Annotated in this window: 52 protein-coding genes and 3 pseudogenes (1 of these 55 only partly in view); 27 read left to right on the top strand and 28 right to left on the bottom strand. The window is 72.6% G+C overall.

The window, feature by feature from the left end; translation table 11 throughout:
• Nucleotides 1–174: 174 nt before the first annotated feature.
• Entirely contained in the window at nt 175–1,116 is a 942-nt protein-coding gene (locus tag ABD954_RS12420; RefSeq protein ID WP_446696951.1) for a DeoR/GlpR family DNA-binding transcription regulator, read from the top strand.
• A gap of 155 nt (nt 1,117–1,271) precedes the next feature.
• On the opposite strand, the gene ABD954_RS12415 is transcribed toward ABD954_RS12420, so the two are convergent.
• Together ABD954_RS12415 and ABD954_RS12410 are read right to left on the bottom strand one after the other, a co-directional pair.
• A complete protein-coding gene (locus tag ABD954_RS12415; protein WP_345486053.1) occupies nt 1,272–1,817 on the bottom strand; it encodes a TetR/AcrR family transcriptional regulator in 546 nt (181 codons plus the stop codon).
• Between the two features lie 106 nt (nt 1,818–1,923).
• Nucleotides 1,924–3,678, bottom strand: a complete 1,755-nt coding sequence (locus ABD954_RS12410; RefSeq protein ID WP_345486051.1) for an acetyl/propionyl/methylcrotonyl-CoA carboxylase subunit alpha — start codon at nt 3,676–3,678, stop codon at nt 1,924–1,926.
• A gap of 373 nt (nt 3,679–4,051) precedes the next feature.
• Here ABD954_RS12410 and ABD954_RS12405 point away from each other — a divergent pair, with 373 nt between their 5' ends.
• On the top strand, nt 4,052–4,507 hold the full coding sequence (locus tag ABD954_RS12405; RefSeq protein WP_345486049.1) for a hypothetical protein: 456 nt from the start codon (nt 4,052–4,054) through the stop codon (nt 4,505–4,507).
• A gap of 22 nt (nt 4,508–4,529) precedes the next feature.
• Here the strand turns inward: ABD954_RS12405 and ABD954_RS12400 are convergent, their stop codons facing one another.
• The 3 genes from ABD954_RS12400 to ABD954_RS12390 form a co-directional block, all read right to left on the bottom strand.
• Nucleotides 4,530–5,135 carry a nucleoside triphosphate pyrophosphatase gene (locus ABD954_RS12400; RefSeq protein ID WP_345486047.1) on the bottom strand — a complete coding sequence of 202 codons (606 nt, stop codon included), beginning with the start codon at nt 5,133–5,135 and terminating at the stop codon, nt 4,530–4,532.
• Nucleotides 5,136–5,296: 161 nt separating this feature from the next.
• The gene (gene mmpB, locus ABD954_RS12395; RefSeq protein ID WP_345486044.1) at nt 5,297–5,425 is read right to left on the bottom strand and encodes a morphogenic membrane protein MmpB; all 129 of its coding nucleotides are present in this window, start codon (nt 5,423–5,425) and stop codon (nt 5,297–5,299) included.
• 70 nt (nt 5,426–5,495) lie between these two features.
• Nucleotides 5,496–6,182 (bottom strand): TetR/AcrR family transcriptional regulator, encoded by a 687-nt coding sequence (locus ABD954_RS12390; RefSeq protein WP_382745844.1) that lies wholly within the window; start codon nt 6,180–6,182, stop codon nt 5,496–5,498.
• A 58-nt stretch (nt 6,183–6,240) separates the two neighbouring features.
• Here ABD954_RS12390 and ABD954_RS12385 point away from each other — a divergent pair, with 58 nt between their 5' ends.
• Nucleotides 6,241–7,485 (top strand): SGNH/GDSL hydrolase family protein, encoded by a 1,245-nt coding sequence (locus tag ABD954_RS12385; RefSeq protein ID WP_345486039.1) that lies wholly within the window; start codon nt 6,241–6,243, stop codon nt 7,483–7,485.
• An 87-nt stretch (nt 7,486–7,572) separates the two neighbouring features.
• On the opposite strand, the gene ABD954_RS12380 is transcribed toward ABD954_RS12385, so the two are convergent.
• Together ABD954_RS12380 and ABD954_RS12375 are read right to left on the bottom strand one after the other, a co-directional pair.
• Complete coding sequence (locus ABD954_RS12380; protein ID WP_345486037.1) at nt 7,573–7,785, bottom strand: acyl-CoA carboxylase subunit epsilon; 213 nt, start codon at nt 7,783–7,785, stop codon at nt 7,573–7,575.
• A gap of 20 nt (nt 7,786–7,805) precedes the next feature.
• Nucleotides 7,806–9,410 carry an acyl-CoA carboxylase subunit beta gene (locus ABD954_RS12375; protein WP_345486035.1) on the bottom strand — a complete coding sequence of 535 codons (1,605 nt, stop codon included), beginning with the start codon at nt 9,408–9,410 and terminating at the stop codon, nt 7,806–7,808.
• 134 nt (nt 9,411–9,544) lie between these two features.
• On the opposite strand from ABD954_RS12375, the gene ABD954_RS12370 reads away from it, so the two are divergent.
• The 4 genes from ABD954_RS12370 (at nt 9,545) to ABD954_RS12355 (ending at nt 13,982) form a co-directional block, all read left to right on the top strand.
• Nucleotides 9,545–10,396, top strand: a complete 852-nt coding sequence (locus ABD954_RS12370; protein WP_345486034.1) for a biotin--[acetyl-CoA-carboxylase] ligase — start codon at nt 9,545–9,547, stop codon at nt 10,394–10,396.
• A gap of 241 nt (nt 10,397–10,637) precedes the next feature.
• Entirely contained in the window at nt 10,638–11,807 is a 1,170-nt protein-coding gene (locus ABD954_RS12365) for an adenylate/guanylate cyclase domain-containing protein (protein WP_345486032.1), read from the top strand.
• 51 nt (nt 11,808–11,858) lie between these two features.
• Nucleotides 11,859–12,662 carry an enoyl-CoA hydratase/isomerase family protein gene (locus tag ABD954_RS12360; RefSeq protein WP_345486030.1) on the top strand — a complete coding sequence of 268 codons (804 nt, stop codon included), beginning with the start codon at nt 11,859–11,861 and terminating at the stop codon, nt 12,660–12,662.
• Nucleotides 12,663–12,866: 204 nt separating this feature from the next.
• Complete coding sequence (locus ABD954_RS12355; protein ID WP_345486029.1) at nt 12,867–13,982, top strand: GGDEF domain-containing protein; 1,116 nt, start codon at nt 12,867–12,869, stop codon at nt 13,980–13,982.
• 185 nt (nt 13,983–14,167) lie between these two features.
• Here ABD954_RS12355 and ABD954_RS12350 read toward each other — a convergent pair whose 3' ends face one another.
• Both ABD954_RS12350 and ABD954_RS12345 read right to left on the bottom strand, forming a co-directional pair.
• On the bottom strand, nt 14,168–15,187 hold the full coding sequence (locus ABD954_RS12350) for a hypothetical protein (protein ID WP_345486027.1): 1,020 nt from the start codon (nt 15,185–15,187) through the stop codon (nt 14,168–14,170).
• A 134-nt stretch (nt 15,188–15,321) separates the two neighbouring features.
• On the bottom strand, nt 15,322–16,428 hold the full coding sequence (locus tag ABD954_RS12345; protein WP_345486025.1) for a helix-turn-helix domain-containing protein: 1,107 nt from the start codon (nt 16,426–16,428) through the stop codon (nt 15,322–15,324).
• A 174-nt stretch (nt 16,429–16,602) separates the two neighbouring features.
• Between ABD954_RS12345 and ABD954_RS12340 the strand changes: the two genes are divergently transcribed.
• From ABD954_RS12340 to hutH, 3 genes are all read left to right on the top strand, one after another.
• On the top strand, nt 16,603–16,809 hold the full coding sequence (locus ABD954_RS12340; RefSeq protein ID WP_345486024.1) for a hypothetical protein: 207 nt from the start codon (nt 16,603–16,605) through the stop codon (nt 16,807–16,809).
• Nucleotides 16,810–16,814: 5 nt separating this feature from the next.
• Nucleotides 16,815–17,147, top strand: coding sequence for a DUF6415 family natural product biosynthesis protein (locus tag ABD954_RS12335; RefSeq protein WP_345486022.1), 333 nt, complete (start codon nt 16,815–16,817; stop codon nt 17,145–17,147).
• A gap of 174 nt (nt 17,148–17,321) precedes the next feature.
• On the top strand, nt 17,322–18,863 hold the full coding sequence (hutH, locus tag ABD954_RS12330; protein ID WP_345492112.1) for a histidine ammonia-lyase: 1,542 nt from the start codon (nt 17,322–17,324) through the stop codon (nt 18,861–18,863).
• Nucleotides 18,864–18,926: 63 nt separating this feature from the next.
• On the opposite strand, the gene ABD954_RS12325 is transcribed toward hutH, so the two are convergent.
• A complete protein-coding gene (locus ABD954_RS12325; RefSeq protein ID WP_345486020.1) occupies nt 18,927–19,199 on the bottom strand; it encodes a hypothetical protein in 273 nt (90 codons plus the stop codon).
• A gap of 110 nt (nt 19,200–19,309) precedes the next feature.
• Between ABD954_RS12325 and ABD954_RS12320 the strand changes: the two genes are divergently transcribed.
• Both ABD954_RS12320 and ABD954_RS12315 read left to right on the top strand, forming a co-directional pair.
• On the top strand, nt 19,310–19,654 hold the full coding sequence (locus ABD954_RS12320; RefSeq protein ID WP_345486019.1) for a hypothetical protein: 345 nt from the start codon (nt 19,310–19,312) through the stop codon (nt 19,652–19,654).
• 201 nt (nt 19,655–19,855) lie between these two features.
• Complete coding sequence (locus tag ABD954_RS12315; protein WP_345486017.1) at nt 19,856–21,127, top strand: L,D-transpeptidase; 1,272 nt, start codon at nt 19,856–19,858, stop codon at nt 21,125–21,127.
• Nucleotides 21,128–21,232: 105 nt separating this feature from the next.
• On the opposite strand, the gene ABD954_RS12310 is transcribed toward ABD954_RS12315, so the two are convergent.
• Nucleotides 21,233–22,123 carry a helix-turn-helix domain-containing protein gene (locus ABD954_RS12310; protein WP_345486016.1) on the bottom strand — a complete coding sequence of 297 codons (891 nt, stop codon included), beginning with the start codon at nt 22,121–22,123 and terminating at the stop codon, nt 21,233–21,235.
• 129 nt (nt 22,124–22,252) lie between these two features.
• Between ABD954_RS12310 and ABD954_RS12305 the strand changes: the two genes are divergently transcribed.
• Entirely contained in the window at nt 22,253–23,296 is a 1,044-nt protein-coding gene (locus ABD954_RS12305; RefSeq protein WP_345486014.1) for an NAD(P)-dependent alcohol dehydrogenase, read from the top strand.
• A gap of 82 nt (nt 23,297–23,378) precedes the next feature.
• A complete protein-coding gene (locus ABD954_RS12300; protein ID WP_345486012.1) occupies nt 23,379–23,780 on the top strand; it encodes a DUF1330 domain-containing protein in 402 nt (133 codons plus the stop codon).
• Nucleotides 23,781–23,852: 72 nt separating this feature from the next.
• Here the strand turns inward: ABD954_RS12300 and msrA are convergent, their stop codons facing one another.
• Entirely contained in the window at nt 23,853–24,512 is a 660-nt protein-coding gene (gene msrA / locus ABD954_RS12295) for a peptide-methionine (S)-S-oxide reductase MsrA (RefSeq protein ID WP_345486011.1), read from the bottom strand.
• 71 nt (nt 24,513–24,583) lie between these two features.
• The gene (locus ABD954_RS12290) at nt 24,584–25,687 is read right to left on the bottom strand and encodes a tetratricopeptide repeat protein (RefSeq protein ID WP_345486009.1); all 1,104 of its coding nucleotides are present in this window, start codon (nt 25,685–25,687) and stop codon (nt 24,584–24,586) included.
• Nucleotides 25,688–25,760: 73 nt separating this feature from the next.
• Here ABD954_RS12290 and ABD954_RS12285 point away from each other — a divergent pair, with 73 nt between their 5' ends.
• Nucleotides 25,761–26,915 carry a cystathionine gamma-synthase gene (locus tag ABD954_RS12285; RefSeq protein WP_345486007.1) on the top strand — a complete coding sequence of 385 codons (1,155 nt, stop codon included), beginning with the start codon at nt 25,761–25,763 and terminating at the stop codon, nt 26,913–26,915.
• Nucleotides 26,916–27,027: 112 nt separating this feature from the next.
• On the opposite strand, the gene ABD954_RS12280 is transcribed toward ABD954_RS12285, so the two are convergent.
• The 3 genes from ABD954_RS12280 to ABD954_RS12270 all read right to left on the bottom strand — a co-directional run bounded on the left by ABD954_RS12280 (nt 27,028) and on the right by ABD954_RS12270 (nt 28,375).
• Nucleotides 27,028–27,279 carry a hypothetical protein gene (locus tag ABD954_RS12280; protein WP_345486005.1) on the bottom strand — a complete coding sequence of 84 codons (252 nt, stop codon included), beginning with the start codon at nt 27,277–27,279 and terminating at the stop codon, nt 27,028–27,030.
• The gene (locus ABD954_RS12275) at nt 27,276–27,722 is read right to left on the bottom strand and encodes a sigma factor-like helix-turn-helix DNA-binding protein (RefSeq protein WP_345486003.1); all 447 of its coding nucleotides are present in this window, start codon (nt 27,720–27,722) and stop codon (nt 27,276–27,278) included. The genes ABD954_RS12280 and ABD954_RS12275 overlap by 4 nt, the downstream gene beginning before the upstream one ends.
• Nucleotides 27,723–27,847: 125 nt before the next feature.
• A complete protein-coding gene (locus ABD954_RS12270) occupies nt 27,848–28,375 on the bottom strand; it encodes a MarR family winged helix-turn-helix transcriptional regulator (protein ID WP_345486002.1) in 528 nt (175 codons plus the stop codon).
• Nucleotides 28,376–28,555: 180 nt separating this feature from the next.
• Here ABD954_RS12270 and ilvA point away from each other — a divergent pair, with 180 nt between their 5' ends.
• From ilvA to ABD954_RS12255, 3 genes are all read left to right on the top strand, one after another.
• Nucleotides 28,556–29,788 (top strand): threonine ammonia-lyase, encoded by a 1,233-nt coding sequence (ilvA, locus tag ABD954_RS12265; RefSeq protein WP_345486000.1) that lies wholly within the window; start codon nt 28,556–28,558, stop codon nt 29,786–29,788.
• 133 nt (nt 29,789–29,921) lie between these two features.
• Complete coding sequence (locus ABD954_RS12260; RefSeq protein ID WP_345485998.1) at nt 29,922–30,965, top strand: ATP-binding cassette domain-containing protein; 1,044 nt, start codon at nt 29,922–29,924, stop codon at nt 30,963–30,965.
• 47 nt (nt 30,966–31,012) lie between these two features.
• Nucleotides 31,013–31,768: an ABC transporter permease gene (locus tag ABD954_RS12255; protein WP_382745893.1), complete on the top strand. Its 756-nt coding sequence runs from the start codon at nt 31,013–31,015 to the stop codon at nt 31,766–31,768.
• Nucleotides 31,769–31,909: 141 nt separating this feature from the next.
• Here ABD954_RS12255 and ABD954_RS12250 read toward each other — a convergent pair whose 3' ends face one another.
• The 4 genes from ABD954_RS12250 to ABD954_RS12235 all read right to left on the bottom strand — a co-directional run bounded on the left by ABD954_RS12250 (nt 31,910) and on the right by ABD954_RS12235 (nt 37,896).
• Complete coding sequence (locus tag ABD954_RS12250) at nt 31,910–34,246, bottom strand: protein kinase domain-containing protein (RefSeq protein ID WP_345485995.1); 2,337 nt, start codon at nt 34,244–34,246, stop codon at nt 31,910–31,912.
• A 21-nt stretch (nt 34,247–34,267) separates the two neighbouring features.
• Nucleotides 34,268–36,658, bottom strand: a complete 2,391-nt coding sequence (locus tag ABD954_RS12245; protein WP_345485993.1) for a protein kinase domain-containing protein — start codon at nt 36,656–36,658, stop codon at nt 34,268–34,270.
• A gap of 138 nt (nt 36,659–36,796) precedes the next feature.
• Nucleotides 36,797–37,294 (bottom strand): transcription elongation factor GreA, encoded by a 498-nt coding sequence (gene greA / locus ABD954_RS12240; protein ID WP_345485992.1) that lies wholly within the window; start codon nt 37,292–37,294, stop codon nt 36,797–36,799.
• 200 nt (nt 37,295–37,494) lie between these two features.
• Nucleotides 37,495–37,896 carry a DUF4307 domain-containing protein gene (locus ABD954_RS12235; protein ID WP_345485990.1) on the bottom strand — a complete coding sequence of 134 codons (402 nt, stop codon included), beginning with the start codon at nt 37,894–37,896 and terminating at the stop codon, nt 37,495–37,497.
• Between the two features lie 97 nt (nt 37,897–37,993).
• Between ABD954_RS12235 and mca the strand changes: the two genes are divergently transcribed.
• Together mca and ABD954_RS12225 are read left to right on the top strand one after the other, a co-directional pair.
• Entirely contained in the window at nt 37,994–38,875 is an 882-nt protein-coding gene (mca, locus tag ABD954_RS12230; RefSeq protein WP_345485988.1) for a mycothiol conjugate amidase Mca, read from the top strand.
• On the top strand, nt 38,868–39,104 hold the full coding sequence (locus tag ABD954_RS12225; RefSeq protein WP_345485987.1) for a hypothetical protein: 237 nt from the start codon (nt 38,868–38,870) through the stop codon (nt 39,102–39,104). The genes mca and ABD954_RS12225 overlap by 8 nt, the downstream gene beginning before the upstream one ends.
• Nucleotides 39,105–39,179: 75 nt before the next feature.
• Here ABD954_RS12225 and ABD954_RS12220 read toward each other — a convergent pair whose 3' ends face one another.
• On the bottom strand, nt 39,180–42,353 hold the full coding sequence (locus ABD954_RS12220; RefSeq protein ID WP_345485986.1) for a tetratricopeptide repeat protein: 3,174 nt from the start codon (nt 42,351–42,353) through the stop codon (nt 39,180–39,182).
• Nucleotides 42,354–42,632: 279 nt separating this feature from the next.
• Here ABD954_RS12220 and ABD954_RS12215 point away from each other — a divergent pair, with 279 nt between their 5' ends.
• Nucleotides 42,633–43,025 carry a rodlin gene (locus ABD954_RS12215; protein ID WP_345485985.1) on the top strand — a complete coding sequence of 131 codons (393 nt, stop codon included), beginning with the start codon at nt 42,633–42,635 and terminating at the stop codon, nt 43,023–43,025.
• Between the two features lie 152 nt (nt 43,026–43,177).
• Here the strand turns inward: ABD954_RS12215 and ABD954_RS12210 are convergent, their stop codons facing one another.
• Both ABD954_RS12210 and ABD954_RS12205 read right to left on the bottom strand, forming a co-directional pair.
• Nucleotides 43,178–44,047, bottom strand: a complete 870-nt coding sequence (locus ABD954_RS12210; RefSeq protein WP_345485983.1) for an alpha/beta fold hydrolase — start codon at nt 44,045–44,047, stop codon at nt 43,178–43,180.
• A gap of 422 nt (nt 44,048–44,469) precedes the next feature.
• A complete protein-coding gene (locus ABD954_RS12205) occupies nt 44,470–45,036 on the bottom strand; it encodes a Uma2 family endonuclease (protein ID WP_345485981.1) in 567 nt (188 codons plus the stop codon).
• A 230-nt stretch (nt 45,037–45,266) separates the two neighbouring features.
• Here ABD954_RS12205 and ABD954_RS12200 point away from each other — a divergent pair.
• Nucleotides 45,267–45,389: pseudogene (locus tag ABD954_RS12200) on the top strand (DUF255 domain-containing protein); the annotation flags it as partial.
• A 33-nt stretch (nt 45,390–45,422) separates the two neighbouring features.
• Here ABD954_RS12200 and ABD954_RS12195 read toward each other — a convergent pair.
• On the bottom strand, nt 45,423–45,830 hold the full coding sequence (locus ABD954_RS12195) for a type II toxin-antitoxin system VapC family toxin (protein ID WP_345485979.1): 408 nt from the start codon (nt 45,828–45,830) through the stop codon (nt 45,423–45,425).
• Nucleotides 45,827–46,090, bottom strand: coding sequence for a hypothetical protein (locus ABD954_RS12190; RefSeq protein WP_345485978.1), 264 nt, complete (start codon nt 46,088–46,090; stop codon nt 45,827–45,829). Before ABD954_RS12190 ends, ABD954_RS12195 begins: the two co-directional genes overlap by 4 nt.
• A 155-nt stretch (nt 46,091–46,245) precedes the next feature.
• Here ABD954_RS12190 and ABD954_RS33615 point away from each other — a divergent pair.
• Together ABD954_RS33615 and ABD954_RS12185 are read left to right on the top strand one after the other, a co-directional pair.
• Nucleotides 46,246–46,338, top strand: a pseudogene (locus ABD954_RS33615) (DUF255 domain-containing protein); the annotation flags it as partial.
• A 633-nt stretch (nt 46,339–46,971) separates the two neighbouring features.
• On the top strand, nt 46,972–48,996 hold the full coding sequence (locus ABD954_RS12185; protein WP_345485976.1) for a thioredoxin domain-containing protein: 2,025 nt from the start codon (nt 46,972–46,974) through the stop codon (nt 48,994–48,996).
• Between the two features lie 63 nt (nt 48,997–49,059).
• Here ABD954_RS12185 and ABD954_RS12180 read toward each other — a convergent pair whose 3' ends face one another.
• The gene (locus ABD954_RS12180) at nt 49,060–50,103 is read right to left on the bottom strand and encodes an LCP family protein (protein ID WP_345485974.1); all 1,044 of its coding nucleotides are present in this window, start codon (nt 50,101–50,103) and stop codon (nt 49,060–49,062) included.
• Nucleotides 50,104–50,221: 118 nt separating this feature from the next.
• Here ABD954_RS12180 and ABD954_RS12175 point away from each other — a divergent pair, with 118 nt between their 5' ends.
• Together ABD954_RS12175 and ABD954_RS12170 are read left to right on the top strand one after the other, a co-directional pair.
• Nucleotides 50,222–50,428 carry a hypothetical protein gene (locus tag ABD954_RS12175; RefSeq protein ID WP_345485972.1) on the top strand — a complete coding sequence of 69 codons (207 nt, stop codon included), beginning with the start codon at nt 50,222–50,224 and terminating at the stop codon, nt 50,426–50,428.
• A 196-nt stretch (nt 50,429–50,624) separates the two neighbouring features.
• Complete coding sequence (locus tag ABD954_RS12170; protein WP_345485971.1) at nt 50,625–50,858, top strand: chaplin; 234 nt, start codon at nt 50,625–50,627, stop codon at nt 50,856–50,858.
• Here ABD954_RS12170 and ABD954_RS12165 read toward each other — a convergent pair.
• Complete coding sequence (locus tag ABD954_RS12165) at nt 50,848–52,260, bottom strand: carboxylate--amine ligase (RefSeq protein WP_345485969.1); 1,413 nt, start codon at nt 52,258–52,260, stop codon at nt 50,848–50,850. The two genes, ABD954_RS12170 and ABD954_RS12165, sit on opposite strands and share 11 nt — an antisense overlap.
• Before the next feature lie 158 nt (nt 52,261–52,418).
• Here ABD954_RS12165 and ABD954_RS12160 point away from each other — a divergent pair.
• Nucleotides 52,419–53,612: pseudogene (locus tag ABD954_RS12160) on the top strand (glycoside hydrolase family 26 protein); the annotation flags it as partial.
• A 509-nt stretch (nt 53,613–54,121) separates the two neighbouring features.
• On the opposite strand, the gene ABD954_RS12155 reads toward ABD954_RS12160, so the two are convergent.
• Nucleotides 54,122–54,841 carry the 3' portion of a GNAT family N-acetyltransferase gene (locus ABD954_RS12155; RefSeq protein WP_382745895.1) on the bottom strand. 453 nt of this gene lie beyond the right edge of the window, so 720 of the gene's 1,173 nt are visible here — the last part of the coding sequence; its start codon lies beyond the right edge, outside the window — the gene reads right to left on this strand; the stop codon is at nt 54,122–54,124.

Here is a 54,841-nt window from a genome sequence, read left to right as displayed (position 1 = left end):
CAACCCCCGGCAAGCCGGGGCATAGAACGATCAACGGCGGGGCTCTCCATACCAGCTGGGGGCCCCGCCTGTGTGCATCTTCTGCAATTCGGCGCATAGTGCTGAAAACCATCGGCGGGTCACGTTACTGTCAGTTTCGTGTTCGCTGCAGAACGTCGCCAGTTGATCCTCGAAATGGTGCGTGCCAATGGAGCCGTGTCGCTCCGCGAGCTCGCCCGCGTCGTCCAGACCTCAGAAGTGACCGTACGGCGAGACGTGCGGGCCCTGGAGGCAGAAGGACTCCTCGACCGCCGGCACGGCGGTGCGGTACTGCCGGGCGGGTTCACGCGCGAGTCCGGCTTCCCGCAGAAATCCCATCTCGCGACCGCCGAGAAGACCGCCATCGCCGACGTCGCCGCCGGCCTCGTCGACGAGGGCGAGGCCATCGTCGTCGGCGCCGGCACCACCACGCAGGAACTGGCCCGCCGGCTCGCCCGGGTGCCGGGGCTCACGGTCGTCACCAACTCGCTGCTCGTCGCCCAGGCCCTCGCCCACGCCAACCGGGTCGAGGTCGTCATGACCGGCGGCACCCTGCGCGGTTCCAACTACGCGCTGGTGGGCAGCGGGGCGGAGCAGTCGCTCCAGGGCCTGCGGGTCTCCCGGGCCTTCCTCTCCGGCAGCGGACTGACCGCCGAGCGCGGCCTGTCCACGTCCAACATGCTCTCCGCGAGCGTGGACCGGGCACTCGTGCAGGCGGCGGCGGAGGTCGTGGTCCTCGCCGACCACACCAAGCTCGGCACCGACACCATGTTCCAGACGGTGCCCACCGACGTGATCACCCGCCTGGTCACGGACGAGCCGCCGCCCCAGGACGAGCGGGCCGCCACCGAGCTCCAGGCCCTGGCCGACCAGGGCGTGCAGATCGCGGTGGCCGGCTCCGGCGCCCCGGCCCACGGAGGCGAGCAGCACCCCCCGGGCGCCCGCCCGCGCCGTGACCTCCCGCTGCCGGGACAGCGCGGCCGGATGCCGGGCGGCCAGTTCCGCGGCGGCCCGGCCGGACCGGGCGGCGGCGCGCTCACGAGCGAGGTGCTGTCTCCCGAACGGACGGCGCGTGTCGCGGACATGCGCCGCCGCTGAGGGAGAGGGCCGAGGGCGCAGAGGGCCGCCCGGCCCCTCGGGTCCCGTACGGCCGGGCCGGCAGGCTCCGAACGCTCAGGCCCGGCCGCAGAGCTTCAAACCCGTACGGTCAGGCCCCGCCGCAGTCCCTCAGACCCGTATGGCCAGGCCCGGCCTCAGACCTTCAGGCCCCGTACGGTCAGGTCGAGCAGCCGGTCGGCCAAGGCCGGGTCCTCCGGGGACCGTTCGGCGGCCAGGGCGATGGCGTTGGTGAGCTTCATCAGGTCGCCGATCGACACGTCCGCGCGGACCGCACCCGCCTCGCGGGCCCGGGCGAGCAGCGGTGCGCCCGCCGCCCGTAGCGGCTCGCTGCACTCCGCGAGGGCCGAAGTCCCGTCCGGTGCCGCGGACATGAGGGCGATCGAGAGGCCGCGGTACTCGCCCGCGTGGGCGATCAGGGTCCGCAGCCAGCCGACGAGCGCGGCGCACGGGTCGGCGGCCTCGGCCAGTTCCGCAGAGCGGTCGAGCAGCGCCGCGAGGGCGTCCTGGAAGACGGCGCCGACCAGCGCCTCGCGGGTGGGGAAGTGCCGGTAGAGGGTGCCGATGCCCACTCCGGCCCGGCGGGCGATGTCCTCCAGGGAGGCGTCCGTGCCGTGCGCGGCGAAGGCGGCGCGGGCCTCGGCGAGCAGGCGCGCGTGGTTGCGGCGGGCGTCGGCGCGCATCCTTGCTCCTTCCTCCCGTGTCCGGGCCGGGTGTCACGAAGGGCCCGCAGGCGGTGGATGCCTGCGGGCCCTTCGTACCGTACGCGTACCGTACCGGTGCCGGACGTCAGTCCTTGATCTCGCAGATGGCGGCGCCGGAGGTGAGGGAGGCGCCGACCTCGGCGGTGAGGCCCTTGACGGTGCCGGACTTGTGGGCGTTGAGGGGCTGTTCCATCTTCATGGCTTCGAGGACGACGATGAGGTCGCCTTCCTTGACCTCCTGGCCCTCCTCGACCGCGATCTTGACGATCGTGCCCTGCATCGGGGAGGCGAGGGTGTCGCCGGAGGCGGTCGGGCCGGACTTCTTGGCCGCCCGTCGCTTCGGCTTGGCACCGGCGGCCAGGCCCGTGCGCGCGAGGGTCATGCCGAGCGACGACGGCAGGGAGACCTCGAGTCGCTTGCCTCCGACCTCGACGACGATGGTCTCGCGGCCGGTTTCGTCTTCGTCGGTGTCGCCGGCTGCGGGGGTGAAGGGCTTGATGTCGTTGGTGAACTCGGTCTCGATCCAGCGGGTGTGGACGCGGAACGGGTCGGCGGTGAAGGCGGGGTCGGTGACGACGGCCTGGTGGAAGGGGATGGCGGTGGCCATGCCTTCGACCTTGAACTCGGCGAGGGCGCGGGCGGCGCGCTGGAGGGCCTGTTCGCGGGTGGCGCCGGTGATGACGAGTTTGGCGAGGAGGGAGTCCCAGGCGGGGCCGATGACGCTGCCGGATTCGACGCCGGCGTCGAGGCGGACGCCGGGGCCGGTGGGCGGGGTGAAGGTGGTGACGGTGCCGGGGGCGGGGAGGAAGTTGCGGCCGGGGTCTTCGCCGTTGATGCGGAACTCGAAGGAGTGGCCGCGGATTTCGGGGTCGTCGTAGCCGAGTTCCTCGCCGTCGGCGATGCGGAACATCTCGCGGACGAGGTCGATGCCGGTGACTTCTTCGGTGACGGGGTGTTCGACCTGGAGGCGGGTGTTGACCTCGAGGAAGGAGATGGTGCCGTCGGTGCCGACGAGGAATTCGACGGTGCCGGCGCCGACGTAGCCGGCTTCCTTGAGGATCGCCTTGGAGGCGCGGTACAGCTCCGCGTTCTGTGCTTCGGTGAGGAAGGGGGCGGGGGCTTCCTCGACGAGCTTTTGGTGGCGGCGCTGGAGGGAGCAGTCGCGGGTGGAGACGACGACGACGTTGCCGTGGGTGTCGGCGAGGCACTGGGTTTCGACGTGGCGGGGCTTGTCGAGGTAGCGCTCGACGAAGCATTCGCCGCGGCCGAAGGCGGCGACGGCTTCGCGGACGGCGGAGTCGTAGAGTTCGGGCACTTCTTCGAGGGTGCGGGCGACCTTCAGGCCGCGGCCGCCGCCGCCGAAGGCGGCCTTGATCGCGATGGGCAGGCCGTGCTGCTCGGCGAAGGCGACGACCTCGTCGGCGCCGGAGACGGGGTCGGGGGTGCCGGCGACGAGCGGGGCGCCGGCGCGCTGGGCGATGTGACGGGCGGCGACCTTGTCGCCGAGGTCGCGGATGGCCTGCGGGGGCGGGCCGATCCAGATCAGTCCGGCGTCCAGGACGGCCTGGGCGAACTCGGCGTTCTCGGAGAGGAACCCGTAACCGGGGTGCACCGCGTCCGCACCCGAGTCCTTGGCGGCCTGGAGGACCTTGGCCATGTCCAGGTAACTGGTGGCCGGAGTGTCACCGCCCAGGGCGAACGCCTCGTCGGCCGCGCGGACGTGCAGGGCGTCCCGGTCCGGATCGGCGTAGACGGCTACGCTTGCGATCCCGGCGTCCCGGCAAGCACGGGCGACACGGACAGCGATTTCGCCACGGTTGGCGATGAGCACCTTGCGCACGATGGCTCCCTCCTTGAAACAAGCTGAGTTTAGGGACTGCCGACACGGCACTTCGACCCGTCCCCAGTGGTGAGCTTGCCCACACGGAGCGTGATGCGAGGCTTGCTCGGGTCGTGAAATCCCTTGTCGTACCACGGTACGCAGGGATTCTTTACGGCACAGTAGCTCCGAGGTGTGGCGCAGGTCTCTGTTCGCGCGGCCAGTCGACAAACGGGTTTCTTTGTGGAGTCCCTACGAATGGCGCAATGATTCTTTGCCAGGGTGGCGGGCGCACGCCCGCGTGCGCGAACCCTTGTCCCGGGGTTTACCGGCCAGTAGCCTTCGCGATGTCGTACGTACCGGAGGTAACAGCCGCATCCAGGGGGTGGCCCACGTGGCCCGCAGACCGATAGCGCTCGTGACGGCGGTGGTGCTCTTCCTCGAAGCGCCCGGCATCGTGGCGGTCAACGCGGTCATGGCCCGGTTCGTGAAGGCCCAGTCGATGTCCCTCGACGGGCTCGACCCCGAGGTCATGTACACCGGCACCTGGGCCCTCGGTATCGGCTCCGGCGTCCTGCTGCTCCTGTGCGGTCTGGTACCGCTGATCGCCGCGCTGCGCGACCGCCGGCCCGGCCGCGCGGGCCGCGCCCTCCTCATCGGCTGCGCGGTCGTGCACGGAGTCCTCGGCGCGGTGGCGGTCGGGCTGCTCGGCTGGGCGGCGTTCGCGTTCCTGATGGTGGTGGTGGGCCTGATCGTCCTCACCCTGGTGGCGTACGGGGAGGCGCGGCCGGAGCCCGGGGCCGGGCCGGAGCCGGGGCCGGAGCCCGAGGCGGCGCCGGCCGCCGCCTGAGCCGGCCGCGGGTGAACCGGCCTCAGGCCCAGAGGTCGGTGATGGAGACGCCGAGCTTGGCGAGCAGGGTGCGCAGCAGCGGCAGGGAGAGGCCGATGACGTTGCCCGGGTCGCCGTCGATGCCCTCGATGAAGGGGGCCGAGCGGCCGTCGAGGGTGAACGCGCCCGCCACGTGGAGCGGTTCGCCGCTGGCGACGTAGGCGGCGATCTCGGCGTCGCTGGGCTCGCCGAAGCGGACGACGGTGGAGGCGGTGGCCGACTCGTAGCGCTTGGCGGCCGTGTCGTAGACGCAGTGGCCCGTCTGGAGGATGCCCACCCTGCCGCGCATCGCCTTCCAGCGGGCGGTGGCCTCCTCGGCGTCGGCCGGCTTGCCGAGGGGCTGTCCGTCCAGCTCCAGGACCGAGTCGCAGCCGATGACGAGGGCGCCGAACACCTCCGGACGGGCGGCGACACGGGCGGCCTTGGCCTCGGCGAGGGCGAGGGCCAGCTCGGCGGGCGTCGGGGCGTGCACCTTGTCCTCGTCGACGCCGCTCACGATCACTTCCGGAGCGAGTCCGGCCTGCCGGAGCAGGCCGAGCCGGGCGGGGGAGGCGGAGGCGAGCACGACACGGCGGTGATCAGCAGTCATGAGGGCAGCGTAGCGAGGCCGGGCCGGGCCCGTCAGCGTGCGCCGGATCGCCGGCGCCTGGGCGGGACGCGCCGGGGGGAAGGGGGATGCGCCGGCTCGGCGTGCGCCGGATCACCGGGTGCCGGGGAGGGATGCGCCGGGGGGAAGGGGGATGCGCCGGATCAGCGTGCGCCGACCACGAACATCAGCAGCACCATCGCCACGGCGAGCAGCACGCTCGCGCGCCGCAGCTTCGCCTGCATCTCGCGCAGTTCCTTGGGCGGCTCGTTCTCGGGGTCGGACCAGAGCATGCCCACGATCCTGCGGTCCGGCGGGCCGGGGCGCCTGAGTACTCGTACTCAGGCGCCCCGTGCCGAAGGACTAGTCCGCACCAGGGGCGGGGGAGGCGACGAAGGCCCCGGCCGCCGCCGCGGCGAGGGCCGCCTGGACCGACCGTTCGGCGTGGGTCTCGTGCAGGTCCTCGCGCGAGACCGCGAAGCGGTAGTAGAGCGGGGCCGAGACGGCGCGCAGGAGTTCGAGGGCGTCCGTGCCGGCCGGGACCTCGCCGCGGGCCGCCGCCCGGGTCACCACCGGGGCCCATTCCTCCAGGCGGGTGCGGTAGAAGCCGCGCAGGGCGGTCGCGCACTCCTCGTCGCAGGCGGCCGCCGCGATCACGGCCCGGAAGACGGCGCCCATCCGGGGGTCGGTGAGGGTGCGGTGCACGAGGGCCGCGTTGGCCCGCAGGTCGCCGGCGAGGCTGCCGGTGTCGGCGGCCGGCAGTGACTGTTCGGCCATGTCGTGCAGCAGGTCGGTGACCAGGCCCACGGGGGAGCCCCAGCGGCGGTAGACGGTGGTCTTGCCGACGCCGGCGCTCGCGGCGATCTGATCCATGTTCAGGGTGTGGAAGCCGGAGGCCGCGAGCGCGTCCTCGGTGGCGTCGAGGACGGCCCGGCGCACCTTCGCGGTACGGCCCCCGGGGCGCACGGTGCCGGGCACGGCCGACGGGCTCTCACTCAAACGGGACTCCTGTTCCATTAGTGACTCGGTATCTGCTACCGTCTCGGACATCTTAACGGAACGAGAATCCCGTTAAGGCTCGTGTGTTCGCGCTCCCGAAGGACTCGCCATGAAGAAGCTCCTCACCCCGCTGCTCGCCGCCGCCCTCGGCCTCACCCTGCTCTCCGGCCCCGCGGCCGACGCCCGGCCCGCGCCCGCCGCGCGGTGGCACGCCGCCTGGGGCGCCGCCCCGCAGCTCCCCTCCACCGGCTTCACCGCCAACTGGTCCCAGGAGGGATTCTCGCGCCAGACCCTCCGGCAGGTCGTCCGCCTCACCGAGGACGGCGACCGGGTACGGATCAGGCTCTCCAACGCGTACGGCACCTCGCCCCTGGCCGTCACCGGCGCCACCGTCGCCCGCACCACCACCGGCGCGTCCGTCGACCCGGGCTCGGTGCGCCACCTCACCTTCGGCGGCGAGCGGTCCGTGTCCGTGCCCGCGCACGGCGAACTCCGCAGCGACCCGGCCCGGCTCGACGTCGGACGCCTGGACTCGGTGACCGTCACCCTCTACTTCGCCGGGACGACCGGGCCGGCCACCTTCCACTCCCAGGCGTGGACCGACAGCTACCGCGCCGACGGCGACCGCCGCGCCGACACCGACGGCCGCGCCTTCACCGCACGCAGCCAGTCCTGGTACTACCTCAGCGGCGTCGAGGTCTCCGGAGGCACCCCGCCCGCGAAGGGCGGCGTGGTCCTCTTCGGGGACTCCATCACCGACAGCTTCGGCTCCACCCCGGACACGAACCGCCGCTACTCCGACGCGCTCGCCGAACGCATCGACGCCCCCGTCGTGAACGCCGGCATCGGCGGCAACCTCGTCCTCAACGACTCGGCCTGGTACGGCGAACGCTCCACCGCCCGGTTCCGGCGCGACGCCCTCGACCAACCCGGCGTCACCACCGTCGCCCTGCTCCAGGGCCTCAATGACATCGGCTACAGCGAGGCCGCCCTCAAGCCCGACGCCCACCCCACCTACAAGCCCTCACCCGTCGTCACGTCCGCCGAACTCATCGCCGCCTACCGCCAGTTGATCGACGCGGCGCACGCCCGTGGCGTACGCGTCATCGGCTCGACCCTGCTGCCCTTCAAGGACACCAGCCACTGGGGCCCCACCGCGGAACGGACCAGCGCCGAGGTCAACCACTGGATCCGGACCTCCGGCGAGTTCGACGCGGTCGTCGACTTCGCGACGCTCCTCGCCGACCCCCGGGACGCCAAGGCGCTGAACCCGGTGTACGCGCACGCCGACCGGCTGCACCCCAACGACGCCGGCTACCGCCTCATGGCTGAGGCGGTCGCCCCCCTGCTCTGACCGTCCCCGCCCCGCACGCGCCGAAGGCCGGACCTCCCGCACATGGGGTCCGGCCTCCGCCCGTCCGTCCTTCCGTACCGACCGCCGTCACACGGGCCAGTAGGACCGCGTCCACGAGCGCGGGCCCGGCCGGTGGCGCACGCCGCGGGCGATCCGCGCCGGGTCCGACCAGCCCTCGGTGACCGCCGGGCCGCCGTCCTCGGCGGCAGCCGCCGCCGTGGCCGCGGCCCGGGCCTGGACCACCGCCAGTGCGGCGGCCAGCTCCTCCGGCGTCGGGTTTCCTCGTACGACCTTGATCATGGGGGTGTCCCTCCCGGAGGTTAGAGCGGGATGTTGCCGTGCTTCTTCGGAGGCAGGGATTCCCGCTTCGTACGCAGCTGACGCAGGGCCTTCACGATCTGCGGGCGCGTGTCGGACGGCAGGATCACCCCGTCGATGTAACCGCGCTCGGCCGCGATGTACGGGTTGAGGAGGGTGTCCTCGTACTCCTGGATCAGCCGCGCGCGCACCGCCTCCAGGTCCTCGCCGTTCGCCTCGGCCTCGGCGAGGGTGCGCCGGTGCAGGATGTTGACCGCGCCCTGCGCGCCCATGACGGCGATCTGCGCGGTCGGCCAGGCCAGGTTGAGGTCGGCGCCCAGGTGCTTGGAGCCCATGACGTCGTAGGCGCCGCCGAAGGCCTTGCGGGTGATGACCGTGATCAGCGGGACGGTCGCCTCGGCGTACGCGTAGATCAGCTTCGCGCCGCGCCGGATGATGCCGCCGTACTCCTGGTCCACGCCCGGCAGGAAGCCCGGGACGTCGACGAAGGTGATGACCGGGATGTTGAAGGCGTCGCAGGTGCGGACGAAACGCGCCGCCTTCTCGCTCGCGTTGATGTCGAGGCAGCCGGCGAACTGCATCGGCTGGTTCGCCACGATGCCGACCGGGAAGCCCTCCACGCGGCCGAAACCGGTGAGGATGTTCGGCGCGAACAGCGCCTGGGTCTCCAGGAACTCGCCGTCGTCGAGCACGTGCTCGATCACGGTGTGCATGTCGTACGGCTGGTTCGCCGAGTCCGGGATGAGGACGTCGAGCTCGCGGTCCTCGTCCGTCGTCTCGGTGTCGGCCTGCTCCGGGAAGGCCGGCGGCTCCGACAGGTTGTTGGAGGGCAGGTAGGACAGAAGGGACTTGACGTACTCGATCGCGTCCTTCTCGTCGCCCGCCATGTGGTGGGCCACGCCCGAGGTGGTGTTGTGGGTGCGGGCGCCGCCCAGCTCCTCGAAGCCGACGTCCTCGCCGGTCACCGTCTTGATGACGTCGGGACCCGTGATGAACATGTGCGAGGTCTGGTCCACCATCACCGTGAAGTCGGTGATCGCGGGGGAGTAGACCGCGCCGCCCGCGCAGGGGCCGACCACCAGGGAGATCTGCGGGATCACCCCGGAGGCGTGGGTGTTGCGGCGGAAGATCTCGCCGTACGCGCCGAGGGCCATGACGCCCTCCTGGATGCGGGCGCCGCCGGAGTCGTTGATGCCGATCACCGGGCAGCCCGTCTTCAGGGCGAAGTCCATGACCTTGACGATCTTCTGGCCGTAGACCTCGCCGAGGGCGCCGCCGAAGACGGTGAAGTCCTGCGAGAAGACGGCGACCGGGCGGCCGTCGACGGTGCCGTAACCGGTCACCACGCCGTCACCGTACGGGCGGTTCTTGTCCAGGCCGAAGTTGGACGAACGGTGCCGGGCCAGCTCGTCCAGCTCCACGAACGAACCTTCGTCGAGCAGCAGTGCGATGCGCTCCCGCGCCGTCAGCTTTCCCTTCGCGTGCTGCTTCTCCACCGCCCGCTCGGAACCGGCGTGCGTGGCCTCGCCGATCCGGCGCTGCAGGTCCGCGATCTTGCCCGCGGTCGTGTGAATGTCGATCTGGTTGTGCTCTGCCGGCTCGGACATCGGGATGCGGCTCCCTGCCTGGTCACGGGGGGTTCGATGACTACGAATGGACTACTGCTGGGCTACTGACCCGTAGCGTATCGGCGTCGATACGGTTCGGCAGTGCGGCGTTTGCCACACCTACGCTGGCTTGCATGACGTCCTCCCAAGGCTCCGCGGGACGCTGGTCAGACCTCGACCGCCCCCCGCTCAACGCACCCTCCCTGCGCCGCGCGCTCGTCCTGCCCGACGCGCTGTGGACCTCCCTCGACGTGGTTGGGTCCACCGGCTCCACCAACTCCGATCTCGCCGCCCGCGCCGACGAACTGCCCGAGGGCGCGGTGCTCGTCGCCGAGGAACAGACCTCCGGGCGCGGCCGCCTCGACCGCAGCTGGGTCGCACCGGCCCGCTCCGGCCTCTTCCTCTCCGTCCTCCTCAAGCCCGACGTCCCCGTGCACCACTGGGGCTGGCTGCCCCTGCTCACCGGCGTGGCCGCCGCGCAGGGCCTCGGCAGGGCAGCCGGCGCCGACCTCTCCCTCAAGTGGCCCAACGACCTCCTCGTCCGCGTCGGCGGCGAGGAACGCAAGACCGGAGGCATCCTCGCCGAGCGGGCCGGCGCGGACGGAGTCGTCATCGGCCTCGGCATCAACGTCAGCCTCCGCGAGGACGAGCTCCCGGTGCCGGGCGCCGGCTCCCTCCTCCTCGCCGCCGCCGTCTCCACCGACCGCGACACCCTGCTGCGGGCCGTCCTGCGCTCCCTGGAGCAGTGGTACGGCGACTGGGTGCGGGCCGGCGGCGACCCGGCCGCCTCCGGGCTCCAGGACGCCTACGCGGCCGGCTGTGCCACCCTCGGCCGCCGGGTCCGCGCCGACCTGCCGGGCGAGCGGATGCTGGAGGGCGACGCCGTCGCCGTCGACGAGGACGGACGCCTGGTCGTCGCCACCGAGGGCGGCGGGACCGAGGCCGTCGCGGCCGGCGACATCGTCCACCTGCGCGCGGCCGACTGACCCCGCGCGCCACGCCCCCGCACCCCGCCGGCGCCCGGGGTCACCCGCCCGGCGTCACCCGTCCGGACCGGCCGGTTCTCGACCGGTCGGGACGGGTCGGGACCGGTTCGGGCGTGAGCCAGCACACACCTGTCGTATCGTGGAGCGCGATTCGTGGAGAGCGATCCGTGAAGACCGGGGAAGCACTCTCCACGCGACAGATCGGCAGGACAGTGGGCAGGGAACGGGCAGGAGGCGGCCGGTGACCGTCGACGACGCGAACAACGGCGGCGGGGCCGAACCAGCCGAACCCGCCGAGCCGTCCGCCGCTTCCCCCGCGTACCCCACGCCCCACCACGTCGTCGACCACACGGCCGAGCCGACCGACGACCCGCTCGCGATCCGCCTCGAACAGCTGATCCTCGGCGCCGACCGCCGCTACACCCCCTTCCAGGCCGCCCGCACCGCCGGCGTCTCCATGGAGCTCGCCTCCCGCTTCTGGCGCGCCATGGGCTTCGCCGACATCGGCCAGGCCAAGGCCCTCACCGAGGCCGACGTCCTCGCGCTGCGCCGCCTCGCCGGTCTCGTCGAGGCCGGACTGCTCAGCGAGCCGATGGCGGTGCAGGTGGCCCGTTCCACCGGGCAGACCACCGCCCGGCTCGCCGAATGGCAGATCGACTCCTTCCTGGAGGGCCTCACCGAGCCGCCCGAGCCCGGCATGACCCGCACCGAGGTCACGTACCCCCTGGTCGAGCTGCTGCTGCCCGAGCTGGAGGAGTTCCTGATCTACGTCTGGCGGCGCCAGCTCGCCGCCGCCACCGGCCGGGTCGTGCAGGCCGCCGACGACGAGGAGATGGTCGACCGGCGGCTCGCGGTCGGCTTCGCCGACCTCGTCGGCTTCACCCGCCTCACCCGGCGCCTGGAGGAGGAGGAACTCGGCGAGCTCGTCGAAGCCTTCGAGACCACCTGCGCCGACCTGGTCGCCGCGCACGGCGGCCGGCTCATCAAGACCCTCGGCGACGAGGTCCTGTACGCGGCCGACGACGCCGGCACGGCCGCCGAGATCGCGCTCCGGCTGATCGAGACGCTCAGCCACGACGACACCATGCCCGCCCTGCGCGTCGGCATCGCCTTCGGCACCGTCACGACCCGCATGGGCGACGTCTTCGGCACCACCGTGAACCTGGCCAGCCGGCTCACCTCGATAGCCCCCAAGGACGCCGTCCTGGTCGACAGCGCCCTCGCCGAGGAACTCACCAGGACCGGAGAGGCGCCCGTCTCCGAGACGCAGGCGGCGGAGGAGGCCGCCCGTGCCGAGAAGGAGGGCGGGCAGGCGCCGGCCTACCGCTTCGCGCTCCAGCCCATGTGGCAGCGGCCGGTGCGTGGACTGGGTGTCGTCGAGCCCTGGCTGCTGAGCCGCCGCCCGACCTAAGATCTCCGGTGAACAGCCGTTAACAGGCGTTAACCGGGAGGGTGTGCGGTCATGTCGGAGCAGTCCGAGCAGCGATTCGGTGAGTTCGTGGTGGTCCGCAGGGACGGGTCCGGTCATGTCGCCGAGCTGGTCCTCGACCGGCCCAAGGCCATGAACGCGGTGTCCTCGGAGATGGCGCGCTCCCTGGGTGCCGCCTGTGACGCGCTGGCCGCCGATTCCTCCGTGCGCGTCACCGTGCTGACGTCCTCCAACGACCGGGCCTTCTGTGTCGGCGCCGACCTGAAGGAGCGCAACTCCTTCACCGACGCCGAGCTGGTCCGCCAGCGGCCGGTCGCCCGCGCCGCCTACACCGGCGTCCTGGAGCTGCCCATGCCGACGATCGCGGCCGTGCACGGCTTCGCCCTCGGCGGCGGCTTCGAGCTGGCCCTGGCCTGTGACGTGATCGTGGCCGACGCGACCGCCGTGGTGGGCCTGCCGGAGGTGTCGGTGGGCGTCATCCCCGGCGGCGGCGGTACGCAGCTGCTGCCGCGCCGGGTGGGCGCGGCCCGCGCCGCCGAGCTGGTCTTCACGGCGCGCCGGGTGGAGGCCGCCGAGGCCCGCGAGCTCGGTCTGGTCGACCTGCTGGAGGAGGACGCCCGTACGGCGGCGCTGGAACTGGCCGGGCGGATCGCGGCCAACTCGCCGGTCGGCCTGCGTGCCGCCAAGAAGGCCATGCGGCTCGGCCAGGGCCTGGACCTGCGGGCGGGCCTGGAGGTCGAGGACGCGGCGTGGCGCTCGGTGGCCTTCTCGGGCGACCGGGCGGAGGGCGTGGCGGCCTTCAACGAGAAGCGGAAGCCGCAGTGGCCTGGCGAGTGAGACCGGTCTCCCTGCGCGGTGCGTGAGGGCCGCGCCCCGGCCGGGTGACGTGAGTCCAGGTCGCGCCCCGGCCGGGTGACGTGAGTCCAGGTCGCGCCCCGGCCGGGCGCGTGAGCCCAGGTCGATGTTCCCGTTTTGCATCAAATGTCACTTTCTGTGACGTCTCGAAGGGGAAAACCGATCAAACCTCCCTAAGCTGGTGGAATGGGTGAGGACGTGCGGCTGCGGGCCGTAGTGGCGCTGGCGCAGGCGATGGCGGCGGCGCACACTCCGCGCGAGTTCTGGCGGGCCGCGGCGCTGGGCGCCTGCGAGGCGCTCGGCGGCAGTTTCGCGGCGCTGTCCGTCTGGGAGCGGGACCACGGCCGGCTGAAGGTGCTGGTGAACGCGGGGGAGCGGGCGGTCGGGGAGGAGGAGTTCCCGGACGCCGAGACCTACCCGGTCCATCAGTTCCCGGAGATCACCGAGTTCCTGCACGAGCAGTGGGCGGGCGGCGGCGAGCCCGACGCCTGGGTGGAGACGGCCGACGACCGGGTGCCGACCGGGCGGGTCACCGGGCTGCGACGGCGCGGGCGCGGCTGCTGCGTGGTCGCCCCGGTCGTGCTGCACGGCAGGGCCTGGGGCGAGCTGTACGTGGCGCGGCCGGCCGGGGCGCCCGCCTTCGACCGGCACGACGCCGACTTCGCGACCGTCCTCGCCGCCGTCGTCGCGGCGGGCATCGCGCAGGCCGAGCGCCTGGAGGAGGTCCGCAAGCTCGCCTTCACGGATCCGCTCACGGGCCTCGCGAACCGCCGGGCCGTGGACACCCGTCTGGACCAGGCGATCGAGCGCTATCGCAGCGACGGCTCCGTGGTGAGCCTGGTGGTCTGTGACCTGAACGGCCTGAAGCGGGTCAACGACACCCACGGCCACGCGGTCGGCGACCGTCTGCTGGAACGGTTCGGCTCCGTTCTGTCACGGTGCGGCGCGATGCTTCCGGGGGCGCTGGCGGCGCGGCTCGGCGGCGACGAGTTCTGCCTCCTGACGGTCGGTCCGACGGCGGACGAGGTGGTGGCGGTCGCCGAAGAGCTGTGCGTACGGGCGGCGGAACTGGAGCTGGGCGAGGGCGTGGCCTGCGGGGTGGCGTCCACCGGCGACCCGATCGGCCCCCTCAAGTCCGCCCGCCGTCTCTTCCGCCTCGCCGACGCCGCGCAGTACCAGGCGAAGGCGGCCCGCTCCGCCAAGCCGGTGGTGGCCGGCCGCGACGGCACGGTCATCCGCCTCGCCGACGCCCCGCCCGGCGCCCGCGACCGCCGCCGCTTCCGGGACGCGCCGCCGGTGTAGGGAACGCGGTCCGGGGCGCGGGCGGGTGCCGGTCACCCGGGAGGGCGGCGGCGGGGCGCGCCGGGAGTCGTTCCCGGCCCGGAAGGGAGCGCCGCCCGGACGCCGCCGCCGCCCGGACGCCGCCGCCCGGCGAGGCCGAGCCCGGCGGCGCCGGGTCGGGCGCGGCCGATGTCCAGGCGGCGGGTTCAGGCGTGGCTGTCCTGCCTTCTCGAAGCGGTGCACGCGGCGCACAGCGTCTCGTCCGCGACGGGCCGGAACAGCATCGGCTGCACGTGTTCGCCCTCGCACTCACGGGCGGCCGCCAGCCGTGCGGACAGACGCGGTCCGGTGCGTTGTGCGGGCCCTGCGGGGGGCGCCGCTCGCAGGGGCGGAACCTCCCGCAGCAGGTACCGGACGAGCCCGCCGGGCCGGTACACGGGCGTGCCGTCGCCGGGCAGGCCCCGCAGCACGTGGGCGTGGACGTCGGCGGAACTGTGCCCGGCGGACAGCCAGTCCGCGGCGAGCCCGGCCAACTCGTCCCGCATGCCGCGCGGGATGTGCCGGAGGGCGGGCGAGAGGAGGGGCAGTGCCGCCACCAGGGCGCGGGCCTCGTCGGGGACGTCCGGCACGGACGGGACGGACCGCGCGGCCGGTGGAGGCGGCGGGGGCGGCGCCTGAGGCGCGGCCTGTGCCTCGGGCCCGGCTTCCGGCCCGCCCTCCAGTGCGCCCTCCGGCTCCGGCTCGGGTTCGCCCTCCGGCTCGGGCTCGGGTTCGCCCTCCGGCTCGGGCTCGGGCGGACGGTTGGAGGTGTCTTCGACACGGTCTTTCTTCGGATGACCGTCGGTGGGCGGGGCGGCCGGCTCACCGACGGCCGGAATCCCGGCACTCGGCAGGGGCAGTCGCGCCAGCAGCTTCGCGGCCTCCGCCGCGTTCAACGGCAGGTTGGTGACGAGCTGTCGGGTCGTCCACCGCCCACCCGGGCCCTGGACGCGCCGCTCGTGGACGAACCCCTCGGCCTTCAGCTGCCGCTTCGCCCTGGCGAACGCGCATGCCCCGATCCGGGCACGCTCGGCTGTTCGGGAAAGCGACTCGGGCGCACTCGCCGGGAGGGAGAGCTGCCAGGTCAGCAGCCGTACGGCGTCGGAGTTCAGGCGCGGATGCCGGATGATGTCGTGCGAGAACTGGGAGAAGCCGCGCGAGGGCGCGATAATGTGGCGGTACATCATCGGTGGAGGGGTCTCGATTCCACTGGTGGTCGAGGCCCTCGCTGACGGTTGCCGCCGTCTCGAGGGCCGTTTTGCGTGAACCGTACCGCACGCAGCGTGGTGCTTCGGATGCGCTGAGTGAATATGCCAGAACTTCAGGGCTTCTTGATCTCTTCCATGAGCATCCGCAGCGTCAGACTGTGCTTCTCTGACGGAAGCGCGTCCATGGCCGCCCGGGCGTACGCCACCCCGCCTTCGCGGTCACCGGCTCGCACCAGCATCAGCCCCCGGTGCAGCTCCAGGTGCGTGGCGAACCGGGGGAGTTCGGAAGGCAAGTCGCGACGGGCCTGCTCCTGGGCCTCGACGGCGCCCTTCTCGTCGCCGAGGCGTGCCAGGAGCAGGGAACGGAAGACGTTGAGGCGCCACCATGGCACCGCGTGGTCGGACGTCTGCTCGTGGGAGCCGACCGTGTCGAAGATCCGCCGGCCTTGGAGGTCCAGGCTCAGGGCCGTGGCCCGGTCGCCTCGAAGGGCGGCGGCATGGGCGCGCCCGTAGACGGCGTTGAGCAGTCCGAGGGACGGGGCGTCGCTGAGGGCGAGGGCCTGATCGGCGAGTACGTCGGCGAAGCCGAGGGAGGCGCCCTCGTACCCGAGCGCGATCGCCGCCCGCCCGCGCACCCAGACGCGCACCTCGTCGTCGCCCGCCTGGTCCGCGGCTTGCGCGGCCATGCGGTACCAGTGCACGGCCTTCGACCCGTCGGAGCCGGGGAAGGTCTTCGCGTACAGCGTCATCAGCCGCGACGCCACCGACCAGAGCCGCGTGTCTTCCAGTTGCTGCTGCACGATCACGAGTTCGCGGGAGACTCGACGTTGGATGTCTCCCGCGCCCATGCTCATGTACTCCGTGCCGTACGTGGCGAGCTTTCCCTCCCACTCGTCCACGGACGGTCCGCCCCGCAGCCGAGCGGCGAAGCCGTCGGACAGTAGGTCGGAGGCGATCACGGGCGCTATGGCGGTACCCGCGACATCGGTCAGGAACGTTCGGCGTTTCACGTCGTCCTCGAATGTGGCCAGGGGGGCATCCAGCACGGCGGACAAGGCCCGGAGGTAGAAGTCCCTGGGTGTGACCTTGCCGCACTCCCAGTTGCTCACGTACTCACGGGCGAGCGTCGTCCCGTATCGCTCGTTGATCGCCGTAGCCAGCCGGCCCTGGGACCAGCCCCGGGCCAGACGAAGCTGCCGGATCACCTCGCCGAGATCCATGCCACCATCTTGCCTCTCGATTCCGGGTGAACGTTCCAACAGTGCGACGAAGCAAGAGATTTCACACGGGAAATCGCACTATGCCCGCCCTCTGGGGCTGACCAGCATGGTGGTCGACGAGCCCGCGTCCTGATGCGGCCGTCTTCCCAGCTCACGAGAACGTGGAGACCCACGATGACCACCAGTCAGGAGCCGGACAAGCTTCCCGACGTATGTGCCGGAACACCTCCCGCCCCCTGCGGCTGCCGCCCGTCGGCAGCGCTCCTCGGGCGGGCCCGGCGTGGCTGGGAGGCGTTCCTGGCCCGTACGGGACCGCTGCCCGGCGAGGCCGGGTCGGGCGAAGCCCGCCGCCGCTCCGACGGCGACCGCGGCGGGCGGTGAGCACCGTGAACGAGCTGCCCGCGACGTGGGTCGACATGGGGCGGGACGTGGATCTGGCGCTCGCCCTCGCCGAAGGCCGGCCGACCGGCCCCGTGGCCGACGAGCTCCGCAGGCGTCTGCGCTCGCACATCGAGCAGCTCGTCACCCCGGCCGAGGCGTACGCGACGACGCTGGCGGACAACCGCGCCCGGGACATCGTCGAGAAGACGGCCGAACACGCCTGCGCGCTGCTGCGGGACCAGGGCGGTGATCCGGCCGCGTCGCTACGACTCCTCGGCAAGGCGACCTACCACCTGATGCGCTACGCGTCCGCGCACCGGCGGGGGCTGCGGCCGTGACGCGCGGCGGCCCCCCGGCCCGTCGCGTGCCCGTGCGGCCCGGCCGGGTGCGCCCGCTCGCCGCCCTCCTTGCGGGGCAGCCCCCCACACTGAAACGGAGCGCCTCGCTCCTGCCGCCTTGGCCGTCACCTAGTGACATGGCGCTCTTCAATCCGTAGGGTGCTGAATATGGATATGCAGACTGTCGTCCTTGGGACGTCCGGCACCACCCCGCAGGACGTCATCGACGTCGCCCGCCACGGCGCCCGCGTCGAGCTGTCATCCGAGGCCGTCGAGGCGCTCGCCGCCGCACGTGCCACCGTGGACGCGCTCGCCGCCAAGCCCGAGCCGGTCTACGGCGTCTCCACCGGCTTCGGCGCGCTCGCCACCCGGCACATCGGCCACGAGCTGCGCACCCAGCTCCAGCGCAACATCGTCCGCTCGCACGCCGCCGGCATGGGGCCGCGCGTCGAGCGCGAGGTCGTGCGCGCGCTGATGTTCCTGCGGCTCAAGACGGTCGCCTCCGGCCACACCGGTGTCCGCCCCGAGGTCGCCCAGACCATGGCCGACCTGCTCAACGCCGGGATCACCCCCGTCGTGCACGAGTACGGCTCGCTCGGCTGCTCCGGCGACCTCGCGCCGCTGTCCCACTGCGCCCTGGCGCTCATGGGCGAGGGCGACGCCGAGGGCCCCGACGGCGTCGTCAAGCCCGCCGGCGAGCTGCTCGCCGCCGCCGGCATCGAGCCCGTCGAGCTGCGGGAGAAGGAGGGCCTCGCCCTCCTCAACGGCACCGACGGCATGCTCGGCATGCTGATCATGGCGCTCGCCGACCTGGAGAACCTCTACACGTCGGCCGACATCACCGCCGCCCTCACCCTCGAAGCGCTCCTCGGCACCGAGAAGGTCCTCGAACCCGAGCTCCACGCCATCCGCCCGCACCCCGGCCAGGCCGCCTCCGCCGCCAACATGCTGGCCGTGCTCAAGGGCTCCGAGCTCACCGGCCACTTCCAGAGCGGCGAAGCCCCTCGCGTCCAGGACGCCTACTCCGTGCGCTGCGCCCCGCAGGTCGCCGGCGCCGGCCGCGACACCATGGCCCACGCCCGGCTCGTCGCCGAGCGCGAGCTCGCCGCCGCCGTCGACAACCCGGTCGTCCTCGCGGACGGCCAGGTCCGCTCCAACGGCAACTTCCACGGCGCCCCCGTCGCCTACGTCCTCGACTTCCTCGCGATCGCCGCAGCCGACCTCGGCTCCATCGCCGAGCGCCGCACCGACCGGCTCCTCGACAAGAACCGCTCGCACGGCCTGCCGCCGTTCCTCGCCGACGACGCCGGCGTCGACTCCGGCCTGATGATCGCCCAGTACACCCAGGCCGCCCTGGTCAGCGAGATGAAGCGGCTCGCCGTCCCGGCGTCCGCCGACTCCATCCCGTCCTCGGCGATGCAGGAGGACCACGTCTCCATGGGCTGGTCCGCCGCCCGCAAGCTGCGCACCGCGGTCGACAACCTCAACCGGATCATCGCCGTCGAGCTCTACGCCGCCACCCGCGGCATCGAGCTCCGCCACGGCCTGGCCCCGGCCCCGGCCTCCGCCGCCGCCATCGCGGCCCTGCGCGCGGCCGGCGTCCAGGGCCCCGGCCCCGACCGCTTCCTCGCCCCCGACCTGGCCGCCGCCGACGCCTTCGTACGCGAGGGCCGGCTGGTCGCCGCGGTCGAGCCGGTCACCGGACCGCTCGCCTGACGGACGTACGGGCAGACGAGGAAAGGGCCGCCTCCGAGCACCGGGGGCGGCCCTTTGCCGTGCTCAGGAGGCCCGGCCGCCCCGGCGCATCGCCAGCGTCACGAAGCCCGCGCCCACGCCCAGGAAGGCCGTCCCGCCCAGGAGGTACGGGGTGGTGTCGATGCCGCCGGTCTCCGCGAGCCGCGGCTCGTCGTCCCGGACCCCGGATGCGGCCGACGGCGCGCGGTCCGTCACGTGCTGCTCGCCGGTGGCGTTCGCGGAGGGCACGAACCACAGCGCGCAGAGCAGGGTCCCCGCGGCGGTGGCGGTGAGCAGCGGACGTCGGGCGACGGACACGTGGATTCGATCCCCCTTGGCGGAAACCGCGAACTGGTAGGTGCGCCGATGCTATTGAACTCAGCGGGTCGTGGGAAAGCCGAGGCCCTCCCGCGCTCTACGCTCCGCCCATGAGCACTTCCGAGACATCACGTTATGTACGGCTTCGCGTCGATCTGGTCCTTCAGGTCGACGGCCCCGCCGAACTCACCGAGGCCGCCGCGGGCCGGATCGACGCCGACGAGTTCATGCCGGAGGAGGAGCGGGTGCACGCCCGCGCCGCCGTCGCGGAGGACAGCGCGGAGGCCCTCGCCTACCTCGTCGAGCCCTTCGACCTGGTCGGCACCGTCCCCGGCGTCGAGATGGTGCAGGCCTCCTGGAGCAGCGAGGAGGTCGATTACGACCCCGATGCGATGGAGTGGGACCTCGACGACGAAGATGGTGTGCGGGAAGACGACGAGGACGACCGCACCTGACCGACCGCCCCTGCCCCTCGGGCCCCGGGACGGTGTCGTCCCGGGGCCCGTTCCCGTCCTCAGGGGTTCAGGGGGGCCGCCGGGAACCGAAAGCTCCGCGGGCGCGTGTCGCACAGTGGTGTTCCCCACATACCCCCCGGTTACGGAACCGGGCGGGTTGTCATGGGTGTTTCAGTGGGAAGTGGCAGGTAATCGGCGACGATGGAGAAGCGTGTGATGACGTACGGCAAGCGCCGCAGGAGCCTGACGGCGGCCGCCGCGGTGCTCGGTGGCGTGCTGGTGCTCTCGGCGTGCAGTGACAGCGACAAGGGCGGCAGCGCCGCCGACGCCTCGCAGAGCGCACAGTCACAGGCTCAGGTCGACGAGGCCGCCGCGCAGAAGACCTCCAAGGCGCAGATCACGATCTCGCCGAAGAACGGTGCCCAGAACGTCTCGATCAACGACGGCGCCAAGGTCACCGTCACCGACGGCAAGCTCACCGAGGTCACCATGACCTCCGCCGAGGGCGACACCGTCAAGGGCGAGATAGCCGCGGACGGTCTGAGCTGGCAGCCCAGCGGCCAGCTCAAGCGCGGCGTCGTCTACAAGGTCGCGGCGACGGCCACGGACGCCGAGGGACTGGAGGCGCACGAGAACTCCTCCTTCACCACGGTCTCCAAGGCCAACAGCTTCATCGCCAACTTCACGCCGGAAGCCGGCTCCACGGTCGGCGTCGGCATGCCGGTCTCGATCAACTTCAACAAGGCGATCAAGGACAAGAAGGCCGTCCAGAGCGGCATCAGCGTCACCTCCACCTCCGGCCAGGAGGTCGTGGGGCACTGGTTCAACTCCACGCGGCTCGACTTCCGTCCGGAGAACTACTGGGCCGAGGGCTCCACGGTCACCATGAAGCTGCAGCTCGACGGCGTCGAGGGCGCCGACGGCGTCTACGGCGTCCAGGAGAAGACCGTCACCTTCAAGATCGGCCGCAACCAGGTCTCCACGGTGGACGTGGCCACCAAGATGATGACGGTCAAGCAGGACGGCCGCACCATCAAGACCATCCCGATCTCGGCGGGCTCCCCGGAGAACACCACCTACAACGGCCAGATGGTGATCTCCGAGAAGTTCAAGGAGACCCGGATGAACGGCGCCACCGTCGGCTTCACCGACGCGGACGGCAAGGGCGAGTACGACATCAAGGACGTGCCGCACGCGATGCGCCTGTCCACGTCCGGCACCTTCATCCACGGCAACTACTGGGGCGCGCGCTCCATCTTCGGCAACGTGAACACCAGCCACGGCTGCGTGGGCCTCGCCGACGTCAAGGGCGCGGGCGACCCGAAGCAGCAGGCCGCGTGGTTCTACGACAACTCGATCATCGGCGACGTGGTCGTCGTCAAGAACTCCAAGGACAAGACGATCGCGCCCGACAACGGCCTCAACGGCTGGAACATGAGCTGGTCGGAGTGGAAGGCCGGCTCGGCCGTCTGACTCCCTCCGCACCCGGCGCTGCGGTGAAGTGACGCGGCCCCCCTCGTCCGACGACGAGGGGGGCCGCTCGCGTTCACGCCCGCCGGTCCGCGCTCCGATGGGCGTTCACGCCCGCGGGTCCGCGCTCGGATCCGCCTCCGCCACCACCGGCTCGTCGACACCCCACTGCGCCAGCAGCCGCAGCGCGTCCGCCGACGGCGAGCCGGGCTCCGCGTGGTACGTCACCAGCACCAGGTCGGGATCGTCGCCGGACACCTTCAACGACTCGTACGACAGCGTCATCTCGCCCACCAGCGGGTGCCGCAGCCGCTTCGTGCCGTGCCCCTTGTCCGTCACCGTGTGCGCCGCCCACAGCGAGCGGAACTCCTCGCTCCTGACCGACAGCTCGCCGACCAGCGCCATCAGCTCCGGGTCGTCCGGGTGCATTCCCGCGTACAGTCGCAGCACGCTCACGACCTCGACCGCCTTGCACTCCCACTCGATGTAGAGATCACGCGCGTTGGCGTCGAGGAAGATCATCCGGGCCATGTTCCGCTCGCGCGGATCCCACGCGGCGAAGTCGCCGAACAGCGCACGCGCCATCCGGTTCCAGGCCAGGACGTCGAGCCGCCGCCCCACGACGAAGGCCGGCACCCCCTCCATCGCGTCCAGGAGCTGCGCCAGACCGGGCCGCACCTGCTGCGGACGGGAGCTCCCCGCCCGCTGGCGCTTCTTCACGGTCGGCTTCGCCAGATGGGTCAGATGCGCCCGCTCGGTGTCGCTGAGCCGCAGCGCTCGCGCGATCGAATCCAGCACCTCCATGGACACGTTCCGGCCGTTGCCCTGTTCCAGCCGGGTGTAGTACGCCACCGACACCCCGGCCAACTGCGCCAGCTCCTCCCGGCGCAGGCCGGGAACCCGGCGGTGCCGCCCGAACTCGGGCAGGCCCACGTCCTGCGGCTTGAGGCGTGCCCGGCGGGAGCGGAGGAATTCGCTGAGTTCGGCACTGAGGTCCATACGTCCCCAGTATTCCCGGTGACGGCCGAAACCGGGCGTACGTTCCTGACCCTGCCAGTGGTAGGCACGCCGGTCGTAGGCAGAACAGTGGTCTGGGTGTGGCCGGAAACCTACGGCAGGCTCACCACCATGACCACGAACGTCTCCGCCATCGCAGCACCCGCCGCCAACGCCCCGCTGGAGCGCACCACCGTGCCGCGCCGGGCCGTCGGCGAGCACGACGTCCTCATCGAGATCAAGTACGCCGGCATCTGCCACTCCGACATCCACCAGGCCCGCGACGGCTGGGGCGAGGGCATCTTCCCGATGGTCCCCGGCCACGAGATCGCCGGCATCGTCACCGAGGTCGGCCCCGGCGTCACCCGGCACAAGGTCGGCGACCGCGTCGGCGTCGGCTGCTTCGTCGACTCCTGCCGCACCTGCGAGTACTGCGAGCGCGGCCTGGAGCAGTACTGCGTGAACGGCATGACCGGCACGTACAACGCCCTCGACAAGAACGGCGAGCCCACCTACGGCGGCTACTCCACCCACATCGTCGTCGACGAGAACTACACCCTGCGCATTCCCGAGGGCATCTCGCTCGACGTCGCAGCCCCGCTGCTGTGCGCCGGCATCACCCTCTACTCGCCGCTCGCCCACTGGCAGGCCGGCCCCGGCAAGAAGGTCGCCGTCGTCGGCCTCGGCGGCCTCGGCCACATGGGCGTCAAGATCGCCCACGCGCTCGGCGCCGAGGTGACCGTGCTCAGCCAGTCCCTGAAGAAGCAGGAGGACGGCCTCAAGCTCGGCGCCGACCACTACTACGCCACCAGCGACCCGGCGACCTTCACCGAGCTCGCCGGCACCTTCGACCTGGTGATCTCCACGGTCTCCGCGCCGCTCGACTTCGACGCCTACCTGAGCCTGGTCAAGACCGACGGCGCCCTGGTGAACGTCGGCGCCCCGGAGGAGCCGGTCAAGGTCGGCCTGTTCTCCCTCATAGGCGGCCGCAAGACGCTGGCCGGCTCGATGATCGGCGGCATCGCCGAGACCCAGGAGATGCTGGACTTCTGCGCCGCGCACGGCCTGGGTGCGGAGATCGAGCTGATCACGGCCGACCAGGTCAACGAGGCGTACGAGCGGGTCATCGCGTCCGACGTGCGCTACCGCTTCGTGATCGACGCCTCGACGATCTGATCCGGCGGCCTCGGACACGGCGCGCCGGGGCATGACGTCCGGGGTAATCGACCCGCACGGCATGCCCCGGCATGCTCGTCCCATGACCGCATACGCGATAGCGAACCTGCACCCGGGCGCCACCCCCCACGAGGACGTCCTCGGCTACATCGAGCGCATCCAGTCCACCCTCGCCCCCTTCGGCGGCCGCTTCCTCGTCCACGGCGCGCCCCGCCGCGAGGTCCTCGAGGGCGAGTGGCCCGGCGCGCTCGTCATGATCGCCTTCCCGACGTACGCGGACGCCCGCGCCTGGTACGACTCCGAGCCCTACCAGGCCCTCATCCCCCTGCGCGCGCGCCACATCCCCGGCGACGTCCTGCTGATCGACGGCGTTCCGGAGGGCTACGACCCGGCCACGACGGCGGCGGCGATGCGCGCGGCGGCGGAGTCCGTCGAGCAGGCGCCCGTCGAGCAGGCGTCCGTCGAGCGGGCGCCTGTCGAGTGAGGCCGGCCCCGTGGGCGTCCGTCGAGCGGGCGCCTGCCGAGTGAGGCCGGCCCTGTGGGCGCCGGTGGTGCCCTACTCCGCCTTCGCCACCCCGATCGGGCAGGACACGCCCGTGCCGCCGATGCCGCAGTAACCGGCGGGGTTCTTGTCCAGGTACTGCTGGTGGTAGCCCTCGGCCGGGTAGAAGGCGCGGTCCTCGGCCGGGAGGATCTCGGTGGTGATCGTGCCGTAGCCGGAGCCGGTCAGGACCTTCTGGTAGGCGTCGCGGGACGCCCGGGCCGCCTCGGCCTGCTCGGGGGAGTGGGTGTAGACGGCCGAGCGGTACTGGGTGCCGACGTCGTTGCCCTGGCGGAAGCCCTGCGTCGGGTCGTGGGACTCCCAGAAGAGCTTCAGCAGGCGCTCGTACGAGACCTTCGCCGGGTCGAAGACCACGCGGACGACCTCGGTGTGGCCGGTGAGGCCCGAGCAGACCTCCTCGTACACCGGGTTCGGGGTGTGGCCGCCCTGGTAGCCGACGAGGGTCGTGTAGACGCCGTCGGTCTGCCAGAACTTGCGCTCGGCGCCCCAGAAACAGCCCAGCGCGAAGTCGGCGACCTCCAGGCCCTCCGGGTAGGGCCCGAGGAGCGGGGTGCCGAGCACCGTGTGGCGCTCCGGGACCTGGAACTCGGGCTCGGGACGCCCGCGCAGGGCCTGGTCGGGAGTGGGGAGGACGGGGGTGCGGGACAGGAACATGCTGCATCTCTCCTCGACGGTCGGCGAAAGGCACAACGTCCCCCGCACCCCGGGGATTCCCGGGGGGACCGCTACCGCCGCAGCGTCGCCGGGCTGCCCCCGCTCGCCTCATAGCCGGCCACCACCAGGTTCCGGTGCGCCGTGTACGCCGCCGCCGGGTCCTCCTCCAGCGTCCACGGCAGCGCGCCCACGTGGCCGTCCACCCGCACCAGCATCTCCATCGCCTCGCTCCAGCGCTCCGCCCCCATCAGGAACGGCACCAGCAGATGGCGCACGTGCGCCAGCATCGGGTCGTCGGGCCGCGCCGAGTGCACCGCGTACAGGGCGCCCTCCACGGCCCGGGTCACCACCGCCGTACGGTAGAAGTCACCGAGCACGAGCTCCGGCCGGTTCTCGAACACCGCGAACAGGGGCAGCGCGGCGAGCAGGGAACCGCGCGGCGCACGGGCCGCCGCCGACGTGGCGAAACGGTCCGCCTCCTCACGCGAACCGTGCCACTTCCCGCACCAGTAGTGCAGCGCCGCCAGATGCGCCCCCATGTGCTCCGGCGCCCGGTCGATCACCTTCGCCCACAGCCGGTCGAACTCCTCCGGCGGGTAAGCCAGTCCACGCGCCACCGCCAGTTCCGAGATGTACGGCACCGGGTCACCCGGCGCCAGCAGCGCCGCCTGCTCGCACGCCGCCCTGGCCTCCTCCAGGATGACCCGGAAGTCCTGCGCGCCGGCCGACGAGGAGCGCCACGCCTGCTGCACCAGGAACTCCGCGTAGACCTGCGCGCCGCCCGGGTCCTTCGGCGCCTCCGCCCGCCACGAGCGCAGCCACGCGCCTCCCGCGCCCGGCCGCTCCGCCAGCTCCAGGGAAGCCGCGCCCGCGAAGGCCTGCACCCGCTGCCAGCGCGTCTCGCCCTCCTTCTCCGTGCCCTTGAGCAGCTGCGAGGCGGCCCGCCAGTCCTGCGTCGCCTGCACCACGTCGAGCACGTCGAGGAGATCCCCGTCCGGCCCCGGCAGCCGCACGTCCTGCTCCTCCTGCCGCAGGAACCCGTACGCCTCCGGGTCCGCCGCGTCGGGCGAGCCGGGGGCCACCTGCCGGATGCCGCCGCCGCGCCGGCGCAGCACGTAGGGGCCGAGGACGCCGAAGATCAGTCCGAGCGCGATCAGGAACCAGAGAATCTCCATGTGTCCATTGTCCAGGACACCGGCCGGGACAAGAGGCGGCGACCGGGCCCGGCGCGGACTACGCTCCTGACTCATGAGCGACCAGCACACCCACCAGAGCTTCGAGACCCGCGCCATCCACGCGGGCAACACCGCCGACCCGCTGACCGGCGCGGTCGTCCCGCCCATCTACCAGGTGTCCACCTACAAGCAGGACGGCGTGGGCGGGCTGCGCGGCGGCTACGAGTACAGCCGCAGCGCCAACCCGACGCGCACCGCCCTCGAGGAGAACCTCGCGGCCCTGGAGGGCGGCCGGCGCGGTCTCGCCTTCGCCTCCGGCCTCGCCGCCGAGGACTGCCTGCTGCGCACCCTGCTGGTCCCCGGCGACCACGTGGTCATCCCCAACGACGCCTACGGCGGCACCTTCCGCCTCTTCGCCAAGGTCGTCGAGCGCTGGGGCGTGGACTTCTCCGTCGCCGACACCTCCGACGTCGAGTCGGTGCGGGGCGCGATCAACGACCGTACGAAGCTGATCTGGGTCGAGACCCCCTCCAACCCGCTGCTCGGCATCACCGACATCGAGGCCGTCGCGGGTGTCGCCCGCCAGGCCGGGGTGAAGCTGGTCGTCGACAACACCTTCGCCTCGCCCTACCTCCAGCAGCCGCTGGCGCTCGGCGCGGACGTCGTCGTCCACTCGCTCACCAAGTACATGGGCGGCCACTCCGACGTCGTCGGCGGCGCCCTGGTCACGGCCGACGCGGAGCTGGGCGAGGAACTGGCGTACCACCAGAACGCGATGGGCGCGGTGGCCGGTCCCTTCGACTCGTGGATCGTGCTGCGCGGCATCAAGACCCTCGCCGTGCGCATGGACCGGCACAGCGAGAACGCCGGCAAGATCGTCGAGATGCTGACCCAGCACCCGAAGGTCACCCAGGTCCTCTACCCGGGCCTGCCGGAGCACCCGGGGCACGAGGTCGCCGCCAAGCAGATGCGTTCCTTCGGCGGCATGGTCTCCTTCCGCGTCGAGGGCGGCGAGGCGGCGGCCGTCGAGGTCTGCAACCGCGCCAAGCTCTTCACCCTCGGCGAGTCCCTCGGCGGCGTCGAGTCCCTGATCGAGCACCCGGGCCGCATGACGCACGCGAGCGTCGCCGGCTCGGCCCTGGAGGTCCCGGCGGACCTGGTCCGCCTCTCGGTCGGCATCGAGAACGTCGACGACCTGCTCGCCGACCTGCGCGAGGCGCTGGGCTAGTCCGGGAGCGACCGGGGTCTCCCGCCGGGCCGGCTTCCTGGCCGGCTACCGAGCCGCCTTCCGAGCAGGCTTCCTGGCCGGCTTCCGAGCCGGCACGGCGGCCAGACCCCGGTCACCACCCCTCCAGCGGGGGAGTGGTCGCCGCCGGCGGGACCTCCCACGGCCGGGTCGCGGACGCCCAGGCGACGAAGGCGAGGACCGCCGCCGCCAGCAGCGCCCAGCCGACCCTCCGCAGCAGCCGGTCCCGGCGCAGCAGGCGGGTGCCGCGGGTCACCGCCCGGGCGGCGAGGTCGGCGGGGACGGGCGGCTGCGCGGCGCGCAGCATGCGGCGGACCTCGTCCTCCTTGCGGTCGTGGCGGCTCACGAGGCCGCCCGCAGTGCGCTGACCGACCGGGCGCAGACGGCCCGCACCCGCTCCTCGGGCAGCCCGAGGAGCGCGGCCGTCCGCTCCTCCGGTACCGCTTCGTACAGCCGCAGCACGACGACGAGACGTTCCTGCGGCGTGAGCGCGGACAGCACGCCGCCGCGGCCGCGGTGGTGGCGCCAGGCGGTGCGGGCGAAGCGGGCGGCGAGGCAGGCGCGGGTGACCTCGTAGGGGTCCTCGCCGCGCAGCCGGTCCCAGTGGGCGTAGGTGTGGGCGAGGGAGGCCGTCAGCAGGTCCTGGGCGAGGGGATTGCGGCGCGCGGGCTCGGTGGTGAGCAGCGTGGCGACGTGCAGCAGCCGGCCCGACGCCCCGGCCGCGAAGGCGTGGAACTCCCGGGTGCGGGCGGCGTTCTCGTCATGGTGGCCATGATTCGACTCGCGCACGTCCTCATATAGAGGCCGGTGCGCACGCCCGGTCAAGACGTCGGCACGGACTCTTCCCGGCCGGCCCCCGCGGCCGTCTCGTGGGTGGTCTCCCGGCCGGTGCCGCGCCCGGTCCCGCGGCCGGTCTAGCGGGTGGTCTCCCGTTCGGTGCCGCCGTCGTCCTCGCGGCCGGCGGGCAGGCCCGACTGGCGAGCGGAGAGGGCCGAGTTGAAGCGGGTGAGCAGGGTGCAGAAGGACTCGCGCTCGGCGGGCGTCCAGCCGTCGGTCACCTCGGCCATCAGACGGCGGCGCGAGGCGCGGACCTCCTCCAGGCGGGCCTGGCCGCGCGGGGAGAGCTGGAGCACGACCGCGCGCCCGTCCTCGGGGTGCGAGGTGCGCTTGACCAGGCCGGTGTCGACGAGCGGGGCGACCTGGCGGGTGACCGTCGAGGAGTCGATGCCCATGCCGGCGGCGAGCGCCTTCACGCCCATCGGGCCCTCCTGGTCGAGCCGGTTGAGCAGCAGGTAGGCGGCGCGGTCCATGGAGTTGCGGAGCTGCCCGGTGCCGCCGAGCCGGGTCTGCTCGGCCCGCCGGGCGAAGACGGCCACCTGGTGCTGGAGGGCGTCGAGGAGACCGGGGTCAAGCTCAGTCGTCATGTCCTGAGATGTGGGCATGGCTGTGGTGGCTCTCTCGTGCGGTGGTCGGTTGGTGGGGGACAGAGTACGCGGACCGGCCCGGGTCCGTACCGGCGCTGCGCGATCCGATACGAACCCGGGTGCGACGGGGGTGTGGACCGGGTGGCGGGGGTGCTCCCCGGGCGGCCGGGACCCCCGTGAACTGCGAGACTTCATGTCATGAGCTTCCGTACGCCAGGCCCCTTGCACCCGCTGATGCTCGACGACGTACGGGGGGCGCAGAAGATGCTCGCCGGGGTGGCGCGGGTGACCGCGATGGAGGGCAGCCGCCATCTGTCGTCGCTGGTGGGGTCGCCCGTCCACCTCAAGTGCGAGAACCTCCAGCGGACCGGTTCGTTCAAGCTGCGCGGCGCGTACGTGCGGATCGCGGGACTGCGTCCGGAGCAGCGGGCGGCCGGGGTGGTCGCCGCCTCGGCCGGCAACCACGCGCAGGGCGTGGCGCTGGCCTCGGCCCTGCTCGGGGTGCACGCGACGGTCTTCATGCCGGTGGGCGCCCCGCTGCCGAAGGTGGCGGCGACCCGGGAGTACGGGGCGGAGGTGCGGCTGCACGGGCACGTCGTGGACGAGACGCTGGCGGCGGCCGAGGAGTACGCCCAGCAGACCGGGGCGGTCTTCATCCATCCCTTCGACCACCCGGACATCATCACGGGCCAGGGCACGGTGGGCCTGGAGATCCTGGAGCAGTGCCCCGAGGTGCGGACGATCGTCGTGGGCGTCGGCGGCGGGGGCCTGGCGGCCGGGATCGGCCTGGCGGTGAAGTCGGTACGGCCGGATGTGCGGGTGGTCGGCGTGCAGGCGGAGGGCGCGGCCGCGTACCCGCCCTCGCTCGCGGCGGGGCATCCGGTGGCGGTCGAGTCGCCGGTGACCATGGCGGACGGGATCAAGGTGGGGCGTCCGGGCGACGTGCCGTTCGGAATCGTCCGGGAGTACGTGGACGAGGTCCGCACGGTCTCGGAGGACGCGCTCTCCTCGGCGCTGCTGCTGTGTCTGGAGCGGGCGAAGCTGGTCGTGGAGCCGGCCGGCGCGAGCCCGGTGGCGGCGCTGCTCGCCGAGCCGGAGGCGTTCCGGGGCCGTGGGCCTGTGGTGGCGGTGCTGTCCGGCGGGAACGTGGACCCGCTCCTGATGCAGCGGATCCTGCGGCACGGCATGGCGGCGGCGGGCCGCTACCTGAGCCTGCGGCTGAAGGTGACGGACCGGCCGGGCGCGCTGGCGACGCTGCTCGCGGTGCTGACGGTGGTGGACGCGAACGTGCTGGACGTCAGCCACGTGCGGACCGACCCGCGGCTCGGGCTCACGGAGGCGGAGGTGGAACTGCACCTGGAGACGAAGGGGCCGGAGCACTGCGAGGAGGTCGCCGCGTCGCTGCGGGACGCGGGTTACACGGTGCTCTGAAACCGCTGGCGTGTCGCGATGTATCGCGTTAGCGTGTGGTCCGGGTCACGAAACCGCCGGGCGGGGGCCGCTCGGCGTTCCTAGACTTGGACAGAAACGCTCAAAACCGCCTCGATCATGTGGGAGACCCCTTATGCCAGGCGCGATCCACGCCGAAGGTCTGGTGAAGACCTTCGGCGACGTACGAGCTCTGGACGGCGTGGACCTCGACGTACCCGAGGGCACCGTCCTGGGCCTTCTCGGCCCGAACGGGGCGGGGAAGACCACCACCGTGCGCGTCCTCACCACGCTTCTGAAACCGGACAGCGGCAGAGCCGTGGTCGCCGGCATAGACGTGCTCAAGCACCCCAACGAGGTGCGGCGTTCCATCGGCCTCTCCGGGCAGTTCGCCGCCGTCGACGAGTATCTGACCGGCCGTGAGAACCTCCAGATGGTCGGACAGCTCTACCAGATGAACGCGAAGAGCGCGAAGGCCCGCGCGGGCGAACTGCTCGAGCGGTTCGGCCTCGCCGACGCCGCCGACCGCCCCGCGAAGACCTACTCCGGCGGCATGCGCCGCCGCCTCGACCTCGCGGCCGCCCTCGTGGTCTCCCCGCCCGTCATGTTCATGGACGAGCCCACCACCGGCCTGGACCCCCGCAACCGCCAGGCGCTGTGGGAGGTCATCCAGGAGCTGGTCGCGGGCGGCACCACCCTCCTGCTCACCACCCAGTACCTGGAAGAGGCCGACCACCTGGCCCACGACATCTGCGTCGTCGACCACGGCAAGGTCATCGCCCGCGGCACCTCCGACGAGCTCAAGGCCCGAACCGGCGGCGAGCGCGTCGAAGTCGTCGTCCACGAACGGGAGATGATCTCGCCCGCCCGCGAGGTCCTCGCCCGCTACGGCCTCGCCGGCATCGGCCACGGCGACATCTCCGTGGAGGAGCACACCCGCAGGCTGACCGTCCCCGTCGCGGGCGGCGCCAAGCTGCTCGCCGAGGTCATCCGCGACCTCGACGCCGTCGGCGTGGAGATCGACGACATCGGACTGCGCCGCCCCACCCTCGACGACGTCTTCATCTCCCTCACCGGACACACCGCCGAGCGGGCCGAGGACGAGAACGGCGACAGCGGTGACACCCCGCCCCGGGACGCCCGGAGCAGGCGCGCCAAGGCGAAGGAGGCGGCGAAGTGACCGCACTGAGCGACTCCCTGGTCGTCGCCCGCAGGAACCTGATCCGCATGACCAGGATTCCCGAGATGATCCTGTTCGGGGTCATCCAGCCGGTGATGTTCGTGGTCCTCTTCACGTACGTCTTCGGCGGGTCCATGACGATCGGCGGCACCACCGACGCGGGCGTCTACAAGGACTTCCTGATGGCGGGCATCTTCGCGCAGACGGTCACCTTCGCCACGGCGGGATCGGCGGCCGGCATCGCCGACGACATGCAGAAGGGGATCATCGACCGTTTCCGGTCGCTGCCCATGGCGCGCGGCGCCGTCCTGACCGGCCGCACCGTCGCCGACCTCGCGCAGACGACCATCACCCTGCTCGTCCTCGCGATCGTCGCGTTGATCGTCGGCTGGCGCACCGGTTCCGCGGAGCCCACGAACGCCGGCAGGGTCCTGGCCGGTTTCGCCCTGCTGCTGCTCCTCGGCTACGCGTTCACCTGGATCGGCGCGCTGATCGGCCTGTCCGTGCGCACGCCGGAGGCGGCGACGTCCGGAGGGATCATCTGGCTGTTCCCGGTCACGTTCATCTCGAACGCGTTCGTGGACTCGGACCGGATGACGCCCTGGCTGCGCCACATCGCCGAGTGGAACCCCTTCAGCGCGACCGTCCAGGCATGCAGGGAGCTGTTCGGCAACCCGGGCGTCTCGACCTCGGACGCCTGGCCGATGCAGCACCCGGTCTGGGCGTCGGTCATCTGGTCCGTGCTGATCATCGCGGTCTTCCGCACGCTGGCGGTGCGGAAGTACCGCTCGGCGACGGCCTGACCCAGACGGCGTGACCCGGGCTCGGTCATGCCGGCCCGCCCGGGCAGGAACAGGCCGGCCTGACCCGGCCTCGGTCACGCCGGCGTGACCCGGGCTCGAACAGGCCGGCCTGACCCGGGCGCCGTGAGCCGGACCCACGGTTCACGGCAGATAGCCCGACACCACCAGGTTGTCGAAGGGCAGGAACAGCGCCCCTCCCGCGATCAGGACCTCGTAGGGGACGAGGGCCTCGGCGTCGACGCCGTCCGGCAGGACGGCGTCGAAGCGCTCGACGTCACGCTCTCCCACCGGCCCCGAGGCGGGCAGGGACCGCACCTCCTTCTTGCTGGCGACCACCAGCCGGTCGCCCGCGAAGTACACCCGGCTCGCGAACCGGTCGAAGGCGCCGACCGCCGCCCGTCGCAGCTCGCGGCCGCTGGCCAGGTCGTAGGTCACGACCTCGCCGTCGACGGTGCCGGCGCTCAGCACGGCCACCGTCCCGTCCGCGTTCACCGCCGGGTCGCCCGTGATCTCCAGGCCCGCGCCCAGGGTGCGCTCCAGGCGCAGGGTGCGGGCGTCGAGCACCGCGACCCCGCCGTCCTGGGCCGCCGAGCAGAGCACCGACCCGCCGTGCACGACCATCCCGCCGCAGTCCACGCCCCGCGCGCCCCGGGCCGCCTCCCTGCCGGTGTCCGCGTCCAGCGCCACCGGCGTGGTGACCCCGACCGGCACGAACACCCGGTCGCCCGCCACGACCACCTGCTCCGGGATGCCGTCGAGCTCGCTGCGCCACAGCTCCGCGCCCCCGCCCCTGCCGTCGAGCCGCACGGCCGTGACGAGGCCCCTGCGCTCGTCCGTCCGGTGCAGAAAGCTGGAGTAGAGGACCGAGCCCCGCAGGTCCGAGCCCTTGTGCGCCCACTCGCTCCCCGGTGCGGCGATCCTCCCGCGCTGTGCGCCGTCCTCGATGCCGTAGGCCGAGACGCCGTCCCGGCCGGTGATGTACGCGGTGTCGCCGACGACCGCGGGATACCCGGGCGACGAGAACACCCCGAAGTCCTCGGGCGCCTGCCGGGGCGGCACCGACCACAGCCGCCGGCCGTCCGCCGCCCGCAGCCCCACCGCCGCGCCCCCGCTGCCCGCGCACACCAGCACCTCGGGAGCCAGCGAACAGCCGGCGACACCCCCGTCCACCTCGGTGGTCCAGGGCGACCAGCCCGCCGGGCGCGACGCGCGGTCCGTGCCCGCCGCGCCGAAGTCGCCGGGATGCCCCTCGCCGCCGTACGGCAGGACCACCCGGTCCAGCGTCTTCGGCGCCGGGGAGCCGGAGACGGAGACGGACGGGGACGCGCTGCCGGCCGGCGCCCCGCCCTCCGTGCCGCCGGCCCGCGCGTCCTGCCGGTTCAGCACCACCACGAGCGTCGTCGCGGCGACCGCCGCCACCGCCACCGCCGCCACCGCGATCCGCCCCCACGGCCGGCGTCGCACCTCCCCGGCCGGGGGCGCGGCGGGCCGGTGGCCGGCCGCCGTGGGGGAGTAGGGCACCACCGGCCCGAGCGTCGGCAGATCCGCCACGCCCGCCCCCGACGAGGCCGCCTCGCCGACCCGCCGCGCCGCCTCCCCGTACTCCGCGAGCAGCGACAGCACCGGGCCCGGCCACGGAAAGACCTCCGGCGCCGCCCCGCCGCCGAGCAGCTCCACCAGCTCCGCGGCCGTCGGCCGCTCCGCCGGGTCGAGCCGCAGACAACGCTCCACCACCGGCCGCAACTCCTCCGGAACCCCGGACAGTTCGGCCTCGGCCCGGCTGATCCGGTAGAACACCGCCGCCATCTCGTCGTCCTGGAACGGCCCCCGCCCGCTCGCCGCGAACGCCAGCACCGCACCCAGACAGAACACGTCCGACGCCGGCACCACCGCCCGGCTGCCCGTCAGGTGCTCCGGCGACATGAAACCGGGCGAGCCGACCACCAGCCCCGTCGAGGTGAGCGCCGTCGCCTCGAAGGCCTGCGCGATCCCGAAATCGATCAGCTTCGGTCCGGCGGCCCCGAGCAGCACGTTCGCCGGCTTCAGGTCCCGGTGCAGCACCTGCGCGCCGTGCACCGCCTCCAGGGCCCGCGCCAGCGCGGCCCCGAGGGCCCGCACCGCCCCGGCCGGCAGTGCCCCGGAGCGGGTGACCGCCTCGGCGAGCGACGGGCCGGGCACGTACTCCGTCGCAAGCCACGGCGTCGGCGCGTCGGCGTCCGCGTCGACGAGCCGTGCCGCGGAGGGGCCGCTCACCGCCCGCGCCGCCGTGATCTCGCGCCGGAACCGGGTCCGGAAGTCCCCGTCGACCTCCAGGTCCTCCCGTACGGTCTTCACCGCGACCATCCGGTACGGATCGGCCGTCGGCTCGTCCGCCCGGCAGGCCAGGTGGACCTCCCCCATGCCGCCCGCGCCGAGGCGGGCGAGGAGCCGGTAGGGTCCGACGAACCGCGGGGGCCCGCCGAGCAGTGCTTCCAGCACCGAAGTCGTCCTCTCAGCAGATCACTCGGGCAGCTCGACCGCGATGACGGCGCCCTTGTCGTACACGAGATAGGCGATCTGGCCGACCGGCAGCACCTCCGGCTGCCGGATCATCCTCTCGAAGAGCATCCCGTAGTCGGGGTCGCGCTCGTCCTCCTCGGCGCGCGGACCGGGCGCTCCGGGCACCGGAGTGACCCGGAGGTCTCCGGGCCTGCCGTCCGGGCCCAGGCGCAGGGTGTAGAGGGCGGAGTAGTCGGCGTACACCACCTGGTCCCCGGCGAGCAGCGGTGTGGAGAGCGCCTGTTCGAGACCCGGGGGAGTGGTGTCCTTCAGCGGGTACGAGCCGAGCCGGGCGCCGTCCTTCGTCGCGTGGACCGTCAGCCCGCCGTCGTCGAAGCCGACGACCACCCGCGCGCCGACCACGTCCAGGCGAAGCTTCCCGACCGGCGCGGGCACGCTTCCCTTCGTGGCGAGCGTGGCCGCGTCCAGCAGGTGCAGCCGCTGTTCGGCGTCGACGACGTGCGGGGTGCTGACGCAGTACGCCGAGGATCCGAGGACCTTCACCTCCTCGCAGGTCTTCGCCTCCCGGTCGACCTCGCCGAGCAGGGCGCCGCTCCTTCCGTCGTAGGCGAGGAGCCCGCGGTCGCTCAGGGCGTAGACCCGCCCGGCCGCGTAGGCGACCGGCTCGTAGGGGCGGTCGGAGGAGAAGTCGATCTCGTTGTTGGTGAGCTCCTTCGACCACAGCTGCCGGCCGTCGGCGAGGGCGTACGCGGCCATGCCGGTGCGGTCCTTCTCGTACGTCGTCGTGCTCTTCGTCGCCACGAAGACGACGCCGTCCCCGACGAGGGGCCGGGTCCCCGGGCCCTGGGTGCCCTTGGCGGGCTTCTCCCAGCGGACGGTGCCGGTACGGGCGTCGCGCACCTGGAGCTTCCCGTCCGCGGCGAGGACCACGGCCGTGTCGTGGACGGTCGGCCGGGTGGCGTCGTCGGCGATCCACCACTGGCCGTGGTCCTGGATGTAGCTGAAGCCGCCGCGCTTGCCCTCGCCGAGGTTCGCCTCCCACAGCTTCTTGCCGCTCGCCGGGTCCAGCGCCTCGTACCAGCCGTCGGTCGTCCGGCACACCAGCGCCTTCTCGTTCGCCGAGCAGCCGAACGCCGGTGCCGTGAGCTTCGCCCGCCAGGGCTTCCAGCCGGCCGGGCGCTGGGCCGCGTACTGCGGCACGACACCGGAGGCGTCGGCGAGGCCCCGGTCGTCCACTCCGGGCACGCGCGGCCCGGCGGGGGCGGGCGGACCGGCGGTGACCGGCCGCTTCGGCTCCTCCTTTGGCCACAGCAGATACGCGCCGAGGCCGCCGCCCAGGACGGCGAGGGCCGTCACGGCGGCGAGCAGGGCCCGGCGGCGCCGGCGCGGCGGGGGTGCGGTGGCGGGGGCCGCGGGCGGCAGGGTCGGGGCCTGGTGCAGGCCCGGACCGGCCGTCGGCGCCGGGGCCGGCGCGGCCGGCACCTCCAGGAGCGGGCCGCCGGACGCGACGAGCTGGGCCAGCTCCGTCCCGTACGCGCCGATGTGTTCCCGTACGGCCTGCGGCCACGCGGGCGGGCGGCCGGTGTCGCCGCCGAGGAGCTCCACCAGCGTCTGGGGCGCCGGCCGGTCCGCCGGGTCCCGGGCCAGGCAGGACGCGACGACCGCGCGCAGGTCCTCGGGCAGCCGCCCCAGGTCGGCCTCGGCCTGCGAGACGCGGTAGAGGACGGCCGCCACGGGCCCGTCACCGAAGGGGTCCTCGCCGGTCGCCGCGTAGCAGAGCAGCGAGCCCAGGCAGAAGACGTCGGACGCCCCGGTCACGTGCCGTGCGCCGGCGACGTGCTCGGGCGACATGAAGGCGGGCGTGCCGACCATGAGCCCGGTCGCGGTCATGGTGGTGGCGCCGCTCGCCCGGGCGATGCCGAAGTCGATCAGGCGGGGCCCGTCGGCGGCGAGCATGACGTTGCCCGGCTTGAGGTCGCGGTGCAGCACCCCGGCGCCGTGCAGATCGGCGAGGGCCCGGGCGATCCGCGCACCGAGCGCCCGGACCGTGGCGACGGGCAGCGGCCCGGCGCGGCGGACGGCCTGGGACAGGCTGGGGCCGGGCACGTACGCGGTGGCCAGCCAGGGGACCTCGGCGTCGGCGTCCCCGCCGACCGGGGCGGCGGCGTACGCGCTGCGCACCAGGGCGGCGACCTTGATCTCGCGGCGGAAGCGGTCGCGGAAGGCGGGATCTCCGGCGAGGTCGCGCCGCACGGTCTTGACGGCGAAGAACGCCCCCGAGGCGTCGCGCCGGGCCAGGTACACCTCGCCCATGCCGCCGGCGCCCAGCCGCGCGAGCACCTCGTACGGACCGATCCTCCGTGGCGCGCCCTCGCGCAGCGGTCCCAGCATCTGCCCCGTCCCCCTTCTGCGGCCGACGCCCTTGATCATGACACGGGCACTCGAACGTCAGCATGAGCATGGCGAAGGGCCGGACCCCGTGCGGGATCCGGCCCTGACGCGCGACGGCGGGGGTGGGTGCCGGCGGTGTCAGCCGGTGTACGGCTTGGCGCTGAGGATCTTCACCATGGCCGTCTTGCCGTTCGGCAGCTCGTACTCGGCCTCGTCGCCGACGGCCTTGCCGATCACGCCGACGCCCAGCGGGGACTGCGGGGAGTACGTCTCGATGTCGTCGCTCGCGTACTCGCGGGACGCCAGGAGGAACTCCAGGGTGTCGTCCTCGTCGCCGTCGAAGGCGATCGTCACGACCATGCCGGGTCCGACCACACCGGTGTCCTCCGGGGCCTCGCCGACCTTGGCGTTCTGCAGGAGCTGCGTGAGCTGCCGGACCCGGAGCTCCTGCTTGCCCTGCTCCTCCTTGGCCGCGTGGTACCCGCCGTTCTCGCGCAGATCGCCCTCCTCGCGCGCGGCGGCGATCTTCGCGGCGATCTCGGTACGCGCGGGACCAGACAGGTACTCAAGCTCGTCCTTGAGCTTGTTGTACGCCTCCTGGGTGAGCCAGGTGACGTTGTCGCTGGTCTGGGTCACAGGTGCTCCTCGTAGGTACTGGGAATACAAAGCTCGCCCTGCGCGAAAAACCGGCACCTCAAGGGCGGTCTTTCGAACGGGCGAAACCACGAGCCTAACAATGAGTGGCGAAAAGCGGGAGGACATAAACCACGGAGTTCACGTCACCCCAGGTCACCGAGGTGACTCGCCGAGGCTCCACCCCGGCTCCCTACCCACCGCTACCGGGGCGTACACCCGATGAGCTCGGCGGTGGTGGCCCTCGCGGTGGTGCGGATCGCGTAGACCCGGTCGACGCGGGTGCCGGTCTCGTCGACCCGCACGTCCTTGCGGCCCACCTCGGCCCCGTCCTCGGAGCGCGAGCGGAGCGTGCAGACGCCCCGGGCGCCGTCGTCCTTGCGGATCTCCAGGTGGACCTGGACCTCGGAGTCGGAGACCACGTCGAACTTGATCATCTCGGCGCTGATCTTGTTGTCGACGACGTAGTACCAGCCGAACCAGCCCAGCAGGGCGAGGAAGAGGGTGCCGAGCACCGCGCCGGCGATCTTGAGCTTGCGGTCGGCGCGCTCGTCCGCGGAGCGCCCGTAACGCCCCTCGGGCAGCTGCTCTCGCACCGCGCTCATGATCGTTCCTCTCGCTGCCGGGGGGCCGGAATTTTCCCTCCCCCGATTCCGTCACTATAGAGACCTCCCTAGGCGACGAATCACTGAGGATCGAGTCTTGACTGAGCAGCTGCGACTGATGGCCGTTCACGCCCACCCCGACGACGAGTCGAGCAAGGGCGCGGCGACGATGGCCAAGTACGTGTCCGAGGGGGTGGACGTCCTTGTGGTGACCTGCACGGGCGGTGAGCGCGGCTCCGTCCTCAACCCGAAGCTCCAGGGCGACCCCTACATCGAGGCCAACATCCACGAGGTCCGCCGCAAGGAGATGGACGAGGCCCGCGACATCCTCGGGGTCAGGCAGGAGTGGCTGGGCTTCGTCGACTCGGGCCTGCCCGAGGGAGACCCGCTGCCCCCACTGCCCGAGGGCTGCTTCGCCCTGGAGGACGTGGACGCGGCCGCCGGCCGGCTGGTCCGCAAGATCCGTTCCTTCCGTCCGCAGGTCATCACGACCTACGACGAGAACGGCGGGTACCCGCACCCGGACCACATCATGACCCACAAGATCACGATGGTGGCCTTCGACGGCGCGACCGACACCGAGAAGTACCCCGAGGACGAGTTCGGCCCGGCCTTCCAGCCGCTGAAGCTCTACTACAACCAGGGCTTCAACCGTCCCCGCACCGAGGCCCTGCACCAGGCCCTCCTCGACCGGGGCCTGGAGTCCCCCTACGGGGACTGGCTGAAGCGCTGGGACGAGTTCTCGCGGAAGGAGCGGACGCTCACCACCTTCGTGCCCTGCGCGGAGTTCTTCGAGACCCGCGACAAGGCGCTGATCGCGCACCGCACCCAGATCGACCCCGACGGCGGCTGGTTCCGGGTCCCCATGGAGATCCAGAAGGAGGTCTGGCCCACCGAGGAGTACGAGCTCAGCAAGTCCCTCGTGGACACCTCCCTCCCCGAGAGCGACCTCTTCGCCGGCATCCGGGACAATGCCTGACATGAGCGCACACCTGGCACTGACCCAGCTTGTCCCCTTCGCCGCCGAGGAACTGGACAAGAACAAGGTGACCCCCGGCGTCCTCGGGTTCGTCGTCTTCGCCGTTCTGGCGCTGGCCGTCTGGATGCTGATGAAGTCGATGAACCGCCACATGCACAAGGTCGACTTCGTCGAGGCCCCGGACCCGGCCGCCGCCGCCCCCACGACCAAGGGCCCGGCGAAGGACTAGCCCCCACAGCCCGCACGGGGTGCGGGGGCGCCACGGCCCCCGCACCCCCGGGGCGTAGGCCATGGCGCCCATGGCCTACGCCATCCGCACCCCCATCACCTCCCCCGCCTGCCGGCCCGGCACCATGCCCAGGTCCCACGCCTGCCGGCCGGCCGAGGGCGGGGTGCCGCGGTCCAGGACGAGGGCGTAGGCCTCGGCGCAGTCCTCCAGGCGGGGGTCGCGTGCCGCGTGCCGGTCCGCCATCAGGGCGGCGAGCTCCGAGCGTGCCTCGGCCGGGTCGGACAGCAGGGTGCAGCGCAGGAAGCGGGCCCAGTCGGCGCCCCTGCCGTCGCCGTACGAGCCGAACAGCCGGGCCGCCTCCTCGCACAGCCGAAGCGCCTGGGCCGTGCGCCCGTTGCCCGCGTCCACGATGGCCAGCTCCAGACAGGTCCACGCCTCGCCGTGCGCCACCCCGATGCGCTGGAAGTCGGCGCGGGCGTCGTTGAGGAGCTGCCGCGCGAAGCCGGAGTTGCGCAGGTTGCCGGTTTGCGCGGCCCGCTGGTCGCGGGTGACCCGCCCCGAATGATGGCGGGCGCACGCCAGACCGTAGACGTCCCGCATCCGCGAGAACATCGACCGCGCCCGCTCCAGCTCCCGTACCGCCTGGTCCCGCTCGCCCCGCTCCTCCAGCGCGTGCCCCAGGTAGTACAGCGTCCACGCCTCGCCCCGCGCGTCCTCCTGCTCCCGGTGCTTGGACAGCGCCTGCCGCAGCCCCTCCACCGCGGACTCCGCGTCCCCGTCGAGCAGCCGCGCCCGGGCCAGCTGGGTCAGTGCCCAGGCCGCACCGCGTTCGTCGTGCGTCCGGCCGTACTGCTCCAGCGCGATCCGCAGCTCGTGCTCCGCCCGCGCCACCTCGCCCGTCCGCAGCCACACCTGGCCCAGCTGGAAGTGCGCCCACGCCTCGCCGTGCAGCGACTCGTGCTCCCGGTGCAGCGCGAGCGCCCGGTCCAGCAGCCCCAGCGCCTCCACCGGATGGCCCCGGTCCCGCTCGACGGCGGCGAGCGCGTGCAGGGTCCAGCCCCGGTCGGCCGCCAGCGACTCCGGCTCCTGCAGCGCCAGCGCCTCCCGCAGCCGCGCCGCCGCCTCCGCGAGCCGGCCCTGGTGGTGCAGGGTGATGCCGAGCGAGCACAGCGCGAGGGCCGCCCCCGCGTCCTGGTGCGCCTCCTGATAGAGCGACACCACCGAGGTCAGCGTCGTGCGCGCCTTGTCCAGTTCGCCCAGCTGCCGCGCCGCGATACCGGTCCGCCACCGCACCGAACGCGACAGGAGCCCCTGCCCCACCGCCTCCGTCAGCTCGTCAATCTCGCCGAGCCGGTACAGGTCGCCGCGCAGCAGGCAGTAGTCGCACAGCGCGCCGAGCAGATCGAGCACCGTCTGCTGGTCCACGCCCTCCGCGTGCCGCAGCGTCGCCGTGATGAAGCTGGACTCCTCGTCCAGCCAGCGCAGCGCCGCGTCCAGCGAACCGAAACCGTGCCCGTCGAAGGGCACGCCACGGTTGACGCGGGTCGACATCTTCCCGTCGACCATCCGGATCACCGCGTCCGCCAGCTCCGCGTACGTGCGGATCAGCCGCTCCTGCGCCGCTGCGGTCTCCGCCGCGTCCTCCTCCTCGGCCAGCCGCCCCGCCGCGAACGCGCGCACCGCGTCGTGCAGCCGGTACCGCCTGCCGCGCACAGGGGCGAGCAGACCCGCCCGCGCCAGCTCCGCGAGCAGCCGGGCCCCCTCCGCGGCCGTGCCGCCGAGCAGGGCCGCCGCGGCCGCCGCACCGAGCGAGGCGCGCCCCGCGAGCGCCAGCCGGCGCAGCAGCCGCCGCCCGTCCTCGTCCAGAGCCGCGGCGTACGAGGCCGCGAGCGCCCGTTCCACCGGGCCCGCGCCTCGGCCGCCCGCCGTGGCGAGGAGCTCCGCGACCTCCTTCGCCGGCCGCCCGGCGAGCAGCGCGCCCGCCGCGCGCAGCGCCAGCGGCAGCCCGCCGCACGACTCCCGGGCCCGCTCGCAGCCCTCCGCGTCGTACGGGTCCGAGCCCGGCCCTCCCGCCGCGCCGAGCAGCAGTTCCTCCGCGCCCGCCGCGTCCAGTTCCGTCACCGGCAGCACGTGCACCGCGGCCGGCACGTTCGGTCCCAGGTCCAGCGGCTCCCGGCAGGTGACCAGGACCAGGCTGTCCGAACGCTCCGGCAGCAGCGTGCGCACCTGCTCCGCGTCCACCGCGTCCTCGAGGATCACCGCCACCGGAAGCCCGGTCACGTGCTGGTGGTACAGCTCCGCGAGGCGCCGCACCTGCTGCTCGGCCGACGCCCGCTCCCGGAACAGCAGCTGTTCGCGCGGCGCGCCGAGCCGGTTGAGCAGGTGCAGCAGCGCCTCCCGCGTCGACAGCGGCCGCTCGCCGCCCGTGGCCCCGCCGCGCAGGTCCACCACGCAGGCCCCGCGGAACTGGTCCCGCAGCGCGTGCGCCGCCCGCACCGCGAGGGCGCTGCGGCCCGCACCGGGCACGCCGGGCAGCATCACCACCGTCGGCCGGGTGGCCGCCGCCGCCCGGCCCGCCTGCACCCACCGGCTGATCCGCGCCAGCTCCTCCCGCCGCCCGGCGAACGGGGCGGCCGGCTCCGGCAACTGTCCGAAGGACTGCTCCAGGACCGAACGCCGCCGGGCCGCCGCGCTGCGGTCCGCACCCCGCAGCCGCTCGACCGCCTTCCCCGGCGGCTGTCCCGCCGCCCCCAGCAGCACCCGCTGCTGCTCCAGGAACGGCCGCACGCCCCGTACCTCCAAGGCCGTCAGCCAGGCCAGCCGCAGCTGCTCCGCCCCGCCGGGCCGGCCGGCCGCCGCGGCCCTGCGGTGCGCGGCGGCCCGGCGGCCCGCGCCGGCCTTCAGGGCGGTCGCCGCCGCACCGGCCGCCGCCACCACCGCACCCGCGCCGAACGCGGTGCCCGCCGCCGTGCCCAGCGCCAGGTCGCCGCCGACCGCGGCGACGGCCGCGACCGCCGTTACCAGGGCCGGCGTCGCCAGACCGGCCGCGCCGGGGCCGGCCTCCGCCGCCTCGGCGGCCCGCAGATAGGCCGCGTACTCCTCGGCCGCCGACGCCGCCATGGTGTCCAGGGCTGCCCGGCCGCGCGACCGGAGCGCAGCCGCGTCGAGGCGGCCCCCCGAGCGCCGTACCTCTTCCTCCACGGCCCGCTCCCACAACCGCTCGGCCTCGGCCCGGTCACCGTCCCGCATCCGCGTCCCCCTCCGCCGCATTCGAACAGTCCGGTCCTCAGTGTCCTGCGCGACACCCCTTCGCGCGAGGGACCTGCCGCACGGCCCAGTGATCTCAAGGGATCCCCCGGACAAGGGAACTGACCGAACGACAGCCCGTCGACCGCCCGTCCGATGGCGTTCATGTGCCGAATACCGCGTCCGGGTGACGCGCCGGAACCAATCCTTCGCGGGGCAGTTGATCAGGACGCTTCGGTCAACGGAGCAGTTCCGGGCCATCGAGCTCAAGAAGGAAGACTCGTGATCAAGAAGGTTCTTGCTACCGCTGCTGTTGCGGCCACCGTCGCCGGCATGTCCGCGACCACGGCGATGGCGGCCGGCAACGACGGCGGCAGCGCCAACATCATCGGCAACCAGTCGAAGCAGTCCATCGGCAGCAACTCCACCGGTGGCTACATGAGCCCGAACTTCGGTCTCGTGAACGGTGGCGTCCTGCACTGCTTCGACATCCAGAAGGTCCAGGCCCAGGTGCCGATCGGCGTCATCGCCATCCCGGTCGCCGTCCAGGACGTCCTCGGCAACCCGATGGCGAACCAGACCTGCACCCAGAACTCCGTGCAGCAGAAGGGCGACGACGCGCTGTCGCACATCCTGGGCGAGGTCCTCTCCCAGAACGGCAACGTCGGCGGCTGATCTCGGCATCTCCGCTGAAGAAGCCCGACGGAAGCGGCCCCGTTCCTCGCAGAGCCAGTGCGAGGAACGGGGCCGTTCCCCGTATCAGTGCCCCGCCCGCGCCCCGTCCACCCGTGGCGTACGGGCGGTCTTTCCGCGTCGAGGGGGAGTGGTCAGCGAGCCAGGAAGTCGAGGATGCGCCGGTTGACCCCCTGCGGCTTCTCGGCGAGCAGGTGGTGGCCGGCCCCTTCGATCATGGCGCCGTCCGATCCGGCGGGCAGCATGGCGATGATCTCGGCGAGGGTCGCCTCGTCGACCACGGGGTCCTCGGTTCCGTGGAGGTAGAGGGTGGGCTGGGAGGGCAGCTTGTCCAGTACGCGGACCATCTCCCATTGCGGGGTGCCGAAGGTCGCGGCCGGGAAGTTCTGCCGGTAGAGCTCCAGGCCGAGGTGCAGCCTCTCGGGCGTGTTGAGTCCTTCCTTCATGGCCTTGCGGTCCTCGGTGGAGTCGTAGCCGGGGACGTTCCCCGTCCAGTGGTCCCAGAGCCAGTCGAGGTAGGCGAGGTCGTTGGCTGCGACGAGCTGGTCGGCTATGGCCATCTGGAAGAAGTAGAAGTGGACGTACCGCTCGATCCTCGCGGGATCCGCGCTGTCGCGGTCGTAGAACGACAGGGGCGGCACGTCGTTGACGACCACCTTGGACCACCGCTCGGGTGCGGCCGCGGCCGCACCCCAGGTGGTGAAGCCGCCCCAGTCGTGCCCGATGAGGACCGCGTCGGACCCGCCGCCGAGCGCCTCGTGCAGGCCGTTGGCGTCGGCGATCAGGTCGGTGAGGCGCATGCTGCCGTCCGGTGGCACCTGGGACGGGGCGAACCCCCGCATGGTGGGGACCACGGCGCGGTAACCCGCCTCGGCCAGCGCGGGCATGAGGTACCGGTACAGCCGGGGCGAGTCGAAGCCGTGCAGCATCAGGGCGAGCGGCCCCTCTCCCGCTTCGACGTAGGCCAGGTCCAGGCCGTTGACGGTGATCCGCTTGTGCTCCATGTCCAGCTCCTCGGCTCGGGAAGGCTCTAAAAAGAACGTTCTAACAAGCTGGAAGCTAGCACGGCGTTTCGGTGATCCACAAGCTAGAACGAGCGATCTATTCAGTGCCGGTTCACGGGTGGCGCGTGCGGCCGAGCGGGGCGCGCTCGTCGGGTTCGCCGGTCGGGCAAGCACCGCGAAGTCGAGGTCAGCCGGTAGGCGGTGCCGCGGTCCGAGGTGCCCCGGGCGGAAGGGTCACCGTTGCGCAGAAGCGAGCGAGCGCGTGGAGACGCGGGGCTGCTTCGAGTCCACCGAAGGGTGGCGTCGACCAGTCGAAGAAGACGGGCCCTTCTCGATTCGGTGGTGACGGTTCCGCGAGGCCCGGCACGCCCGGAAAGCCCGCTGACAGCCAGACGTCGACAGCAGGGCGACGCCCCGGTTCCTTACAGGACCCCGAGATCGACCGTGACGGAGAAGGGCGCGGTGGCCTTCACGGTGCCGGTGAACACCTCGCCGTCCCGGTAGGACCGGGTAGCGGGATCCAGAACGTAGGTGTAGACGATCGGGAGCCCGGTGGCGGTCTGCTCGACCCGCCAGTAGAAGGGGATGCCCGCCTTGGCGTACTGGTCGGCCTTCACGATCCGGTCCGTGGTCTCCGAACCGGGCGACACGACCTCGACGACCAGCAGTACGTGCTCGGGGCGGGTGGGTGTGAGGTCGATCGTCTCCGCCCGGTAGACGATGACGTCCGGACGGCGGTTGTTGAGCGGAACGTCCTGCAGGCGGACGTCGAAGTCCGTGTCCGCGTTCCAGTCCGGGCCCGCCGCGGCGTCCAGGGCATTGGCCAGGATCCGCGCCGGCCGGTTGTGCCGCTTGGAGGCGCTCGGACTCACGACGACCATCCCGTCCACGATCTCGATGCCGGCGCACTGCTCCTCGGACCAGGAGTCGTACTGCTCCGCGCTGATCTGCGCATGCATCCACGCGGGCGCCACCATCTCGGCGGTCATCGTGTGCCTCCTTCGCGGAGCCTCGGCAGGTCCAGCCCTGCTGTGCCCAGCCTACTGTTCCGAGGTGCCGGGTCGCCCGGCCCGGAGAGCGAGGGAGTCGCCGATCACGCGATGGCCCGCGGCCGGCGCGTGCGGCCGAGCGGGGCGCGCTCGTCGGGTTCGCCGGTCGGGTCGGGCGCTGTGAGAGGTTGGGTCGTATGAACCGGTTGGCTGGCGAGACCTCGCCGTAACTGCTTCAGCACGCTGACAATCCGGTCGATTGGTGGCCGTGGGGGCCCGACGCGTTCGAGGAGGCCAAGCGGCGCGATGTCCCCGTCCTGCTGTCGGTCGGCTACTCCGCGTGCCACTGGTGCCAGTGAACTCGCGAACCCAGTAGTCGGCGGCGTTCACACCTCTCTGATGATCACGCGGCTCCCACAGAGCTTCGACCAGTCGTCGTGGTCGGAAGTCAGGACGATCACGGGCGCCGGGACGCGGAGCGCGAGCGCGGCGACGAGGGCATCGATCGCGTACTTGTGCCCATGCAGCCCGCCTGCGTCCTGAAGCAGCTCCACTGCGGTCAGGGAGTCCTCCTGGCTGACTGGTTCCACCCGCAGCCTGGAGAGCACCCACTTCAAGCGCGCCAGATCGGTCTTCCCGTGTACGGCTTCGGCAATGGTCAGCGCGGACACGAGGACGGGAGCCCCAGCCTGCCGGGATGCCTCGATGCGAGCCGCCATAGCGCGGTCGTTGCGCAGGAGAAGAGAGAGCGCCTCGGAGTCGAGCACCAGCGAGCGGGCCGGCTGCTCCTTCACGCGGCGCCCCGCTCGGCGTTCTCGCCTCCGAACAGCTCCCGTCGAGCGGTTTCGATCTCCTGCTCAGTGAGCGCGCCGTGTTCCTCCTCGTGGGCCGCGACGATCTCGGCGAGCCCGTCCATGGCGAGCTGATGTCTGACAGCCTCGGTGATGTAGCTGGACAGTCCCCGGCGGCCAGTTCGGGAGCGGAGCTCGCTGACCAGCTCGGTGGGCATGGACACGGAGATGTTCTCGGTGGTCCCGGCTCGGGTCGGCTTCATGCCCAGAGTGTAGGACAAGCTCTATTACATAGAGAGGGTCTTGCTGCTCCCCGCTGAACTGGTCGACGGCCAGGCCCGCGCGCCCCCTGATGGTTTCCCCGGGGTGAGGTAGACGCCCACCGAGGGGCGAGTCGACCCCCCCATCCACCGCCGCTTGGCAGGACCCATCGGCCGAGGCGTTCGAGGAGGCCCGGCGGCGTGACGTTCCGGTGCCGGTCAGCGTCGGCTACAGCTCGTGCCACTGGTGTCAGTCAACTCCTACGCGCGGCGCCCGCTCGATGTCTTCGTCTCCGGGGGCGGCGATGAACGGCTCAGCTGGGCCGCAGTCTCGTTCGTCGACGGCACGTGCTCCGGCCCGGTCGGTCAGGGGTGTCTCGCGAGCCGGCGAGGAGCCATGGCCTGCCCGTGCGCTGGAGAGCCGCGGCCCCCATAACGACCTGCATCACACCCACTCCCTCTCTCGAATCCCTGAAGCTGCGGTTCGGACCGGCGGCTGGCGGCTGGAGCTGCGGCTTACTCGAGGGGTCCATGCGCAGTCAGGCTGCGCAGAGAGGCGGTACGTAACCTTTGACCTGATCACCGTCCTTGTCCGAGGGCAGTCGGCAGGCGGTGCCCTGGCGGAGGTGTCCCGGGCAGAAGGGCGCCTGGGGCGCCTCCGAGTTCGGGACGCCACCGTCTCGGCGGACATGGTGTACCTCCTTCGAGGAGCCTCGCAGTTCCGGCGCTGCTGCGCCCAGCCTGGTGTTCTGAGGTGTCGGGCTGCCCTCCTGGCGGGGACGAGGACGTCCGGCACGTCATGGCGCCCCCATACTGGTTCGGCCGAGCGGGGCGCGCTCGTCGGGTTCGCCGGTCGGGTCGGGCGCTGTGAGAGGCTGGGTCGTATGAACCGGTTGGCTGGTGAGACCTCGCCGTATCTGCTTCAGCACGCTGACAATCCGGTCGATTGGTGGCCGTGGGGGCCCGACGCGTTCGAGGAAGCCAAGCGGCGCGACGTCCCCGTCCTGCTGTCGGTCGGCTACTCCGCGTGCCACTGGTGCCACGTCATGGCCCACGAGTCCTTCGAGGACGAGACCACCGCGGCCCTGGTCAACGAGCACTTCGTCGCCGTCAAGGTCGACCGCGAGGAGCGCCCCGACGTCGACGCCGTCTACATGGAGGCCGTCCAGGCCGCCACCGGGCAGGGCGGCTGGCCGATGACCGTCTTCCTCACCCCGGACGCGGCGCCCTTCTACTTCGGCACCTACTTCCCGCCCGAGCCCCGGCACGGCATGCCGTCCTTCTCCGACGTCCTCGACGGCGTCGCCCGCGCCTGGGCCGAGCGCCGGGACGAGGTCGGCGAGGTCGCCGGGAAGATCGTCAAGGACCTCTCGGCCCGCTCCCTCGCCTTCGGCGGCGACGGTGTGCCCGGCGAGCCCGAGCTCGCCCAGGCCCTGCTCGCCCTCACCCGCGAGTACGACGCGAACTCCGGCGGCTTCGGCGGCGCCCCCAAGTTCCCGCCGTCCATGGTGCTGGAGTTCCTGCTGCGCCACCACGCCCGCACGGGAGCCGAGGGCGCCCTCCAGATGGCCGCCGACACCTGCGAGGCGATGGCCCGCGGCGGCATCTACGACCAGCTCGGCGGCGGCTTCGCCCGCTACGCCGTCGACCGCGCGTGGGTCGTGCCGCACTTCGAGAAGATGCTGTACGACAACGCCCTGCTCTGCCGCGTGTACGCGCACCTGTGGCGGGCCACCGGCAGCGAACTCGCCCGCCGGGTCGCCCTGGAGACCGCCGACTTCATGGTCCGCGAACTGCGCACCCCCGAAGGCGGCTTCGCCTCCGCGCTCGACGCCGACTCCGACGACGGCACCGGCCGGCACGTCGAGGGCGCCTACTACGTGTGGACGCCCGAGCAGCTGGCCGACGTGCTCGGTGAGGACGACGCCCGCTACGCCGCCCGGTACTTCGGCGTCACCGAGGAGGGCACCTTCGAGCACGGTTCCTCCGTGCTCCAGCTCCCGCAGACGGCCGGCCCGGCCGACGCCGAGCGGATCGCCTCCGTCAAGCGCCGGCTGCTCGACGCCCGCGAGGAGCGGCCGCGCCCCGGCCGCGACGACAAGATCGTCGCCGCCTGGAACGGCCTCGCCATCGCCGCCCTCGCCGAGACCGGCGCCCTGCTCGACCGCCCCGACCTGATCGAGCGGGCCACCGAGGCCGCCGACCTGCTGGTCCGGCTGCACCTCGACGACGCGGCCCGCCTCACCCGTACCTCCAAGGACGGCCGGGCCGGTGCCAACGCCGGGGTCCTGGAGGACTACGCCGACGTCGCCGAGGGCTTCCTCGCCCTCGCGTCCGTCACCGGGGAAGGCGTGTGGCTGGAGTTCGCCGGCTTCCTCCTGGACATCGTCCTCGACCGGTTCACCGCCGAGGGCGGCGCGCTCTACGACACCGCCCACGACGCCGAGCGGCTCATCCGGCGGCCCCAGGACCCGACCGACAGCGCCGCCCCCTCCGGCTGGACCGCTGCCGCCGGCGCCCTCCTCACCTACGCGGCGCACACCGGCTCCGACGCCCACCGGTCCGCCGCCGAGCGGGCCCTCGGCGTGGTCCGGGCCCTCGGGCCGCGCGCCCCCCGGTTCATCGGCTGGGGCCTGGCCGTCGCCGAGGCCCTGCTCGACGGGCCGCGCGAGGTCGCCGTGGTCGGCGCCCCGGACGACGAGGGCTTCCAGGCCCTGCGGCGTACGGCCCTGCACGGCACGGCCCCCGGAGCGGTCCTCGCCACCGGAAGGTCCGGCGGCGAGGAGTTCCCGCTCCTGCGGGACCGGCCGCTGGTCGACGGGGCCGCCGCCGCGTACGTCTGCCGGCACTTCCTCTGCGACGCGCCGACGACCGACCCGGCCGAGCTGGGCCGCAAGCTGTCCCGCTGAGGTGCCGGGCCGACGCCCCGCCACCGGCGACCGGGGCCCCGGGTGCAGGGCCCGAGCCCCCGGCTAGCCGCAGAGGAGGGACCTGCCGCTGGTGGGCCGGTACTCGCCGAGCGGGGTCTCGCTCTGCGGGGTCGGCTTCGGCTTCGGCAGCCTCTTGTCGGCGCGCAGCCGGGCGAAGACCTCCTCGGCGTACGGCACGTCCCACGAGATCGTCGCGCCGACGTCGGGGATCAGTGGATTGACGGTCTTGATCGGGACGGTGGCGAACTCGGTGCGCCGGGGGGTGAGGCCGCGCAGCCGGGCCGCGAGGGCCAGGAGCTCCGGCGCGCTGATCCCGCGCTCGGTCCTCTCCTGGCCGCGCAGGGTCTCGGCGAACCAGCGCAGCCAGTCGCCGTCGTGGAACAGCCGGGTGCGGACCTCGCGCAGCGTGTTCATCACGAACAGCTGCTGCTTCTTGATCCGCCCGAAGTCCGCCTGCCCGTCCGCCTTGCGGGAGCGGACGTACTGGAGCGCCTCGCCGCCGGGGACCCGGCGGGTGCCCGGCTCCAGGTCGAGTCCGGTGACCGGGTCCTTCAGGTGCGTCCCGGTGCAGACCGGCACGCCGTCGACGACGTCCACCGAGTCCATGAACCGTCGGAAGTCGATTTCAAGGTACCGGTGGACGGGCAGCCTGGTCATCGCCTCGACCGTCTCGATGGCGAACAGCGGCCCGCCCTCCCGGTAGGCGTTGTTCAGCTTCGCCAGGTGCGGCGCGTGCGTCTCGCCGGTGCGCCGGTCGACGTGCTCGGGGAACACGGTGAGCGAGTCACGGGGCAGGCTGACCACGCTGACCCGGTCGTTCCTGGCCGAGACGTGCACCAGCATCATCACGTCGGTGCAGTCGCAGTCCTTGTTCCCGATCCTGTAGGTGATCCGCTCGGCGGGAGTGACGTTCTTCCGCGAGTCGACGCCGACGACGAGGATGTTGAGCCCCTTGTCGGGCGCGGGGAGCGGGGCCGGCGCGGCGGCGAGCGCCCCCGCGCCGAGGGCGGCCAGCGCCGCGGACGAGAGCAGCAGGCGTCTTCCGCGGAGCGGGCGCCGGCGTGAGGGAGGGGGAGAGGAATTCATGGCGAAACGTTAAATCGGCCACGGTCGCACACAAGTGCGCCACGCGACATGGAGTGTTCGAATCACTCTCCCGCAGAGGCTGTGTCATGATGCGAAAACCTCAGCGGAAGGAGCGAATATGGCACCCGATCCCGGGAAATGGGAGCGGATGGCCTTCATTCCGAAGAGCCGATATGTGGCCGACCCGCCGCCACCCGTCGACCGCGAACCGTTTCCCCTCTATTCCTCGCTGGCCCGGCAATGGGCGCTGGACGGGCGGACCGTGCCCGGCATGCCCGACCGCGAGTGGGAACGCCTCACCCGGACGCCGATCTGGCCGCGCTGACCCGGACGCGACGACACGAATGGGCCGGTGCCCGTCCGAGGCAATGGAGTGAAAAAGTGCCGTCGGACGACGTCGTGGTTGCCTTTTCGTGGCAGGGTCGTTGTGAACTGTGCAGCGGAAGGCGGGGGCACTCCAGTGCGTCCGCACATCACGAAAGCCGTGAATTCTCTTCCGCCGCAGAAAGGATCCAGACGATATGAAGTGCAAGAAGGCTGCGGTCGCCGTCGCCGGTCTGCTCATGGCCCTGGGTGCCGCCGCTCCCGCGATGGCCGACTCGCACGCGGAGGGCGCGGCCGTCGGCTCGCCGGGCGTCCTGTCGGGCAACGTGGTCCAGGTTCCGATCCACATCCCGGTCAACGTCTGCGGCAACAGCATCAACATCGTCGGCCTGGTCAACCCGGCCTTCGGCAACACCTGCATCAACGCCTGACGTTCCGGCGTCCCTCGGACGGGGCCGGCCCCGGGGAGTGTCCACACTCCCCGGGGCCGGCCTTCTTCCTGTCCCGGACCCGCCGGCGCGCCCACGCGCCCACGAGCCCACGCGCCGGGGGGAACGACGGGGCTCGGGACGCCCGTGACGAGCGGGGGGCGCGGTGCGGGCGGGCCGGGCGGCCGGAGCGCAGCAGGCGACGGAGCGCCGGCAGCCCCTTCCGTACGGCATGGGCCAGCCAGGCCCGCAGCACGGCGAGCGCCGGACGCGGGTCGTCGGCGGCGAACCAGGCCGTCTCGCCGCCGCCCCGCCGTCCCACCCCGTGCCGCCGGCCGGGCGAGGTCAGCCACGACAGCGCCGCGTAGTTCTCGACGACGAAGCGGCGGCCGTACGCGGGCAGGTGCGAGGGCACCGGGCGGCCCGTCAGGTCCAGGTGCATCGCCCGGACCACGTCGAGCCCCGCCCGGTCGGCGAAGAGCCGGAACTGGGCGCCGGGCCGCGGGTTGAAGTCCAGCAGGTGGTAGGCGCCGGTCGTCCGGTCGAGCCGGAACCCCAGGTCGCACACGCCCCGGTAGCCGAGCGCCGAGAGGAACTGGCGGGCGATGCCGTCGACCGCCGGGTTCGCGGTCCAGCGGCCCACCGCGGTAGACCCTGCCCCTTCGGGCCAGGAGCGCTCCTTGCGGCCGGTCGCCCCCGTCGAGCAGCCGCCGGCGGAGTCCACGTACCCGTGGAAGAACCAGTCGAGGCCGCGCCCGGCCGGCAGCTGCTCCTGGAGCAGCAGCCGGCTGCCGGCCTGCGGGATGCGCGCGTACAGCTCGCGCACCTCGGCGAGCGAGCCGACGACCGTGGTGCCGCGCAGCCCGCCGCCGCCCGGGAGCAGCCAGGGGCGGCTCCACTTGGCGACCACCGGCAGCCCGAGGGACCAGGCCATGGCCGCGGCCTCGTCGGCGCTCGTCGGCAGTTCGGTACGGGGATGGGGAAGGGACAGGGCCCGGCAGGCCAGGGCGAGGCGGGCCTTGTCGGCGACCCGGGAGAGCTGCTCGGGCGACTGCTCGGGCAGCCGGTAGCGGCCGACGAGCTCGGGCCGGCACTCGGCGAGGAACAGGGCGGTGATGTCGTCGAGGGGGACGAGCACCGGAGGGTGTGACGGCGCGTCGGGGAGCTCGTCCGTCATGCGCAGGAGGAGGCGGGTGAGCTCCGCGGGGCTGGGGGTGGCGGGGCACGCGCGGGCGCTGCGGAGGTAGCGGGAGCGGACCACGGGACTGGAGAGCGACTCGACCACCGCGTGGACCGCGATGCCCGCCCGCCCCAAGGACCGTACGGCGCCGAGCGTGCCGTGGTGCAAGGGGTCCGGGGCGAGCCGCACAAGGACCGCGGGGACGCGGGTGTCAAAACTCGGCACGGCATGTCCTTCGTCTCGGGTGCCCCAACTGGGCGAGCAGGAATCCTCTAACGGGCGACGGAACAGATCCAAGCCGCGTTCTCGGTCGGGTTATTAGGAATACTTTCTGAACATCGGACTGATGGTCCGTCACGGGGTCTGCGAAAGAAGGAGCTGCCATGGTCGACAGAAAGAAGAGAACATCGAGGGTATGGCTGGGGGTGTTCACCGCCGGTCTCCTCGCTTCGGGTTCTGTCGTGCTGTCGTCTCCCGCTCACGCGTTGGCCCAAGAGCGCGCCCACGCCACCGCATCAGAATCCGTAACGACCCCGGGCCCCCAACCGACTCTGTCGAGCGCGATGGGGGCCTTTCTCGAATCCGGGCCGCTCGGGGTGGCCCGGATCGGTCAGCTCGAACGGTGGCTCGGCGGGCGGGAGCTGCGCGTCGGCCACACCTACCTGCCCGGTGACCTCTGGTCGAACATCGAGGGCCCGCCCGGCTTCCTCGACGCCTGGGCGGCCTGGCGCAACGAGCGGAAGGACCGCCTGTTCGTCCTGAACGTGCCGATGCTGGAGCGCAACGAGGCCCGGGTCCCCGACCGCGAGGTCCGCCGCCAGCTCCAGCTGGGTGCGGCCGGCTACTACGACCACCACTTCCGCACCCTCGCCCAGCGGCTCGTCGACCTGGAGGCCAAGGACACGGTCATCGTCCTCGGCTGGGAGATGAACGGCACGACGTACACCCACCGGTGCGCGCCGGACCCGACCGCGTGGAAGAAGTACTGGACGCGCATCGTCACCGCGATGCGTTCGGTGCCGGGCCAGAAGTTCCGCTTCGACTTCAACCCGAGCCGTGGCCGGGACGCCGTTCCGTGGACGGAGTGCTATCCCGGTGACGACGTCGTCGACATCATCGGCATGGATTCCTACGACCAGCCGCCGGGATCCCGGTTCGACGACCACGTCAGTGAGCCGTACGGGTTGCAGGCCCAGGTCGATTTCGCGGCCGAGCACGGGAAAGAGATCTCGTACCCGGAATGGGGTCTGTTCCGGAACGGGGACAACCCCGAATACATGCGGCGCATGCTCGAATGGATGAAGCAGCACAAGCCGCTGTACCACACGATCACGGATTACTGCCCGCACGGCGTCTGGCAGTGCGACGACAACCCGCGGTCCTCGCAGGTGTTCCGGCAGATGCTGTACGGCTTGGAGCCGACGGACCCGGTCGAGCCGACGGAGCCGACGGACCCGACCGAGCCGACGGAGCCGACCGACCCGGTCGAGCCGACGGACCCGGTGGAGCCGACCGATCCGACGGACCCGGAGTTCCCCGACCCGGAGTTCCCTGACCCCGAGTTCCCGGACCCGGCGGATCCGGAGTTCCCGGACCCGGAGTTCCCCGATCCGGCGGATCCGGAGTTCCCGGACCCGACCTTCCCCGAGCCGAAGCCCGAGCCGAAGCCTGAGCCCAAGCCGGAACCGAAGCCTGAGCCCAAGCCGGAACCCAAGCCGGAACCCAAGCCGGAACCGAAGCCCGAGCCGAAGCCTGAGCCGAAGCCCGAGCCGAAGCCTGAGCCCAAGCCCGAGCCCAAGCCGGAACCGAAGCCCGAGCCGAAGCCTGAGCCGAAGCCCGAGCCGAAGCCGGAACCGAGGCCCGAGCCCAAGCCTGAGCCGAAGCCCGCCTGCTGGACCGTCAACCTCGGTTCGTGGGTGGAGAGCTGGATCGGTGGGCCGGTGTGCGTCGCGACCGACTCCTGGAAGGACACCCTCAAGGACTCGGCCAGCTGGAAGGACGGTCTCGACCTCGACCTGAAGGGCACCTTCCAGGGGGTCTGGCCCTTCTGACCGTCACCGACGGCCCCCCACGGCGGCGGAGGAGCTCATCCTCCGCCGCCGTTCGCCGTCCGGCGGAGCCGTGCGAGCCGGCCGAGCCCCCGTCCCAGCCACTCCCGCTCCCGCGCCTGCCCGGCCACCCAGCGCCGTCCCGCCGCCGCGCCCGCGCGCAGCCACAGCAGCGGGGCCGCGGCCCGGCCCGCCAGCATGAGCCGCTGGTTGGTCACCGTCTCGGGCCGCCAGTGGTGCTTGTACGGTTCGGCGCCCCGCAGCAGGCTCAGCGTGGTCCGGCCGCTCGCCTCCGCCTCGCGCGCCCCGTGCCGCAGCAGCATCGCCGCCACGTCCACCTTGCGCGCCCGCAGGACGGGGTCCGCCCCGTACAGATAGCCGCCGGCGAGCCACGGCGACCGCAGCGTCAGGTCCACGCACACCACCTCGCCGTCGAGCCGGAACTCGGTGACCATCGCGTCCCCGGACTCGGCCATCGCCCGTACGGCCCGGGTCAGATGACGGGCGAAGCGCTCGCTGGTGTGCTCGGCGGTCACGCCCCGGCCCTGCCACTGGAGCCGATGGAGCTCCAGGAGCCGTTCCACGGCGGCCGGCACCTCGGGTCCGGCCGCGATCCGCTCGTCGATGCCGAGCGCGTCCAGCTTGCGCAGCTTCGCCCGCACCCGCTGGGCCCTGTTCGACGGGACCCGTTTCAGCAGGGCGTCCATCGGCGCGGCCGGCAGCTCCAGGCACAGCGAGTCCGCGAGCCGCCGCCGGGG

Source organism: Streptomyces roseoviridis (genome assembly GCF_039535235.1).
GTDB classification, from domain to species: Bacteria; Actinomycetota; Actinomycetes; order Streptomycetales; family Streptomycetaceae; genus Streptomyces; species Streptomyces roseoviridis.
Note: the sequence above shows the minus strand (reverse complement) of the source record. Positions and strands in the feature narration are given on the sequence as shown.

Bases quoted from the DNA above. Each gene is read 5' to 3' on its own strand.
- ABD954_RS12420 (WP_446696951.1), top strand. From the start codon at position 175: ATGGTGCGTGCCAATGGAGCCGTGTCGCTCCGCGAGCTCGCCCGCGTC.
- ABD954_RS12415 (WP_345486053.1), bottom strand. From the start codon at position 1,817: ATGCGCGCCGACGCCCGCCGCAACCACGCGCGCCTGCTCGCCGAGGCC.
- ABD954_RS12400 (WP_345486047.1), bottom strand. From the start codon at position 5,135: ATGACTGCTGATCACCGCCGTGTCGTGCTCGCCTCCGCCTCCCCCGCC.
- mmpB (WP_345486044.1), bottom strand. From the start codon at position 5,425: ATGCTCTGGTCCGACCCCGAGAACGAGCCGCCCAAGGAACTGCGCGAG.
- ABD954_RS12390 (WP_382745844.1), bottom strand. From the start codon at position 6,182: ATGTCCGAGACGGTAGCAGATACCGAGTCACTAATGGAACAGGAGTCC.
- ABD954_RS12385 (WP_345486039.1), top strand. From the start codon at position 6,241: ATGAAGAAGCTCCTCACCCCGCTGCTCGCCGCCGCCCTCGGCCTCACC.
- ABD954_RS12380 (WP_345486037.1), bottom strand. From the start codon at position 7,785: ATGATCAAGGTCGTACGAGGAAACCCGACGCCGGAGGAGCTGGCCGCC.
- ABD954_RS12375 (WP_345486035.1), bottom strand. From the start codon at position 9,410: ATGTCCGAGCCGGCAGAGCACAACCAGATCGACATTCACACGACCGCG.
- ABD954_RS12370 (WP_345486034.1), top strand. From the start codon at position 9,545: ATGACGTCCTCCCAAGGCTCCGCGGGACGCTGGTCAGACCTCGACCGC.
- ABD954_RS12360 (WP_345486030.1), top strand. From the start codon at position 11,859: ATGTCGGAGCAGTCCGAGCAGCGATTCGGTGAGTTCGTGGTGGTCCGC.
- ABD954_RS12355 (WP_345486029.1), top strand. From the start codon at position 12,867: ATGGGTGAGGACGTGCGGCTGCGGGCCGTAGTGGCGCTGGCGCAGGCG.
- ABD954_RS12350 (WP_345486027.1), bottom strand. From the start codon at position 15,187: ATGATGTACCGCCACATTATCGCGCCCTCGCGCGGCTTCTCCCAGTTC.
- ABD954_RS12345 (WP_345486025.1), bottom strand. From the start codon at position 16,428: ATGGATCTCGGCGAGGTGATCCGGCAGCTTCGTCTGGCCCGGGGCTGG.
- ABD954_RS12340 (WP_345486024.1), top strand. From the start codon at position 16,603: ATGACCACCAGTCAGGAGCCGGACAAGCTTCCCGACGTATGTGCCGGA.
- hutH (WP_345492112.1), top strand. From the start codon at position 17,322: ATGCAGACTGTCGTCCTTGGGACGTCCGGCACCACCCCGCAGGACGTC.
- ABD954_RS12320 (WP_345486019.1), top strand. From the start codon at position 19,310: ATGAGCACTTCCGAGACATCACGTTATGTACGGCTTCGCGTCGATCTG.
- ABD954_RS12315 (WP_345486017.1), top strand. From the start codon at position 19,856: ATGGAGAAGCGTGTGATGACGTACGGCAAGCGCCGCAGGAGCCTGACG.
- ABD954_RS12310 (WP_345486016.1), bottom strand. From the start codon at position 22,123: ATGGACCTCAGTGCCGAACTCAGCGAATTCCTCCGCTCCCGCCGGGCA.
- ABD954_RS12305 (WP_345486014.1), top strand. From the start codon at position 22,253: ATGACCACGAACGTCTCCGCCATCGCAGCACCCGCCGCCAACGCCCCG.
- ABD954_RS12300 (WP_345486012.1), top strand. From the start codon at position 23,379: ATGACCGCATACGCGATAGCGAACCTGCACCCGGGCGCCACCCCCCAC.
- msrA (WP_345486011.1), bottom strand. From the start codon at position 24,512: ATGTTCCTGTCCCGCACCCCCGTCCTCCCCACTCCCGACCAGGCCCTG.
- ABD954_RS12290 (WP_345486009.1), bottom strand. From the start codon at position 25,687: ATGGAGATTCTCTGGTTCCTGATCGCGCTCGGACTGATCTTCGGCGTC.
- ABD954_RS12285 (WP_345486007.1), top strand. From the start codon at position 25,761: ATGAGCGACCAGCACACCCACCAGAGCTTCGAGACCCGCGCCATCCAC.
- ABD954_RS12270 (WP_345486002.1), bottom strand. From the start codon at position 28,375: ATGCCCACATCTCAGGACATGACGACTGAGCTTGACCCCGGTCTCCTC.
- ilvA (WP_345486000.1), top strand. From the start codon at position 28,556: ATGAGCTTCCGTACGCCAGGCCCCTTGCACCCGCTGATGCTCGACGAC.
- ABD954_RS12260 (WP_345485998.1), top strand. From the start codon at position 29,922: ATGCCAGGCGCGATCCACGCCGAAGGTCTGGTGAAGACCTTCGGCGAC.
- ABD954_RS12255 (WP_382745893.1), top strand. From the start codon at position 31,013: ATGACCAGGATTCCCGAGATGATCCTGTTCGGGGTCATCCAGCCGGTG.
- ABD954_RS12245 (WP_345485993.1), bottom strand. From the start codon at position 36,658: ATGCTGGGACCGCTGCGCGAGGGCGCGCCACGGAGGATCGGTCCGTAC.
- ABD954_RS12235 (WP_345485990.1), bottom strand. From the start codon at position 37,896: ATGAGCGCGGTGCGAGAGCAGCTGCCCGAGGGGCGTTACGGGCGCTCC.
- ABD954_RS12225 (WP_345485987.1), top strand. From the start codon at position 38,868: ATGCCTGACATGAGCGCACACCTGGCACTGACCCAGCTTGTCCCCTTC.
- ABD954_RS12220 (WP_345485986.1), bottom strand. From the start codon at position 42,353: ATGCGGGACGGTGACCGGGCCGAGGCCGAGCGGTTGTGGGAGCGGGCC.
- ABD954_RS12210 (WP_345485983.1), bottom strand. From the start codon at position 44,047: ATGGAGCACAAGCGGATCACCGTCAACGGCCTGGACCTGGCCTACGTC.
- ABD954_RS12205 (WP_345485981.1), bottom strand. From the start codon at position 45,036: ATGACCGCCGAGATGGTGGCGCCCGCGTGGATGCATGCGCAGATCAGC.
- ABD954_RS12190 (WP_345485978.1), bottom strand. From the start codon at position 46,090: ATGAAGCCGACCCGAGCCGGGACCACCGAGAACATCTCCGTGTCCATG.
- ABD954_RS12185 (WP_345485976.1), top strand. From the start codon at position 46,972: ATGAACCGGTTGGCTGGTGAGACCTCGCCGTATCTGCTTCAGCACGCT.
- ABD954_RS12180 (WP_345485974.1), bottom strand. From the start codon at position 50,103: ATGAATTCCTCTCCCCCTCCCTCACGCCGGCGCCCGCTCCGCGGAAGA.
- ABD954_RS12175 (WP_345485972.1), top strand. From the start codon at position 50,222: ATGGCACCCGATCCCGGGAAATGGGAGCGGATGGCCTTCATTCCGAAG.
- ABD954_RS12170 (WP_345485971.1), top strand. From the start codon at position 50,625: ATGAAGTGCAAGAAGGCTGCGGTCGCCGTCGCCGGTCTGCTCATGGCC.